The organism is Dysgonomonas sp. Marseille-Q5470 (assembly GCF_951230145.1).
In the GTDB taxonomy this organism is placed as follows: domain Bacteria; phylum Bacteroidota; class Bacteroidia; order Bacteroidales; family Dysgonomonadaceae; genus Dysgonomonas.
The window spans coordinates 403,700-461,370 of the sequence record NZ_CATNVE010000003.1; the positions used below are offsets into that span (position 1 = coordinate 403,700).

General features: G+C 36.8%; 49 protein-coding genes (2 of these 49 running past the window's edge). 23 read left to right on the forward strand and 26 right to left on the reverse strand.

Annotated elements, in window-relative coordinates:
- From recJ to QOX35_RS07765, 10 genes are all read left to right on the forward strand, one after another.
- On the forward strand, positions 1 to 1,038 hold the 3' portion of the coding sequence (recJ, locus tag QOX35_RS07720; RefSeq protein ID WP_283686444.1) for a single-stranded-DNA-specific exonuclease RecJ. The gene continues 690 nt to the left of window position 1, outside the view; only the last 1,038 of its 1,728 coding nucleotides appear in the window; the start codon falls outside the window, past its left edge; its stop codon occupies positions 1,036 to 1,038.
- Between the two features lie 18 nt (positions 1,039 to 1,056).
- Positions 1,057 to 1,854 (forward strand): MBL fold metallo-hydrolase, encoded by a 798-nt coding sequence (locus QOX35_RS07725; RefSeq protein ID WP_283686445.1) that lies wholly within the window; start codon positions 1,057 to 1,059, stop codon positions 1,852 to 1,854.
- Positions 1,855 to 1,942: 88 nt separating this feature from the next.
- Complete coding sequence (locus QOX35_RS07730) at positions 1,943 to 3,847, forward strand: RecQ family ATP-dependent DNA helicase (RefSeq protein WP_283686446.1); 1,905 nt, start codon at positions 1,943 to 1,945, stop codon at positions 3,845 to 3,847.
- 77 nt (positions 3,848 to 3,924) lie between these two features.
- Positions 3,925 to 4,392 carry a magnetosome magnetite crystal formation protein family gene (locus tag QOX35_RS07735; RefSeq protein ID WP_135103996.1) on the forward strand — a complete coding sequence of 156 codons (468 nt, stop codon included), beginning with the start codon at positions 3,925 to 3,927 and terminating at the stop codon, positions 4,390 to 4,392.
- Between the two features lie 5 nt (positions 4,393 to 4,397).
- Complete coding sequence (gene hisA, locus QOX35_RS07740; protein WP_283686447.1) at positions 4,398 to 5,114, forward strand: 1-(5-phosphoribosyl)-5-[(5-phosphoribosylamino)methylideneamino]imidazole-4-carboxamide isomerase; 717 nt, start codon at positions 4,398 to 4,400, stop codon at positions 5,112 to 5,114.
- Positions 5,115 to 5,128: 14 nt separating this feature from the next.
- Positions 5,129 to 5,881, forward strand: a complete 753-nt coding sequence (hisF, locus tag QOX35_RS07745) for an imidazole glycerol phosphate synthase subunit HisF (RefSeq protein WP_135103998.1) — start codon at positions 5,129 to 5,131, stop codon at positions 5,879 to 5,881.
- Positions 5,878 to 7,500, forward strand: coding sequence for a S41 family peptidase (locus QOX35_RS07750; protein WP_283686448.1), 1,623 nt, complete (start codon positions 5,878 to 5,880; stop codon positions 7,498 to 7,500). The genes hisF and QOX35_RS07750 overlap by 4 nt, the downstream gene beginning before the upstream one ends.
- Positions 7,497 to 8,093: a bifunctional phosphoribosyl-AMP cyclohydrolase/phosphoribosyl-ATP diphosphatase HisIE gene (gene hisIE, locus QOX35_RS07755; RefSeq protein WP_135103999.1), complete on the forward strand. Its 597-nt coding sequence runs from the start codon at positions 7,497 to 7,499 to the stop codon at positions 8,091 to 8,093. The genes QOX35_RS07750 and hisIE overlap by 4 nt, the downstream gene beginning before the upstream one ends.
- A 61-nt stretch (positions 8,094 to 8,154) precedes the next feature.
- Positions 8,155 to 8,850 (forward strand): cell division ATP-binding protein FtsE, encoded by a 696-nt coding sequence (locus QOX35_RS07760; protein ID WP_283686449.1) that lies wholly within the window; start codon positions 8,155 to 8,157, stop codon positions 8,848 to 8,850.
- 18 nt (positions 8,851 to 8,868) lie between these two features.
- Positions 8,869 to 9,396: a GNAT family N-acetyltransferase gene (locus tag QOX35_RS07765; protein WP_283686450.1), complete on the forward strand. Its 528-nt coding sequence runs from the start codon at positions 8,869 to 8,871 to the stop codon at positions 9,394 to 9,396.
- A 77-nt stretch (positions 9,397 to 9,473) separates the two neighbouring features.
- On the opposite strand, the gene QOX35_RS07770 is transcribed toward QOX35_RS07765, so the two are convergent.
- A complete protein-coding gene (locus tag QOX35_RS07770; RefSeq protein ID WP_283686451.1) occupies positions 9,474 to 11,810 on the reverse strand; it encodes a glycoside hydrolase family 20 protein in 2,337 nt (778 codons plus the stop codon).
- A 162-nt stretch (positions 11,811 to 11,972) separates the two neighbouring features.
- On the opposite strand from QOX35_RS07770, the gene QOX35_RS07775 reads away from it, so the two are divergent.
- The gene (locus QOX35_RS07775) at positions 11,973 to 12,209 is read left to right on the forward strand and encodes a YecH family metal-binding protein (protein WP_135104003.1); all 237 of its coding nucleotides are present in this window, start codon (positions 11,973 to 11,975) and stop codon (positions 12,207 to 12,209) included.
- Between the two features lie 77 nt (positions 12,210 to 12,286).
- On the opposite strand, the gene QOX35_RS07780 is transcribed toward QOX35_RS07775, so the two are convergent.
- On the reverse strand, positions 12,287 to 13,075 hold the full coding sequence (locus QOX35_RS07780) for a glycosyltransferase family A protein (protein WP_283686453.1): 789 nt from the start codon (positions 13,073 to 13,075) through the stop codon (positions 12,287 to 12,289).
- Positions 13,065 to 13,760 carry a PIG-L deacetylase family protein gene (locus tag QOX35_RS07785; protein ID WP_283686454.1) on the reverse strand — a complete coding sequence of 232 codons (696 nt, stop codon included), beginning with the start codon at positions 13,758 to 13,760 and terminating at the stop codon, positions 13,065 to 13,067. Before QOX35_RS07785 ends, QOX35_RS07780 begins: the two co-directional genes overlap by 11 nt.
- A 204-nt stretch (positions 13,761 to 13,964) precedes the next feature.
- Here QOX35_RS07785 and QOX35_RS07790 point away from each other — a divergent pair, with 204 nt between their 5' ends.
- Positions 13,965 to 16,313 (forward strand): ATP-dependent helicase, encoded by a 2,349-nt coding sequence (locus tag QOX35_RS07790; protein ID WP_283686455.1) that lies wholly within the window; start codon positions 13,965 to 13,967, stop codon positions 16,311 to 16,313.
- A 63-nt stretch (positions 16,314 to 16,376) separates the two neighbouring features.
- Here QOX35_RS07790 and QOX35_RS07795 read toward each other — a convergent pair whose 3' ends face one another.
- The 5 genes from QOX35_RS07795 to tamL all read right to left on the reverse strand — a co-directional run bounded on the left by QOX35_RS07795 (position 16,377) and on the right by tamL (position 22,559).
- Entirely contained in the window at positions 16,377 to 16,985 is a 609-nt protein-coding gene (locus QOX35_RS07795; RefSeq protein WP_006842643.1) for an FKBP-type peptidyl-prolyl cis-trans isomerase, read from the reverse strand.
- A gap of 107 nt (positions 16,986 to 17,092) precedes the next feature.
- The gene (locus QOX35_RS07800) at positions 17,093 to 18,277 is read right to left on the reverse strand and encodes a MalY/PatB family protein (RefSeq protein WP_283686456.1); all 1,185 of its coding nucleotides are present in this window, start codon (positions 18,275 to 18,277) and stop codon (positions 17,093 to 17,095) included.
- A gap of 149 nt (positions 18,278 to 18,426) precedes the next feature.
- Positions 18,427 to 19,062, reverse strand: coding sequence for a peroxiredoxin (locus tag QOX35_RS07805; protein ID WP_135104006.1), 636 nt, complete (start codon positions 19,060 to 19,062; stop codon positions 18,427 to 18,429).
- 131 nt (positions 19,063 to 19,193) lie between these two features.
- The gene (locus QOX35_RS07810) at positions 19,194 to 20,015 is read right to left on the reverse strand and encodes a tetratricopeptide repeat protein (RefSeq protein ID WP_283686458.1); all 822 of its coding nucleotides are present in this window, start codon (positions 20,013 to 20,015) and stop codon (positions 19,194 to 19,196) included.
- A gap of 129 nt (positions 20,016 to 20,144) precedes the next feature.
- Positions 20,145 to 22,559, reverse strand: a complete 2,415-nt coding sequence (gene tamL / locus QOX35_RS07815; protein ID WP_283686459.1) for a translocation and assembly module lipoprotein TamL — start codon at positions 22,557 to 22,559, stop codon at positions 20,145 to 20,147.
- 121 nt (positions 22,560 to 22,680) lie between these two features.
- Here tamL and QOX35_RS07820 point away from each other — a divergent pair, with 121 nt between their 5' ends.
- Positions 22,681 to 23,073: a VOC family protein gene (locus QOX35_RS07820; protein ID WP_283686460.1), complete on the forward strand. Its 393-nt coding sequence runs from the start codon at positions 22,681 to 22,683 to the stop codon at positions 23,071 to 23,073.
- Positions 23,074 to 23,117: 44 nt separating this feature from the next.
- A complete protein-coding gene (locus tag QOX35_RS07825) occupies positions 23,118 to 23,870 on the forward strand; it encodes an RNA methyltransferase (protein WP_283686462.1) in 753 nt (250 codons plus the stop codon).
- A gap of 19 nt (positions 23,871 to 23,889) precedes the next feature.
- Here QOX35_RS07825 and QOX35_RS07830 read toward each other — a convergent pair whose 3' ends face one another.
- The 9 genes from QOX35_RS07830 to QOX35_RS07870 all read right to left on the reverse strand — a co-directional run bounded on the left by QOX35_RS07830 (position 23,890) and on the right by QOX35_RS07870 (position 35,287).
- Complete coding sequence (locus QOX35_RS07830; protein ID WP_283686463.1) at positions 23,890 to 25,083, reverse strand: hypothetical protein; 1,194 nt, start codon at positions 25,081 to 25,083, stop codon at positions 23,890 to 23,892.
- A gap of 12 nt (positions 25,084 to 25,095) precedes the next feature.
- Positions 25,096 to 26,658, reverse strand: coding sequence for an MBOAT family O-acyltransferase (locus tag QOX35_RS07835; RefSeq protein WP_283686464.1), 1,563 nt, complete (start codon positions 26,656 to 26,658; stop codon positions 25,096 to 25,098).
- A complete protein-coding gene (locus tag QOX35_RS07840; protein WP_283686465.1) occupies positions 26,648 to 28,093 on the reverse strand; it encodes a LysM peptidoglycan-binding domain-containing protein in 1,446 nt (481 codons plus the stop codon). Before QOX35_RS07840 ends, QOX35_RS07835 begins: the two co-directional genes overlap by 11 nt.
- Positions 28,090 to 29,511, reverse strand: coding sequence for a GDSL-type esterase/lipase family protein (locus tag QOX35_RS07845; protein WP_260393664.1), 1,422 nt, complete (start codon positions 29,509 to 29,511; stop codon positions 28,090 to 28,092). The genes QOX35_RS07840 and QOX35_RS07845 overlap by 4 nt, the downstream gene beginning before the upstream one ends.
- Positions 29,512 to 29,692: 181 nt before the next feature.
- The gene (locus QOX35_RS07850; protein ID WP_283686466.1) at positions 29,693 to 30,181 is read right to left on the reverse strand and encodes a pyridoxamine 5'-phosphate oxidase family protein; all 489 of its coding nucleotides are present in this window, start codon (positions 30,179 to 30,181) and stop codon (positions 29,693 to 29,695) included.
- Between the two features lie 13 nt (positions 30,182 to 30,194).
- Positions 30,195 to 30,590, reverse strand: a complete 396-nt coding sequence (locus QOX35_RS07855) for a hypothetical protein (protein WP_283686467.1) — start codon at positions 30,588 to 30,590, stop codon at positions 30,195 to 30,197.
- A 16-nt stretch (positions 30,591 to 30,606) separates the two neighbouring features.
- Positions 30,607 to 31,539, reverse strand: a complete 933-nt coding sequence (locus QOX35_RS07860) for a DUF3316 domain-containing protein (RefSeq protein WP_283686468.1) — start codon at positions 31,537 to 31,539, stop codon at positions 30,607 to 30,609.
- On the reverse strand, positions 31,514 to 34,246 hold the full coding sequence (locus QOX35_RS07865) for a DNA gyrase/topoisomerase IV subunit A (protein ID WP_283686469.1): 2,733 nt from the start codon (positions 34,244 to 34,246) through the stop codon (positions 31,514 to 31,516). Before QOX35_RS07865 ends, QOX35_RS07860 begins: the two co-directional genes overlap by 26 nt.
- 258 nt (positions 34,247 to 34,504) lie before the next feature.
- A complete protein-coding gene (locus tag QOX35_RS07870) occupies positions 34,505 to 35,287 on the reverse strand; it encodes a TIGR02757 family protein (protein ID WP_283686470.1) in 783 nt (260 codons plus the stop codon).
- A gap of 234 nt (positions 35,288 to 35,521) precedes the next feature.
- On the opposite strand from QOX35_RS07870, the gene QOX35_RS07875 reads away from it, so the two are divergent.
- Positions 35,522 to 36,391, forward strand: coding sequence for a mechanosensitive ion channel family protein (locus QOX35_RS07875; protein WP_283686471.1), 870 nt, complete (start codon positions 35,522 to 35,524; stop codon positions 36,389 to 36,391).
- 130 nt (positions 36,392 to 36,521) lie between these two features.
- On the forward strand, positions 36,522 to 38,222 hold the full coding sequence (locus tag QOX35_RS07880) for a tetratricopeptide repeat protein (RefSeq protein ID WP_283686472.1): 1,701 nt from the start codon (positions 36,522 to 36,524) through the stop codon (positions 38,220 to 38,222).
- 70 nt (positions 38,223 to 38,292) lie between these two features.
- Here the strand turns inward: QOX35_RS07880 and QOX35_RS07885 are convergent, their stop codons facing one another.
- Entirely contained in the window at positions 38,293 to 38,991 is a 699-nt protein-coding gene (locus QOX35_RS07885; RefSeq protein WP_283686473.1) for a carbonic anhydrase, read from the reverse strand.
- Positions 38,992 to 39,189: 198 nt separating this feature from the next.
- On the opposite strand from QOX35_RS07885, the gene QOX35_RS07890 reads away from it, so the two are divergent.
- Positions 39,190 to 40,143, forward strand: a complete 954-nt coding sequence (locus QOX35_RS07890; protein ID WP_283686474.1) for an aldo/keto reductase — start codon at positions 39,190 to 39,192, stop codon at positions 40,141 to 40,143.
- Positions 40,144 to 40,217: 74 nt separating this feature from the next.
- Complete coding sequence (locus tag QOX35_RS07895) at positions 40,218 to 40,985, forward strand: M15 family metallopeptidase (RefSeq protein ID WP_283686475.1); 768 nt, start codon at positions 40,218 to 40,220, stop codon at positions 40,983 to 40,985.
- A gap of 91 nt (positions 40,986 to 41,076) precedes the next feature.
- Here QOX35_RS07895 and aspS read toward each other — a convergent pair whose 3' ends face one another.
- The 4 genes from aspS to QOX35_RS07915 all read right to left on the reverse strand — a co-directional run bounded on the left by aspS (position 41,077) and on the right by QOX35_RS07915 (position 44,390).
- A complete protein-coding gene (gene aspS / locus QOX35_RS07900; protein WP_283686476.1) occupies positions 41,077 to 42,831 on the reverse strand; it encodes an aspartate--tRNA ligase in 1,755 nt (584 codons plus the stop codon).
- A 19-nt stretch (positions 42,832 to 42,850) separates the two neighbouring features.
- Complete coding sequence (locus tag QOX35_RS07905) at positions 42,851 to 43,141, reverse strand: putative quinol monooxygenase (protein ID WP_283686477.1); 291 nt, start codon at positions 43,139 to 43,141, stop codon at positions 42,851 to 42,853.
- A 254-nt stretch (positions 43,142 to 43,395) separates the two neighbouring features.
- Positions 43,396 to 43,809: a putative quinol monooxygenase gene (locus QOX35_RS07910; protein WP_283686478.1), complete on the reverse strand. Its 414-nt coding sequence runs from the start codon at positions 43,807 to 43,809 to the stop codon at positions 43,396 to 43,398.
- A gap of 74 nt (positions 43,810 to 43,883) precedes the next feature.
- Positions 43,884 to 44,390 carry a hypothetical protein gene (locus QOX35_RS07915; RefSeq protein ID WP_283686479.1) on the reverse strand — a complete coding sequence of 169 codons (507 nt, stop codon included), beginning with the start codon at positions 44,388 to 44,390 and terminating at the stop codon, positions 43,884 to 43,886.
- Positions 44,391 to 44,758: 368 nt separating this feature from the next.
- On the opposite strand from QOX35_RS07915, the gene QOX35_RS07920 reads away from it, so the two are divergent.
- Both QOX35_RS07920 and QOX35_RS07925 read left to right on the forward strand, forming a co-directional pair.
- A complete protein-coding gene (locus QOX35_RS07920) occupies positions 44,759 to 45,349 on the forward strand; it encodes a sigma-70 family RNA polymerase sigma factor (RefSeq protein ID WP_006842669.1) in 591 nt (196 codons plus the stop codon).
- Positions 45,350 to 45,485: 136 nt separating this feature from the next.
- Complete coding sequence (locus QOX35_RS07925; RefSeq protein WP_283686480.1) at positions 45,486 to 45,860, forward strand: DUF805 domain-containing protein; 375 nt, start codon at positions 45,486 to 45,488, stop codon at positions 45,858 to 45,860.
- 165 nt (positions 45,861 to 46,025) lie between these two features.
- Here QOX35_RS07925 and QOX35_RS07930 read toward each other — a convergent pair whose 3' ends face one another.
- The 4 genes from QOX35_RS07930 to crcB form a co-directional block, all read right to left on the reverse strand.
- Positions 46,026 to 46,421 carry a DUF1573 domain-containing protein gene (locus QOX35_RS07930; RefSeq protein WP_283686481.1) on the reverse strand — a complete coding sequence of 132 codons (396 nt, stop codon included), beginning with the start codon at positions 46,419 to 46,421 and terminating at the stop codon, positions 46,026 to 46,028.
- 126 nt (positions 46,422 to 46,547) lie between these two features.
- Entirely contained in the window at positions 46,548 to 47,225 is a 678-nt protein-coding gene (locus tag QOX35_RS07935; RefSeq protein ID WP_283686482.1) for a murein L,D-transpeptidase catalytic domain-containing protein, read from the reverse strand.
- Complete coding sequence (locus QOX35_RS07940; RefSeq protein ID WP_283686483.1) at positions 47,222 to 53,206, reverse strand: alpha-2-macroglobulin family protein; 5,985 nt, start codon at positions 53,204 to 53,206, stop codon at positions 47,222 to 47,224. The genes QOX35_RS07935 and QOX35_RS07940 overlap by 4 nt, the downstream gene beginning before the upstream one ends.
- 90 nt (positions 53,207 to 53,296) lie before the next feature.
- Positions 53,297 to 53,653 carry a fluoride efflux transporter CrcB gene (crcB, locus tag QOX35_RS07945; protein WP_252636487.1) on the reverse strand — a complete coding sequence of 119 codons (357 nt, stop codon included), beginning with the start codon at positions 53,651 to 53,653 and terminating at the stop codon, positions 53,297 to 53,299.
- A 198-nt stretch (positions 53,654 to 53,851) separates the two neighbouring features.
- Between crcB and QOX35_RS07950 the strand changes: the two genes are divergently transcribed.
- The 3 genes from QOX35_RS07950 to QOX35_RS07960 all read left to right on the forward strand — a co-directional run.
- Positions 53,852 to 54,751: a GLPGLI family protein gene (locus QOX35_RS07950; RefSeq protein ID WP_283686484.1), complete on the forward strand. Its 900-nt coding sequence runs from the start codon at positions 53,852 to 53,854 to the stop codon at positions 54,749 to 54,751.
- Between the two features lie 25 nt (positions 54,752 to 54,776).
- Positions 54,777 to 57,404: a carboxypeptidase-like regulatory domain-containing protein gene (locus QOX35_RS07955; protein ID WP_283686485.1), complete on the forward strand. Its 2,628-nt coding sequence runs from the start codon at positions 54,777 to 54,779 to the stop codon at positions 57,402 to 57,404.
- 99 nt (positions 57,405 to 57,503) lie between these two features.
- Positions 57,504 to 57,671, forward strand: partial view of a DUF3943 domain-containing protein gene (locus QOX35_RS07960; protein WP_135104035.1) — the 5' portion only. Its footprint extends 1,311 nt past the window's final position; 168 of the gene's 1,479 nt are visible here — the first part of the coding sequence; the start codon lies at positions 57,504 to 57,506; the stop codon falls past the right edge of the window.

The following is a 57,671-nucleotide window of genomic DNA, read 5'->3' on the forward strand; positions in this document are numbered from 1 at the left end:
AGTGTGGCATCCGATATTGTACCTATCACAGGAGAAAATAGGGTACTTACCTATTTTGGGTTGAAACAGATAAACTCCAATCCGAGTTTAGGACTTAAAGGTATAATTGATATTTGCGGCTTAACATATAAGAATATTACAGTCAATGATATAATTTTCAAAATCGGACCACGTATCAATGCTTCGGGTCGTATGATGAAAGGAAAAGAGGCTGTAGATTTACTTTTGTCGAGCACGATCGAAGATGCTCGTGAGAAAAGTATGAATATAGACCATTATAATGATGATCGCCGCGAGCTCGATAAACGAATTACAGAAGAAGCAATACAGTTTATCGATGAAAATGTAGATATGAAAGAGAAGAAAAGTATCGTTATCTACAATGAAACATGGCACAAGGGTGTTATTGGGATTGTCGCTTCACGTTTGACTGAAAAATATTTACGGCCGGCAGTCGTTCTTACCCAGTCTCAGGGATTAATTACCGGTTCAGCCCGTTCTGTAATGGGTTTTGACGTTTACAAGGCGATTGAAGCCTGCAAAGATATCTTGGAAAACTTTGGAGGACATACCTATGCTGCCGGATTATCATTGAAAGAAGAAAATTTAAAGGAATTCAAAAGCCGTTTCGAAGCCCTTTCTCTCGAAATGATTGCTCCCGAGATGATGCGTCCTCAGATACATGTCGATGCTGAACTCTCGTTTAAGGAAATAAATCAGAAGTTTACTGAAGATTTAGCTGCTTTTGCTCCCTTTGGTCCTGAAAACCTGAATCCTATATTTGTTACGTGCAATGTTATGGATTACGGTACAAGCAAATTGGTGGGAAAAGATAATGTTCATCTCAAGCTTGAAATGATAGACGATACAATGTCGACACCTGTTAATGGAATTGCTTTCAGGCAACAGGATAGTTCAGATAAGGTTAAAAGCGGTAAGCCTTTTGATATATGTTATACATTGGAAGAAAATACGCATAACGGCAAGACTAATATCCAGCTTTATGTGAAAGATATTGATACCGGACAATTTTGCTAACTTCAAAATTATAAGCTTATGAGGAAATCATTATTATCAATATTCGTATTAACTACAGTTTTATTCGTTTCTTGTGGTAATAAATCTACAGCAAATTCATCTGTAGCGTCAACCGATTCATTAAGTATGAATACTCAACTTGAATATATTAAAGCGGATGTGTATGAAACCAGTGCTGGGCCTTTGAAAGTGACTCTGGTGGGTCATGCCTCACTTATGTTCGAGTTTGGAGGGAAAATAATACATGTAGATCCGTACTCAAAAGTCGCAGACTATTCGAAGTTGCCTAAGGCCGATCTGATACTGCTCACTCACGAGCACGGGGATCATCTCGATAGTGCTGCTATTGCTGCCGTGAAAAAGGCAGATACACATTTTATTGTATCTAAAGTATGTAATGAAACCCTTAAATATGGTGATGTAATCAACAATGGTGATCATGCTCACTGGGCTAATCTTCATATAGATGCTGTGCCTGCATATAACATCGTCAATAAAAAGCCGGATGGAGAAGCCTATCATCCAAAAGGTAGAGGAAACGGATACATTATAGCATTCGGAGATAAAAGAGTATATGTAGCTGGGGATACCGAAAATATTCCTGAAATGGATAAGTTGAAAGGTACGATAGATATCGCTTTCTTACCCAAAAATCTTCCTTATACAATGAATGACGATATGTTTGTTGATGCTGCTAAAAAAGTACAGCCGAAAGTTCTTTACCCTTATCACATGTCAGAATTTGATCAGGAGAAAATAGGTAAGTACTTGGATGATACTAATATAAAATTAGAGATTCGTCCAATGAAAAACTAATATAGGAATAAACTGAATTTAATGTGCCAATATGCCAATATTATAATCAAATTGGGATGTTGGCATATTTATTAATAGGTTTTTTAGAATGGATATATATCACAAAATATTAAAGCAATATTGGGGTTACGATGAGTTTCGTCCATTACAGGAAGATATTATCCATTCCGTTAGCCAAGGAAAAGATACATTGGGGCTTATGCCCACAGGAGGAGGGAAATCTCTAACTTTTCAGGTGCCTGCAATGGCTATGGAGGGCATTTGTATAGTTGTTACCCCCCTCATTGCATTGATGAAAGACCAGGTGGATAATCTTCGTGAAAGAGGAATTAAAGCTTTGGCTGTATATTCGGGAATGACTCGCCAAGAGATTATAACTACACTGGAGAATGCAGTATTTGGTGATTATAAGTTTCTATATGTATCCCCTGAAAGACTTGCTACCCAACTTTTCCTGAGTAAGCTTCAACATATGAATGTCTGCTTGCTTGTAGTCGATGAATCGCATTGTATCTCTCAATGGGGGTATGATTTTCGTCCGTCTTATCTCCGGATAGTAGAAATACGTCAGCATATACCAGAAGTGCCGGTATTGGCTCTTACAGCGACTGCAACAGCTGATGTGATCGATGATATTCAAGAGCAGCTTCACTTTAAGGAAAAAAATGTATTCCGAAAAAGTTTCGAGCGCAAGAATTTGGCATATATCGTTCGTGGCACAGAGGGAAAACAAGAAGAGTTAGTTCGGATTCTCGAAAAAATAAGAGGGTCTACCATTGTATATGTGCGTAGCAGGCTGCGGACGAAAGATGTCTCTGATTTCTTAATTAAAAATGGTTTTTCATCCGATTTCTATCATGCAGGATTGAATGCTTCGGATAAAATACGCAAGCAAAATGCATGGAAGAATAATGAGATCAGAATAATAGTTTGTACAAATGCCTTTGGAATGGGAATCGATAAGCCTGATGTCCGCTTGGTAGTACATACCGATCTACCTAATTCTATCGAAGAATATTTTCAGGAAGCGGGACGTGGAGGGCGTGATGGAGAAAAGTCTTATGCAGTTATACTGTACGATAGAAATGATACTGCTAAACTCAAAAAGCGCATAAGAGATGAATTTCCTGAAAGAGAGCTTATCTTTCATGTATATCAATCTTTGGCTTATTTTTTTCAAATAGCTGAAGGCTATGGAACAGGTATGATCTATGATTTTAATATTCATCAGTTCTGTTCGGTGTATAAGTTACCGATATTACCTGTACATAATGCTTTGAAAATTCTTGATCTTGCCGGTTATATTGAATATACGGATGAAGTAGATAATCGCTCTAGGCTCATGTTTACTGTTTACCGAGACGATTTATACCATTATAATTTTGATAAGGAGTATGAGCAATTGGTAAACACAATATTGCGACTTTATACCGGACTTTTTACTAATTATGCAGCTATAAATGAGGCTGAGATAGCTTTAAGGATGGATAAGTCGCGGAATGCAGTTTATGAGATGCTCAAGGTGCTAGATAAAAGAAATATTATTGATTTTATACCTCATAAAAAAACTCCACTGATTGCTTATACCCAACCTCGTATAGATGTTAAGTACCTTAATATCCCCCGAATAGTGAACGAAGATCGTAGATTTCGCTTCGAGAAACGCATAGAGGCGATTAGTCATTATGCAGAACAAAATGAAATCTGTCGAAGCCGTATCTTACTCTCTTATTTTGGCGAAAAGAAAATAAATGATTGCGGGCAGTGTGATATATGCTTGGCAAAGAATGGTTCGGGGCTGAATAATAAGACGTTTAATGAAATATCTCAGTCTGTAAAAGGTTTGATAAAGAGTGATTTATTGTCTGTGGATCATGTTGTCAGTTCATTGTCGGAATATAATCAAAAAGACATCTTGGATACTATTCGCTTTTTAGTTGATCGAGGCGAATTGGAAATGATATCGGGTAAAGTACGTGTAATAAACGCCTAACACTTATCTTATAACTTACAACTTTATATTATCTTTACAGGATTATCGTTTTACTTTAAAAAAAACGTCATTTTGTTATGGATAAATATGAGGATTTGAGAATATTGGAAGATCTAAGATCGAAAGGAGCCATATCAGAAGAAGAATATCAAAGGGAAAAGGATAAAATCCTAAATTCCTCTTTTAGTGGCCAAACGAAAAATTCACTCGGTATGGAAGAAAACACATACTTGATGTTGATGCATCTTTCCCAGTTTGCCGGATTCATTATTGCCGGATTGGGTTTTGTTATCCCAATTGTGATGTGGTTGGTTAATGCAGATAAGAGTGAGGCTGTAAGCAGGCATGGCAAGAATATCGCCAACTTTATGTTGAGTATGCTTATCTATATAGTTATATCAATCATACTTTGTCTCGTCCTTATTGGTATACCTATGCTTATCGCTTTAGGAATAATTGAGATTGTATTCATTATTATTGCTGCCTTAAAAGCCAATAATGGAGAGTATTGGAAATATCCTCTAAGTATACCGTTTTTTACCTGATATAAATGATAGAAATAATTCCGGCTATAGATCTCATTGATGGGAAGTGTGTACGACTTTCGCAAGGAGATTATGAAGCCAAAAAAGTATATAATGAAGACCCCTTGGAGGTTGCCAAAATGTTTGAAGGTGCCGGTATTCGGCGCTTGCATTTGGTAGACCTTGATGGAGCTAAGGCAAAGCATATACTCAATCAATCAGTATTGGAGAAAATCGCATCCAACACATCTCTTATCATTGATTTTGGAGGAGGTGTGCAAAGTGATGAGGATATTGAAATCGCTTTTAATTCGGGCGCATCAATGGTTACCGGAGGCAGTATTGCTATCCGAAATAAGGAGCTTTTTACTTCTTGGATAACCAAATATGGAGCAGACAAGATTATCCTTGGTGCCGATTGTAAAGATCATAAGATTGCCGTATCGGGTTGGCAGGAAGCAACCTCAGTTGAGGTAATACCTTTTATCGGCGATTATAACCAAAAAGGTATATCGAAAGTTGTTTGTACCGATATAAGCAAAGATGGTATGTTACAGGGGCCATCAATTGATTTGTATAAGGATATATTAAATGTTTTTCCGAATTTGTATCTCATAGCCAGTGGTGGTGTCAGTTGTTTTCAGGACATACTTGATTTAGAAAAATCGGGAGTGCCTGCCGTTATTTTAGGAAAGGCTATTTATGAGAATAGAGTAACACTAAAAGAACTGAGTAGGAGATAAAATAAAAAGAATAAATGTTAGCAAAAAGAATTATACCTTGCCTTGATGTAAAAGATGGGAAAACCGTAAAAGGGACGAACTTTGTAAATCTCAGAGAAGCTGGAGATCCGGTCGAATTGGGAGTACGTTATAGTGAGCAAGGAGCGGATGAATTGGTCTTTCTTGATATCACAGCGTCGCACGAAGAACGTAAAACTTTTATAGATCTTGTTAAGCGTATTGCTGCAAATATTAATATTCCTTTTACTATAGGTGGTGGTATCAATGAGCTTTCTGATGTAGACAGACTTTTGAATGCGGGAGCTGATAAGATATCAGTAAATTCTACGGCTATCAGAAATCCGAAGATAATAGAAGAGATAGCCAAGAATTTTGGTTCTCAGGTATGTGTGTGTGCGATAGATGCCAGTCTCAAAGATGGACTGTGGTCTTGCTATACGAGTGGTGGGCGCAACAAGACTGATAAAGAACTCTTCTCGTGGGCAAAAGAAGTTGAAAATTTAGGAGCAGGAGAGATTCTATTTACTAGTATGGATCACGATGGAGTGAAGACAGGCTATGCGAATGAAGCGTTACGCATGTTATCCGAAACATTAAATATCCCCATCATAGCATCCGGAGGCGCAGGAAACATGCAACATTTTCGGGATGTCTTTGTGGAAGGTAAAGCCGATGCAGCACTTGCAGCCAGTGTTTTTCACTTTGGGGAAATTGCGATAAAAGATTTGAAAGAATATTTGAAAAAAGAAAATATAAATGTAAGATGAAAAAGAGTAAAATAGTGATACTTGCTTTATTCTTATTGTCAGGACTACAAGTTTCTGAAGCACAAGTATTATCTAGAGACTCTTTATCTAGTGAGTTCAAATATTTTATAAAACTAATAGAAAAAACACATCCAGATCCATATTCTGAGTTTGGCGGAAAAGTTCAGTTTTCAAAGGAAGCCTTTTACCTCAGACAGAAAATTGAATTAAATGATTATACATTAGATCAATATCGAAATATACTTGCATCATTCATTTCTAGATTACATGATGGTCATAGTTATATATCAAATAATCAAATAAGTAATATAAATAAATATATTCCTATTTCATTTAAGGTTACAACAGAAGGGCTTATATTAAAAGGTTTGCCTGAATCAAAAGCAAAATTATTAGGAAGCAAAGTTATTTTGATGGACGGAATCCCTCTTGATACTTTGTGTAAAAGAATATCCAATATATCTCCCTCTGAAAATAGATATGGAGAGTATAAGAATTTAGGATATATGCTTTTTAAACCTTCAATATTGAAACAAATGTTTCCTGATATTGAGGATAAAGGATATATTGAAATAAAAGTTGAAACTCCGAATAATACAATAGAAAATATAACCTTAAATTTGACAGAGAACAGTGAGTGGTATTTAACTAATTTCACTCAGTTGCCTATACAAAGCAGATTCTCAAAAGATGAATATTTATATTATACTTTTGCTAATGATAAAAATACGATGTATTTGAGAATGAAAAGTGTGATGGCGAAGGAAAATTTTCTGGAAATAAAGCAACAGAAATGGCCTTCACTTGAAAATCAATTAAAGAATTTTTATCAGTGGACTCTTAGACGAAAAATGCCGGATAATATAAATGAAGCTATTGAAGGATTACCTTGTTTTTCAGATGTTTTTCGCTCAATGCTTACGGAGATGAAAGAAAATAATACCTCTAATCTGATTGTTGATCTCAGAGGTAACGGTGGAGGTTGGACACCTATCACTTTACCAACTTTGTATATGTTGTATGGGGATAAATATCTGAATAAAGATATGCGGATATATTCTTATCAGATGTTATCTTCTCTTCTTATGCATAAAAAAGCAACAACATTAGAGGAATTTAATAAACGGAATAAATCAAATTATGAGTACGGTGATTATACTTTTTCTGAGTCTATTATTAATAATAATGAGACGCAAGAAGAAAAACGTATTAAATTTGTAAATAGGAGTCTTGGAGAAAGTCAGAATTACATTAAGGATCTCGAAGGCAATGCTATATATACTCCAGAAAATATTTATGTAATAACAGACGAGGGCACATTCAGTGCCGCATTTCATTATGCTTTCTACTTATGGAAGATGGGAGCCAAAGTTGTCGGAATTCCTTCGTCTCAATCACCTAATGCATATATGGAGGTAACAGAGTTTGAGTTGCCTTATACAAAATTGAAGGGAAGTATTTCGAACAGTGTACAGTATTTTCTTCCTGTGAATGATAAAAGAGCAAAGATATTCTGGCCGGATATGATGCCCGAATATAAAGATTATAAAAAATATAATTTTGATCAGGATGCCGAGCTGTTGTGGCTTCTTGATTATATAAAAGTAAATGTAAGATGAAACTTGATTTCGATAAAGTGGGCGGACTTATCCCTGCAATTATACAAGATAATGTAACAAACAAAGTTCTAATGCTGGGTTACATGAACGAAGAGGCTCTGAATAAAACTCAGGAGACAGGAAAGGTTACATTCTTCAGCCGTACGAAACAACGTTTGTGGACAAAAGGAGAAGAGAGTGGAAACTTTCTTCATGTGATTAGTATAAAAGACGATTGCGATCATGATACGCTACTCATTAAGGTGAATCCTGTTGGCCCTGTGTGTCATACAGGTGCTGATACCTGCTTTGAGGAGGATAATAAAGAAGATATTCTTTTCTTTAAATATCTGCAGCATTTTATAGAGAAACGTTACAAAGAAATGCCCGAAGGCTCATATACAACATCTCTTTTTCAGTCAGGAATAAACCGTATGGCTCAGAAAGTGGGAGAGGAGGCATTAGAATCTGTAATAGAAGCATGTAATGGTACTGATGATCGCCTGATTTATGAATCTGCCGATATGCTTTATCATTTGATTGTTTTGCTAACATCAAAAGGTTTGAGTATTGAAGATTTAGCTAGAGAGCTTCAAAAGAGGCATAAGAAATAAAACACGTAGACTGTGAGCAAATAGTATCTGCTAATTGTTTAACTGTTGAAATAGAGTAATTATGGATACAGAAAAAGAAGTAATTGTAAAATACGAAGGAGTTGATCTCGAACGAGATGGCAACACAATATTAAGTGATATTAATCTGACTATCAGAGAAGGCGATTTTGTGTATCTGATTGGTAAAGTTGGTTCAGGAAAAAGTACTCTTCTCAAAAGTATGTATCATGAGATACCTTTAGTTAGAGGTACAGGAAAAGTCTTGGACTATGAGTTAGAAAATATTAAAAAGAAACAAATTCCTTACCTGAGAAGAAAGGTCGGTATTGTTTTTCAGGATTTTCAATTATTGATCGATCGCTCGGCAGAAAAGAATCTTGAATTTGTATTACGGGCTACCGGATGGAAAAACAAAGATTTAATAAGTCTACGGATTAATGAAGTACTGACTCAGGTTGGTATGCAAAATAAAGGCTATAAAATGCCTCATGAGCTTTCGGGTGGTGAACAGCAAAGAATTGTAATTGCTCGTGCTCTACTCAACTCACCGGAGGTTATATTGGCTGATGAGCCAACCGCAAACTTAGATCCTGAGATGGGGGGGCAGATTGTTCAATTACTTCATATCATAGCAGGAAATGGTACGGCTGTAGTCATGTCGACGCATAATTATGCCGTTGTACAAAAATATCCCGGGCGCATTATAAAATGCGAAGACGGTTACTTGAAAGAAGTAAAAATCAGCCAAGGGAATTAATAAAAATAACACAAGAGAATGGAGATTAAGGAATTAGATATGTCAAATCATGCAGAGGTTTCGTTTATAGAAAATCTTTATATCGAATCTTTTCCTCTTAGCGAACGACGCCCTTTCGAGAAAATGCTGGATTTGCATAAAGGCAAGAGCCCATTTGTTATATCTGTAACGATAGAAGATGGTAAATTAGTTGGTTTTCTCACATATTGGGACTTAGATAAATTTATTTTTGCAGAACACTTTACTATTTCACCCGACTTCCGAAATGGAGGTTACGGACGTAAAGTGATGGAGTTGTTTATGCAAGCGTCTAGGCCTATAATTCTTGAAGTAGAACTTCCTACGACTATATTATCCGAGCGTCGTGTTGGTTTCTATCAGCGTTTAGGATTCAGATTGTGGGAGAATGTACAATATCAGCAACCGGCTTATCATAATGATGGGAATGCTATTCCGATGAAACTAATGTCTTACGGAGATATTGATATTGAGCGTAACTTGGTAGATATTCGCAGTAAAATATATAGTGTTGTGTATAACTGTTGAAATAAGTATAATTCTATATAAAAAGCAAAGGAGCTGTCTAATCAGACAGCTCCTTTGCTTTTTATCATTACATTTTTTTATTCAATGATTATCTCGTCTACAAATACGAATGAGGGACTTCCTTTCCCTACGTGCCATTCAGGGATTGACTTGGTAACTTTTGCTGTTATTTTTACATAACGAGCTTTCTGTGTTGGAAATTTCGCTACTAAATCCTGCACTCTGTCACTCGGGCTATCTTTATCCACAATTGGATATTTTTCTTCGAACACTTGTTTGAAAGATTCTCCATCTTCAGAAAGAGATACAATATATCCTGTTGCTCCAAAAATCCACGATCCCGGACTAACAAAAGTCCCGGTAATAACCTCTGACATTTCTGTCGGTTCTTTCATGTCAATAGTTGCAACGAAATCTGTATTATAAAAGCCGAGCCATTCACCATTCGCGTGAGAGGTACCGCCTCTTTTTCCATTTACCAACGTGATTGCTCCGTTGTAAGTATAATTTTTGTGAGGGGCATTCTCCAGTTTTATGTTTTTGAATGTGGCTTTATTGAACTCAAAAGATTCGGTATATTTTTTACTTTGTTCCTTGTCTCTGAATGCTATAGCCTTTATAGTTGCTGTTGAACCAATCTCGATAGGGTGTTCATATTTTATACTCTTAGTCGATGGCGTACTACCATCTAGAGTATAGTATATAGGAGCGTTATCATAGGTGAAAAGTTTTACATTCACTACACCTTTAGCAACATCTTGAATAATTTCGGAACTAATGTCTACTACATGCGTTGCAAAGTTGTAATCCAGCTTTTTATATAGGTCCATCAATTTGCCAAGGCGAGGCAGGAAAAATTCATAGTTCTTCTTTTCCGGCATCGTCCATTGCACTTCGCTTAATGCCGCAGCTCTAGGCAATACCATATATTCAGCCTGTTTAGAGTCTACTACATACTCTGTCCATAAGTTAGCCTGAGTACCTATTATATATTTGCTTTCTTCCGCTGTAAGTTCACTAGGAACAGGTTCGAAGCTATATACTTTCTTTACAGAAACAAACCCTCCGAAAGCAAGAGGTTCTCCCGTTGTGTCATCTGTCTGATAATAATCGAAATATAAATGAGATGTAGGAGTCATCACTGCCTCGTGTTTCATTTTTGCAGCAGATGCACCGCCTTCCATGCCTCTCCACGACATGACTTTAGCATTTGGAGCTAATCCTCCTTCAAGTATTTCGTCCCAACCAATGATTTCACGTCCTTTACTATTCAAGAATTTCTCCATACGAGATATTACATAGCTTTGTAGCATGTCTTCTTTCGTATGTTTTGCATCTCCTTTAAGTCCTAATTCTTTAATCTTAGCCTGACATTTAGGACATTCCTTCCATCGTGCCTTAGGGCATTCATCACCACCTACATGTATAAGTTTAGATGGGAATAGATCTATAAGCTCAGAATATACATTCTCCAGGAAAGTGTATATCTCTTCATTACCGGCACATAGCACATCGTCAAATACACCCCAAGATTCACCCACATTATATGGGCCTCCTGTACACCCAAGATTAGGATAGGCTGATAATGCTGCCAACATATGGCCCGGAAGGTCTATTTCTGGAACAATGGTTATAAAACGTTTTTGAGCGTACGCTACTATCTCTTTTATTTGCTCCTGTGTATAATAACCACCATAAGGTTTTCCGTCATACTTAGCAGAGTTTCTTCCGATAACAGTCTGAGCACGTTGAGACCCTACCTTGGTGAGTTCGGGATATTTTTTTATTTCTATTCTCCATCCCTGATCATCAGTAAGGTGCCAGTGAAAACGGTTCATGTTATGTAGAACTAAGATATCTATATATTTTTTTATAAACTCTACAGGAAACATATGGCGACCTACGTCAAGCATCATTCCTCGGTATTCGAAACGTGGGTAATCCTTTATTTCTACAGCCGGAAAGATAATTGTACTGTTTGATGCATCTTCGGGGATCGATTTTCTTAATGTTTGTACTCCGTAAAATGTTCCGGCATTGTCTTTCCCATTAATGATTATCTGTTTGCTGTTTACAATAAGACTGTATGATTCAGGCTTATCTACCTGATAATCAGCTTTCAGTATAATCGAGTTTTCAGATACTTTTTTATCTGTTACTTTTAGGCTCAAACCTGTACTCAATTTGAGGTACTCGGACAGAAATTCGGCTGTTTGCTTTTGTATCTCATCGCCTTTCGAATAACTAATCTGAGTATTACTATTTAACGTGAAACTTTCATTTCCCGCCAAAGTTATACTTTGAGGTAATGGTATAACCTCGTAATTAGCCTTTAGTGGAATTTTGTTCTCGCATCCGGCTAATGTAGCGGTTACAAGTAAAAAATAACAAATGGTTTTAAGGGTTTTTCTCATGAACTTTTTTGATTTTAGATTTGAACACATAAAGATACAACAAAATAGAAAACTAAATAAAAATATTTTTTAAGTAAAGAGGAATATTTGTGTAACATATGTTACGTTTGCTCTGGGTGTTTACTCCTTATCTTTGTATGGAAAACTAAGAATAAGATAATTATGGAACAATTGCATGCTCATGAAGTACTTCATATGATGGAAGGAAATAATTACACGGAGTCTTCTTTAAAGGAGGCCATTATTGAACAATTTGGTAAAGATCAAAAGTTTTATGCTTGTTCAGCAGAAGATATGGATATTGATGAATTAATAGTGTTTTTAAAGAATAAAGGGAAATTTATGCCTTCAAATGATAATGGATTTACTGTAGATGTAAGTAAAGTTTGTAGTCATTAGTTATAAACTGAAGAGTAGAACATATCCGATAGAAAAATAAAGTGACAAAAAAAATGGTAAAAAACACCGTTTTTTTGTCACTTTTTATTCCGATTAATGAGGCGAGCTCTTACTTCGGGATATGCATCTATAATATTCTTCATATTCTTGTCATTGAGTTTTTTTCCTTGCGTGTTGTCATACATCAAGGCCTCAGTCTGAGACTCTTCTATGACTGTTATTTTCTCAGAGCTTCCTGCCGGAGCAGTTTTTGTGTCATTAAGAATTGCCATTGCACAAAACCATAGGTCATCAGTTGTTGGACAAAGATTCATAAATATATCATCGCGGAAAACGTCCGGATGTAAAGAATGCGGCGGAAATAAAGTACCACCACCTGTTGTCGCTAGATTTCTAAATTTTGGTTTGCCTCCGTACAAAAATAGTCGCCATCTTTTACATCGCTTCCATGTTTCATATTTTCCAATATTCCCACTTTTAGTGGTTATTAACCTAATGCGGCACCCGCAAATAGCATGTGGGTACTTATGGTGTTTTTTTATCAATCTTTCAATTATATTGGGCGGATACAAAATATCATCATCGAATGTAACAATATTATCATCTGGAAACTCTTTTAATGCCGGAATCAATTTTTTAAATGATTTTATATCGCGTGCCCACCAACGGACTTCAAATTTTCCATTTTTTGCCAAATCAGTTAATGTTTGTGGCAATTGTCGATCGGGAAACTGTTCATCGGCCAGATACAGGATAACTTTATCTAGTGGTACCGATTGATTTAAAATAGTTTCAATTACACGGTGAACAGTCGTTATCCTAGCAGGATAAGAGGTTAATGATCCTATTAGTTTTTTATTTCCCATCTAGAAAAGTAATATCGTTAAACCGTTCATAAGGCTTGCCTGCATGTATACGTTCTTTCATATAATAGTTGGCCGTTCTCTCTTTCCAATTTCTGCGAAATAGTTTTCGTAGGGTTTTCTTATACATCAACATTGCGTCTAATTTTTCAGAAATTTCATTCTTTCTTAAATACACGTATGCATAATGGGCTGTCAATGGCGATTCCGTCTGTTCAATATCATAATAGAATTCTTCGTAGAAATAAACACGTCTATCGAGGTCCTGAACAGCAATATTCACGATACGGTGATCTATATGATTACCCAGTCCTGCAGGAGCAATCAATATATCATCAGACTTTGTATTCATCAGAATATAATCTCGGATTTTTTCTATCAAATCATACTCTGTAACTTCTACTGTGAACAACTTTTTCTTCGCCTGCTTCATCAATTTTCTCATCCCCTTTCTGTATACAACATCCAGAAACGGGGCATTCTTTACACTGCATCTTAATGCCTCGGCTGCATTCTTGTTTTCAGATTGTCTGTGTAATACATAATATGCATATTTGGGATGATACCATGGTATCGCTGTCATAATAGTCATTACGGAACATTCTTCTCCAGATTCAACGAGTCTGTTTATAACACCTCCGGCCGACCCTATGGCATCGTCAAAATGTGGAGATATAAATACATACATCTATCTATTTCGATTTATGATTAATACTCTTGGATATTTATTTTACTGTAACAAAAACAAAGTTAGTAGATATATTCTTTCTACCTTATAATATTTATATAGATTAATTTGAAGGGTACGAAAAATACATGTACTTCTGTAGGCGATAAGCTTACTATTGTTCGCTGAAAAAGCATTACCTTTGTTATCCTATCTCAACTTTTTATGGATAACTTACTCGATCAATTAAATAAACAACAACGCGAAGCCGTAGAATATAATAGCGGACCTTCTCTAATTATTGCCGGAGCAGGGTCGGGCAAGACTCGTGTATTGACATACAAAATAGCCTATCTGATGCAGCAAGGCTATCATCCTCAAAGTATATTGGCGCTAACATTTACCAATAAGGCTGCACGCGAAATGAAAGAACGTATCGCGCAGCTTATTGGCTGGCAATATGCCCGTTACTTATGGATGGGTACGTTTCACTCTGTTTTTTCACGAATCTTACGTACCGAAGCAGAAAGAATAGGCTTCACAGCTAACTTTACTATTTTCGATTCTGCTGATTCCCGTAATCTTATAAAAACCATAATAAAACAGTTTCAGCTTGATGATAAAGTCTACAAGCCGGCACGTGTGCAATCGATCATATCGAGTGCAAAAAATGCTCTCATATCTCCACAGATGTATGCTCAGAACAAAGAACTTATAGAGTACGATCAGCGAGCAAAGATGCCCATGATAAAAGATCTATACAGAGAATATAACAATCGGTTGAGGGCATCGAATACAATGGACTTTGATGACTTGCTGTTTTATACCAACCGCTTGTTTCGAGATCACCCGGATGTGTTAGCTGCCTATCAGGAGCGTTATCAGTTTATACTTGTAGATGAGTATCAGGATACTAATTTTGCACAGTATCTTGTTGTGAAACAGCTTGCTGATGCACATCATCGAGTGTGTGTGGTAGGAGATGATGCCCAGAGTATATATTCGTTTCGTGGAGCCAATATTGAAAATATATTAAAGTTTAAGGAGGTATACCCGGAAGCTAAGATGTTTAAACTGGAGCAAAACTATCGTTCTACCCAGAATATTGTAAATGCAGCAAATAGTCTCATAAAACAAAATAAAGATCAAATAAAAAAGACAATATATTCCGAAAATGAAGAAGGAGATCGCCTCGAAGTGGCAAGTGCTTTCTCCGATTTCGAGGAAGGGGTGATTGTGTCTAATAAGATATGGGATTTGCGTCGTGATAAGAATGCTCCATACAGTGAGTTTGTAATTCTGTATCGTACAAATGCACAGTCTCGTATCTTTGAAGAAGCATTGAGAAAGAAAAATATACCTTATCGTATTTATGGCGGATTATCTTTCTATCAGCGTAAGGAAATAAAAGATGTAATAGGATATTTTCGCATGGTGGTAAATCCGTACGATGAGGAAGCTTTTCGCCGTACCGTTAATTTTCCTACCCGAGGTATAGGCAATACAACCTTAAATAAAATTGCTGATGCAGCACGCCTGCATAATGTAAGCCTGTGGGAGGTAATCAGCAATCCGTTGGGTTTCAATCTGGATGTTAATGCCGGTACTGCAAAGAAATTGGCTGGATTCAAAGAACTGATAGAAAGCTTTATTTCCCAATTACAAGAACTCTCTGCTTACGAACTGGCTACCCGTATTGTGAAGGAAAGTGGTATTGCTTCTGATGCATACCAAGATCAGACACCCGAAGGTATGAGCCGTCAGGAGAACTTACAGGAATTGCTCGGAGGTATTCATGAGTACTGTGAAAGCCGTCAGGAAGAAGGTCTAGGCGGAATCGGATTGATGGACTTTCTGTCCGAGGTATCTCTTCTCAGTGATCAAGATACCGACAAGGAAGCCGATAAAGAGAAAGTTACCATGATGACAATCCATGCAGCTAAAGGATTGGAATTTAATAATGTCTTTGTCGTAGGGCTCGAAGAAGATCTTTTTCCTTCGGCTATGGCAAAGGATGAGTTCAGAGGACTTGAAGAAGAACGGCGTTTGTTCTATGTGGCAATAACACGGGCGAAGGAGTTTTGTATGATAACTTATGCGAAAAGCCGATTTCGTAATGGTCAGATTAATGCATGTAATCCAAGTCGTTTCTTAAGGGATATCGATACGGATTATCTGAATGTAAATGCCGGAGTACTCGGATCGGGAGGCTTTGGTGTTCTCAATCGTCCTGAGACATACACCAAAGAGCTGTTTGACTACTCATCCAATACTCGTACTACTCATCCGGAACGATCTGTACAAAGAGAATCAACTCCTCTATCTCAACCGAAAAATGAAAGCTTCGGTCAACCTAAATTTGTAAATGCTAGAACAGCTACGCCTAAAACGTCGGCAGGGAGTAATGCAGGAGAGGTAAGTGTAGGGGCTATTATCAAACACGAACGTTTTGGCATCGGAAAAGTGACCGCAGTAACAGGTGATGTAGATAGTCGTAAGGCAACCGTAGAATTTGAAAATTCCGGAGTAAAGCAATTATTATTAAAGTTTGCCCGGATTGAAATAATCGGATAAAAGAAAAAGACAGATGTTTTTTTAGCATCTGTCTTTTATATATTATATAATGTCAATCAAATTTTAGTGACATCCACATCCTGAACCGCATCCGCCAGCTGTTTCTTTTTCGCTGCCGCATCCGCAAGAGTCTTCTTCTCCGTCGCCACAACCACATCCTGAACCGCATCCGCATCCACCACCTTGAGGTGCAAACAATGCTGCAATTTCTTCAGGTGTAGATTCTCTTACAGTTAGTACTTTTCCTGAGAAATTTAATGTTTCTCCAGCTAATGGGTGATTGAAGTCCATTTTTATAACATCTTCTTTTACTTCCACAACAGAACCATTCAAACGATTTCCGTTTGTATCCATCATTGGAACTGTATTTCCTTCAAAGATCACTTCTTCATTCAATACACCATCTTGTTCGAATATATTTCGTGGGAGATCAACCACATGATCATCATCGTATTCGCCGTATGCTTCTTCCGGTGTGAGTGTGAAATCGAAAGAATCTCCTTCAGCTAATCCATCGATGTTCTTCTCAAAAGCCTGAAGCATAGAGTCTGTACCAAAGATAAATTCAAGAGGAGTCTCAGCTGTAGCCTTTTCCATTAGTTCACGTTCCTCACCTTCACCAACTGTCAGGTCATAAGATAGAGCAACAAACTTATTAGTTGAAATTTTCATTTTATTTATTAATTGTTTATATGGATTAATAACCAAGTCCTAAGACCTATTTTTTACTTTATTTTTGTATGACAATAATCGTGCCCAAAATTGTAATAGAAACAATTCTAGTCATGTATTTGTTTTGCGTATACTGCCTTTTTAAGATTATCCAACGCTTTTTGTATGTTGGCTAAAGGCGTACCCACATTTAAGCGCATGTATCCTTCTCCCCCTTGTCCAAACATCTCGCCATCGTTCAGTGCCAATTTGGCATCGTCTACAAATAGAGAAACTAATGCCTTTTGAGAAAGATTCAGTTCTCTACAGTCTAGCCATACAAGAAATGATGCTTCAGGAGTCATTGCTTTTATTTGAGGGATATTCGCTTTTAGGTATTCGTCCACAAACTTGATATTATTCCATATATAATCTTTAGCTTGTGCCAACCATTCATCGCAATGCTCGTATGCGGTTTGAGCTGCCAAATAAGCAAATATATGACCTTCGTCAAGCTCGCTGCTTTCTAAATATTTGTTGAATTTTTTTCTGAGTTCGTCATTCGGAATAATTGAATATGAACTTACAATACCCGCTATATTAAATGTTTTGCTGGGAGCCATGAATGTAATGCTGTTTTGCGCAGCTTTCTCTGACACACTGGCAAATGGAATATGCTTGTGTGGAGCAAAGGCCAAATCTGAATGAATCTCATCTGATATAACCAATATTTTGTGCTCGTAACATATTTCAGCTATATCAATTAATTCCTGACGTGTCCAGACTCTTCCACCCGGATTGTGAGGATTGCAAAGTATCAGTACTTTACTAGCCGGATTGATTATATTCTTCAATCCTTCCAAATCCATTTTGTATTGTCCGGCTTCCAATGTTAGAGGATTGTCTACAACAATACGATGGTGCAAAGTCGGGATTATACGAAAAGGGTGATATACGGGTGGTTGTATTATTATTTGATGATCTTTGGACGTAAAGCAATCTAAAACGAAGGCTATTCCTTTTACTATTCCGGGAATAAATGTAATCCATTCTTGTTGGATTTGCCAGTTATGGTGGCGATTAACCCAATTTATAATAGAATTATAATATTCTTGAGATGCACAAGTATAACCAAAAATGCCGTGATGAGCTCGTTCGATGATGGCTTCCGTTATTGCCGGTGGGGACTTGAAGTCCATATCTGCAACCCATAAAGGAATGAGTTCGGCATTACCATAACGTGCCGCAAGAGCATCTGTTTTTAAGGCATTGGTCCCCTTGCGATTGATAATTTCATCGAAATTATATTTCATTTTGAGTTAAATTAAAAATAACGAGTACAAAAGTATGAAAAATAAGGGCAATATATTCCTTTTATGTATTAAAAAGCCGTAATCAGAAGGACTACGGCTTTTATGAACTAAATTAACTTAAACTTATATCCGTTATAAACAAGACAGAACTAATGTTTATGGGATAAATAATCAGAAATCCCTTCTTGGGTTGCTTTTAAAGCTTTATCTCCTTTCTTCCAGTTTGCAGGACAAACTTCGCCGTATTCTTCAGTGAATTGAAGTGCATCGATTACACGTATAGCTTCGTCTACACTACGTCCCAGCGGCATGTCATTTACTACCTGATGGCGTACAACACCTTCTTTGTCGATCAAGAAAAGTCCGCGATAAGCCTGAGGCGCACCGTTGAATACATCTTCACCTTCATCGTTGTAGTCAAATGATCCTGCCAGTACATCATAAGCAGTAGAAATCATGAGTGATTGGTCTGATACCAATGGATATTTAACCCCCTTGATACCTCCATCATTTTGTTCTGTTTGTAACCATTTCCAGTGAGAGAAAGCTGAGTCGGTAGAAGCTCCAACAACAGCTACGTTACGTGATTCGAATTCTGCAATTTTTTCTTGGAATGCGATAATCTCTGTCGGACATACAAATGTAAAATCTGCAGGGTAGAAGAAAAACAATACATATTTCTTTCCTTTGTATTGTTCCAAAGAGAAGCCTTCTACTATCTCATTTCCATTCACTACAGCACTTGTATTGAATACGGGTGCTTTCTTTCCTACTAATACTGACATAATTACTTAATTTTAATTATTAGTTTATTTGTTATACTTGCAAATATAGAAGCATAATCTTAATAAATCAAATAGATAATAATTATGTTAATATTGATAAATGTTATGTTTGATGAAAGAGAGTCTTTTTGTTATTTGCACAATTTGAGAAAGTCGGCTACAATTGTTTGGCTAACTCCCATTTCCTGTGCTTTCAGAAAGTCTTCTTTAGCCAGACGTTTGTCATACTGAGCCAGTCTTAACTGACCTCTCAATAGATAGATAATCGGATCGCTGAAGCCTAGTTCCAGAGCCTTATTTATATCTTCATTCATCCGTGCCAGTTTGTTTAACTGCAAGTAGCATTCTGCTCTGTTGAAATATAGGTCTGCGTTGTTTTTGTGTTTGTATATTAAATCGCTGTATAGCTCTTCTGCCTCTTTAAATTCGCCTCTTCGTTTCATTATCAGAGCTTGTCCCAGTTTAGCTTGTAGATTATCCGGTGCTTCTTTTAAGGTCTTTTCAAAATCTTCTTCGGCTGCAAATATATTATTGTTATTGAGATGCAATAGCCCTCGTCGATAAAGTGCTTCTATATCTTTCGGGTCGTTTAGCAATACCGTATTGTAGTCTTTCATGGCATCGTCATATCGTCCCATATCGCAATATAATGCTGCACGGCTATGTTTCAGAAAAGCCCGATCGGGATATCGTTCTATTGCTACATTATAAGATATAAGAGCTTCTTCGTATTCACCGAGGTTTCGTTGTATTGTACCCAGGTTAACCATCAGCATGATATTGTTCGGGTTTGCAGGTTCTTTACGCAATGCAGCCTTTAGCGCTTGTTCGGCAGCGGCATAATCCTTCATATCTATGTAGTCCATGGCTCTATTTACCATATCCTCGTATGTCTGAGCCCACGTAATAGTTGCGAAAGTAATGAATAGTAATAGTATGTATAATTTTTTCATTAAATAAGTAGAAATTTTATTTATTGCAAAAGTACATCTTATTAACTCGCTTGCTTAAAACATATTGCCTAAAAAGAATTAAAACTTATAGGGCGGAGTCTTAAGATGTTATAATTTGCTAATGTAGTATTAGAAAGGATAGCCCACGGCGATGTGCCAAGCTGTATTTTTGGCTATGCGCCAAGGTTCCTTAATAGGCCATCGGGTTATATTGGGATCTCCCGAAGGATCATAAGCTTTCCATCCGCAATCTAAGCGAATAAGTACGAAATCGAAATTAAGGCGTAATCCTAATCCCCATGCTACAGCAACTTCTTTATAAAATTTATTTAATTTGAAAGCCCCATCAGGCTGATCTTCATAGTTCTTCACAGTCCATATATTTCCGGCATCGATAAAAGCCCCCATTTCTATAATCCAGAATAACTTACTTCTATATTCTACACTTGCATCGAGCCGTATGTCTCCCGAGTGATAATAAAAGTTGTCCTTATCATTACCATCTGCCGATTTTTTAAAATAATAAGACCCGGGGCCAAGTTCTCTTATCGACCATCCTCTTACACTGTTTGCTCCTCCTGCAAAGAAGCGTTTTTGGATAGGTATCTGTTGATTATTTCCATACGGATAGGCTAGGCCTCCGCCGAGATGCCATGCCAGTGAGTTCTTTTCGTCTATTTGGTATGCTTTACTATAGTCTATAGTTGCCCGTACATATTGAGCAAAGTTCGTCCCGAATATTTGTCTGGAACCTAAAGAATCTGGTTTTGCTCCTGACATTTTAGCAGCCAGAGAGAGCAGGTTTCCGGCAGTTTCTATCGATGCTCGTAACGAATATATCGGTTGATAAGACCGTCTGTTTACATTTGCTACATTGGTACGTGAAAAAGTATACCCTGTTCCCAGAATAAAGTGGTCTTTAAAACTATACTGTTTCGCAGCCGCAGAAAGTTTGCTTTCGAATGTTGAGTCGATAGATGGAAGGTGAATATAGCTGATCTCTATCAAATCAAATATATGACGGTTAAGAGATTGTCGTCTGTCTTGCCATATATACTGCACTCCTGATCCTAATACTGTACGGGTGAAAAATCCGGGTCGACGTTGGAATGAATAGCTCGCATTTAATTGCGTAGAGGCGTGTATCCTTCGTTTTTGTTCTTTACTCAAAAGAGGAAACATGAAGCTTGGGAATGTAAGTGAGGTCTCTCCTCCAATTTCAAAATAGTTGTCTGAGAAGCTGGAGAAGCTAGGGGTAATAGCTTCGTAGGCTCCACGCAAACGTGCGCTGAATAGCTCCGATCCTTTAAATACGTTTCGGTGAAGATATCCTACGCTGGCTCCTACACCAAAATAACCTCCTGAGTTAGTGCCTTCCACCTCGGCAGAAATACCTTGTTTTTTATCCGGAACACAGGTAATTACGCAATGCAGTTTAGTCGAATCATTATCGATAAATTCGTAATAACTGATATTTATGTTTTTTAATATCTTAAGTTGAGCTAGCGAGCTGTATGTAAGGGACGTTGCATTCTCATTAAACAATGCTCCCGGCATGATATAACAATTATCCAAAACCGTTCTGGGACTGATGTAACGCTCTCTTGGTCCATACTTTATTTTATATCTACCTTCTTCGTATACACTTGTAGGTTCAAATTCATTAACGCTTTGGTCTGTTAGAGGATTATAGTCAACCAGAAAGACTACGTCTTCTACTATGTATTGTCTGTGAGGAACTTCTGTTATTTGTCCATCTGCCGCACGTGTAGCAAATGGCTCGATAGTCAGATCGAGCTTAACCATATTATTGCCGAGTGTGGTATCTGCATCAAATCCTACGTACTCTTTATTAAATGCATAGTATCCCGTTCGACGGAATAAAGATGATACCCGTTCTCTTTCCTGATCGAGAACATCCAAATCCAGTAGAGAGTTTTTGTGTACCAATGTGTTCCGAGATAAAATACTATCGATGCTCATTGGCAAATTTCCTCTGTCTCGTTTTCGGCTAATCAATGGCTGGTATTGCTGGGCAGGTATTATTGTTTTTTTTATTACACTGTCATTGATGTTGATAGTATAATCCTTTATACGATAAGGCGCACCTGCTTTTATATCATAAATTACTTTTGCCTTTTTATTTTTTAGCTCTACTATGGGGGTAACTCTTGCATCTATATACCCTTTGTTTGTCATCATACGCTCCAGGTTGACTACTGTCTGCTCTAGCATAGTACTATCATATAGCACAGGTGGATCTCCCGCATTACGCAACGTACGATTAACCCATTTTGTACTATCTTTTCCGGATAGGTTATATAAGAAAAGTGGTAGCTTGAATATTGCAAAGGTTTTATAGTTAGGTTTTTGTTTGATAAAGGTTTCCATATCCATGGTTGACATGACCTTTTTGTCACTCTTTACTGTAGTGCTTGCCAGTAAATATTCTCCGTCCGGGATATATTTCGTTGTACTGCACGACTGTATGAAGATCGTAAGAAGTATTACTACAAAGAAGGGAATCAAAAACTTATGTCTCATAGAAAATAACCTGAAGCAAACTCTATTTATTCAATTGAACGACAAATTTAGGGTTTTAATTGTTTCTTTTTGTAGTTTTGTTATTAAAAAGAGTATAAATTGATTTTAAATAGAATAGTTTATGAAACTTCACCATGCTGCTATTTGGGTTACAGACTTGGGAAAAGAAAAGGAATATTATGTTAAACATTTTGGAGCCCAAGCGAATCAACTGTACGAAAATAAAACCACAGGATTCAGAAGCTATTTTTTAAGTTTCGAATCAGGCGGGCAATTAGAAATAATGCACAGGACTGATATTCCTGATAATGCAAATGATGTTGTGGGAACACAGCACAAAGGACTTATTCATTTGGCCTTTGTTGTTGATTCTATAGAAGAGGTGGATATGAAAGCAGAGGAACTAAAGAATGCGGGATATCAGATATTAAGAGGTCCTCGGCAAACAGGCGATGGCTATTATGAGTTTGAAACGCTAGACCCTGAAGGAAATAGGTTAGAGGTAATGTTTTAGTTAGATTAAGGTATCGTGTGAAGTAAAATTTGGATAATAAATAAATGAGTTTAAGCAAAAATAAGCTGAAATATATTCGCTCTTTGAAAGAGAAGAAATATCGTGCCGAGTTCGGAACTTTTGTCGCTGAAGGTCACAAGATGGTAAGCGATCTACTGCCATTTATAAAATGTCAGTTGCTCGTTGCTACTCCCGAATTTTTGAGATCGACAGATGTGGCAAATGTTGAAGAAGTAATAGAAGTGAATGATAGCGAGCTGGCTCAAGTGAGTTTCTTGCAAAACCCACAGCAGGTGTTAGCAGTCTTCTACCAATCAGAAAATGTAGCTGATATAAAGATTGATGATGAGCTGGTTTTGGCATTGGATGGTATTCAAGACCCCGGCAATATGGGCACAATCATACGCTTGGCTGATTGGTATGGCATTCATCATATATTTTGCTCGCAAGATACTGTTGATGTCTACAATCCGAAGGTGGTACAAGCTACAATGGGGGCTTTAGCGAGGGTTAATATTCATTATACAGACTTATCAGATTTTTTGACTCGGAATAAACATTTGCCCGTGTACGGAACTTTTCTCGATGGAGAAAATATGTACGAAAAAAAGATTACATCAGATGGAATTATTGTTATGGGAAATGAAGGCAATGGAATCCGTCCTGAAATAGAAAAATTGATTACCGAGAAACTGTATATACCAAACTACCCTGTAGGTAATCCCACATCGGAGTCGTTAAATGTAGCTATAGCTACAGCAATTATTTGCGCTGAATTCAGAAGAAGAAATTTGTAGTTATTAATAGGAGAGGGTATTAAAAGCCTTTTTCAACCAATACATAAGCTCTATATCTGTTGCTTCTGTTGATTGGGCATAACGAAAGGTATCCTGAGGTTATTTTGCCATTTTCTATTCGGATAGGGTGTTTTTCCTCCATCAAGAGATGGTTGTTATACATCTCTTCTGCTTTAGGATTAAAGTCTATATAGAATTTTCCGCAAGACTCCGTCGCTATATAGTTTTCATACAACCGGCAAGTGAGAAATCCCATATTGTATCGCATATTTATTTCAACGCAAGGATGTAATTTATACTCATTGTCTTCTAAATAAATAAGCATATCCACGCCGATACAGCCATTGTAAAGTGTTGTAAGCTTTTCAGATAATATGTTGATAAGCTTGCCCTTTACAGAATCAAGAAGGTCTAGCGATATCTTTTCAGACAATTGTTCTATTATGCTTTCTTGTGAGCCTATATAATTTGCTTCGTAGCCGCCCTTCGCATTGGTATAAAAAAGAGAATAGCCTGCAAAGGCAATATTTCCTTTTCCATCTGCCATAAATTCCATGGCAAAATCCATTTGTTTATCTAAAACTCTTTCGATAGAGACACTCCCTTGTTTTTTTAGAATTCCATGTAATATCTGATTTTCGGTGCGGGTTAATCCTGTTGTCGGTAGCCATAGCAATCCCCTGCCCGAGGATGAATAAGGAGCCTTTGCTAATAGTTGATATGCCGAGGCATTTACAGCCCTGTTTATATTGTCCAGGTTTGTATAGAATTGCGGTATGACTGCTTGAGAGAGTAGGGGGATAGAGTTTATTAATTCAGACAGACAGTCTCTCGCTGCGAGCCTGCTGTTAAGATATTTATATTCTTCACTCCATTGAGGAATATTCAGATTAATTTCTAATTCCTTATTTAGTTCTTCGAAGTAGCGAATCGCTTGAGGAGATACTCCCCATAATGATACATTTGCATCTCTATATAGTTTCAGTTCGTTCTGAGATACTGGTTGAGCTAGGGTAGAGAATTTTTTTGTTAAGTATGAATAATATACTTCGTCCTTCCTATCGACCAAAACTTTATCTTCCCGATCGGCGTACCATGCCGGCAGAAAAGACAACTCTTCTTGCATAGCCGCTATATTTGTCGGAGGTGTATAGTAAGGCGACGCATTGTTGACTGCTGTTTCGTGTCCGGGATTAAAGTAGTGGATGTTCAACTAAATATATTTTTAGAATTGGAAATAAATAAATGGTTGCGGCCCGCTAGATGCTGTTGCAAATATCATCCAAAAGATAAGACCTGCAAAAGCAGCTTTCCCGAATAATGGGATAGAATCGAAGCCCGCTTTTATATTGTTAACCAATTTTTCGGGTAAGAAGTGCATAATATATCCTACAATTAGTAAGATAAATACATTTCTGTATCCTTCTATAATAACCAGCCATTCGTTCGGAGCAAATGTTAGTTTACCAATATTTGAAATAACGCTTCCAGCCAATTCGAAACTTCCGGCACGGAAGAATATCCAACAAAATGCTACGAAGTGAAAAGTTAGTAAGATACAGATTATCCGGGTGAAGCGGTTGTCAGGTATTTTTATAAATTGCTTAAAGAATCGCTCTATTGTGAGCATTGTTCCATGCAATCCGCCCCAAATAACAAATTTCCACGATGCACCATGCCATAATCCTCCTATCAGCATTGTCATGAATAGGTTGAAATAAGTTCTAATCTTGCCTTTACGATTACCTCCCATCGAAATATACAGATAGTCCCGCAACCAAGAAGATAGAGATATATGCCAGCGACGCCAGAATTCGGTGACTGATTGGGATTTATATGGTGTTAAAAAGTTAGGCGGTATTGTGAAACCCATCAAGAGGGATAGTCCAATCGCAATGTCTGAATAGCCCGAAAAGTCACAATATATTTGCAGCGTATATCCATATACAGCCATAAGGTTCTCGAATGCAGTATAGCTCATTGGTGAATCGAACACCCGATCAACAAAGTTGGTAGAGATATAATCTGATATAATCGCCTTCTTTATCAAACCGATAAGTATAAGGAATATAGCAGCACTGGCGTCTTCTTTGGTCAGATGCAGTTTGTTTTTCATCTGCGGTAGAAAATCTTTAGCTCGTATAATAGGCCCTGCTACCAGTTTCGGGAAAAAGGTTATATAGAAACAGAAATCCAAAAGAGAGTCGGCCGGTTTCATTTGCTTGCGATACAAATCTACAGCATAGCTTATCGCTTCGAATACAAAGAATGATATACCGATTGGTAATATAATATTATGTAATGCAAAGTTTCCATTGAAAATTGCATTGATATTATCGATAAGGAAATTCGTATACTTAAAGTATGCCAACATCAATAAGTTGCCGACAATAATAAGTGTCAAGAATAATTTTCGTGTTGAGGTTTTCTCTGACTCATGCATTTTTACAGCTAGCCAGTGTGTTGCTACAGCGCAGATAACCAGTAGTACAAAATAGTTGAGCGGAAAATGAAATCCGAAAAGATTTATATCCATCGTATTTCCCCCTGCCAAATAGTAGAAGTAAAGAGAAAAAGCGATAAGGTATACTTTCCTGAAATGGTCGTGTTTCTTACTGGCTACATATACCATATAGAAGACAAGGAAGAACCCAAGAAAGAAGGCACTATTGAACAGGAGCGGTCGCGACGGGTCGTAAATAAAATATGGTCCTATATCGTTGATTACCTTTTCTAAAAAATCAGGTAAGTAGAAATCTCTTATGCTTTCAAATATATTACTTATCATATTTGCTTTTATAATTATTGTAAGCGTCAAGAAAATCAGAAATAAATAATTGTCCCTGAGCTTCATACCCGCCGGTTGTGTAGTGTACTTTGTCGCGAGCTATCATCGATGCATAATCTCCTCTTGGTCTGATGGCAGAATCGCCACTCATGCGTGAGTATAAATCCCATACCGGTAGGTAATTAATCCCCATTAGAGCAACGCTATAGTCGGCAACAAATGTATTTTGCCTGCCTTTTCGAAACATAGACGGAGGAGGGGTCATTACGAGTATAGTTGCATTTTTACAATATGCTTTTATATTGTTGATAAACTCATTCAGCTGAAAGATATACTCTGTGTCACTCATTTTTCCGAAGGATTCATTCGTACCAAAAGATAGGATGATAAGGTCGGGTTCGAGTATCGGTAGTTGTTTGAAAAATAGAGGATATTTGATGTAATCCGTCATTTTAGAGCCGTTTACACCTATTGTATGATATACAACTCCCGGCTCATTGTTTTCTATTACAAATCCGTTGAGGTTGTACATCGCCGTTTTACCATCGGGTACAAGGGTAATCCTGTTTATGGCTGAATCACTCGTATACGATGAGTAATATGGCTTGGATAACATATTCACAAATTTCAGATTTTCCGTATCCAAGTTGGTTTCCCTCGATTTAACCTGAACAGGCTTGGCTGTGGTTTTCGTTGGTATCTTAAGCGATTGGTTCAATCGGATTGTATTCGATTTCATTCCATTTGCTTTTTTTACCTGAGCAACTGTTACTCTGTATTTCCTGCTTATGGAAGACAGTGTTTCTCCTTTTTTTACCTTGTGATATTTAATGCTTGTGCCCGACGTTGAGCCTGTTGGCGCTGCTCCGGTTACTTCAAGAGGGTCGGCCGATATGCTCATTTTATAATGAGACTCTTTATCCGGATATATTACTTTAACATTGGTAAACTCATACCCTTCTTCTGTATATAGCTGCAATACGAAGTCGTTAGAAGAAGTATATAATGCAATTCCGCTAAGTCCTACGCCTACATCTGCTATCGGTAGTACATTCCTAAGGCTCTGCCAAGAGGCATTGCTGCTGTATCTTACATTTCGGGTCCCGTTTGTTTTTACCAGACTATAAGGAAAAGTAAAGCCATATCCTCCGTTTCCGAATTTTGACTGTAGTTCGCTTCTTATGGCATTCGTGAAAAAATCAGCCTGAATATGAGAGTCACCTATGTGGACAATATTAATTTTCCCTTTTTTACTTTTCTCCAAGTTGTATAACTTATTGAAGATCGGATTTAATAATTCCTGATTTGCAAAAACATTATTCTTTATGTCCTTAACTCTTCTCGCATCTTTCGTTGAAGAATAGAAAAATGTAAGGGGGTAGAATAAGAATAATGTAAATAAACAGATTGTCCGTATTTTTTTCGAAAATATCATTTCTTAATCTCTGTTTCGGTCTTATGTTGTTTGTATTTCAGGTAGCCTTTATTAATCTCGTCATAAAGCAGCTTGGCTATCTTTTTCGAACCCGACGCATTAAAGTGGGTATAGTCTTTATTTGCCAAATGATATTCATCGACCCATTTTACCATCGATCCATTGCCACCCATTAATTCATACAGGTTTATATAGCCCGATCCTGTTTTGCGTGCATAGTTCCTTTGTGCTTTTGCCAACGGAACTACTGCCGGATCTGTTTTCATTTCTTGTTCAATTTTGCTTGCCTTATCCGCTGTGGAAATAATCAGTATGTCAGCATTCGGGAAACATTGATGTAGGTTGTTTACAACCGTTGTCATGTTTTTTTCATACCAACTATAATTTAGAGTACCATAGCCCAATACATTCGTTCCGTATTGAAGAACAATGAGGTCGTACCCTAAAACTTTATCGAACGCATTCATTAGCGATGGATTGAGTATAGAAAGTGGAAGACCGGAGTTGCCACGCATGGAAAAATTATCGACATGTACTCCCTGTCCGTCGTCGAAACTGAATCCGTAAATAGGAATAGAATCGGCATGGGCAAATGTAACCTGCAAAGACTTTACACTTGAAGATGTAAGTGGCAGCGTATTGAGTAAATGTGAAGGGGTAAGCTTTTTGGTAGATATCGAGTCTTTGTCTGCACGAATCGTAATAGACGCATTTGCATTATTGGAACTACCATATAGAAGTATAGGATTATATAATGCAGTTGAATAGGGTTGAGCCTGAGCTTTATATTTTACCCAATAATTAGAGCCTGAACCACGTGTAAAGAATACCTGTCCATCTATCCCAAATGGTCTGGTTGGTTTCTTTACTTTTATAAAAGATTGTACAATCCATTCTTTTGAAACTTGGTGTGAGATAGATCCCCGTGAAGCAGCAGAAAGAGATGATATAGAAACAAAACCGACTCCGTGCCCTCCATAGTTTTTCTGGAATTCACTTCTGACGTCTTGTACAATATAATCGCCGTCGTTCATAGAATCGCCGAAATAGGCTATTCTTACTTTGCCTGACTTATTTGCTTCCAGCTGATGCAGCTTTTCATAAAATCGTTTTAGATTTTGATAACCATCTGCATTAAGCGAGGGGTTTATAGCCTCATCTATTTCTTCGGGCTGGATGTTTAAGCTGTCTGTTGTATTTGTGCTGTCAGCCTTGGCTATATGTGGAGAATCGTCAATGGCTGTAGTATCATTGATTGCATTCAGCATCAGGCTGTCTACAACAATATTTTCGGTTGTTATTTTATTCTCGGGGAATAAGCGGTTGGGAAGCAACTGTTTACAGAGTAAAAAGAAGCCTACGGATAAAACAATAAACAAGATTGCTTTTCCGAAGTAAGAATTATTAGATGAACTCACAATCAACAAATTAATAAGTTTTTATTGTTGCTACGATATATTTATAAAGTTGTGCAAAGCTAATCACTTTCTTTGAAAATCTATTTGAGAGAAAGTATAATTTAGCGATATTTTACTTTTCCCGATTTCCTCTATCTTGCAGCTATGAGGTACATATAGCTTAACTTGGGTAAAAAGAAATTCAATGTGGACTATATTTTGCTTTGGCTGTTATGTGTTCTATTTCTATTTTGAATGTAGCTGTACGGCTCCACGATTTGTCTATATATTTTTCTCCTATTTCTTCAAAGCCTTTTGAATATTTATTTACCAATAGCCTGAGAGCTTTTCGTTTTTCTTCATCAGATAGATTTATATCAGCTTTACCGTAGGATATAACACTTTCGTATAAGGTGGTGAATTGTTCGGCAATGGGTTTTGTTACACCTACTACACAAAATGACACCTTATTGTTTTGTTTTATCAGGTCTAGTTTCTGACCTTCGGGAGCACAATGAAAATAGAGAGTATTAGCTTCCTCATCATAAACATAACTGATTGGGATGCCATAGCCATATCCATTCTCGGACGTTCCTAAGCTAAGAAATCCGTATTCTGATGTGTTCAATAGTTCGCTTATGCGAGCTTTATCTTCAAGTATTCTGTTTTGTCTTCTTACTTCTCTGAACATATTGGTTTAAATACTAATTGTTTAATCTTCTATTTATAGCTTTGTCTACCATATCGGAAATGAATACATGCCCAAAAATTCCCAGTCCGATCGTTGCTTCCTCATTATTCCAGAAAGCTTTTGTAGTAGAGAATAGGAAATAATTATTAACAGTGATATGATTATTCACCAATGGGTCTACACTCGGATGGTGGCCTACATATCCCGAACCCAAAGGGTCAGGTGGAAGCACAATGCTGTTTATTTTATGTTTAACGGCTTCTCTGTGTTTCTCTTCATCCGGATTTGTGATAAAGGCAATGAATAAGATGATAAAAAGAAGATATCTCTTTTTAAATAGATGCGAGCCCTTTGTAGGTATCCTGTTAGGATCTTTATATCTTTTCTCTATTTCTTTTATATCTCTCATTTAAGCCTTTTACTGCTTATTTCCCATTCCAATAGTCGATACGGGCTTTTTCTTTTGGTTTCTTTACCCCTTCTATAGGGAATCCAATCACAAAGCTGTTTGTATACTGATGCGTTTGTATCTCATTTACTTTTGTCTGATACCATGAGCCCATATACCCCACTCTGATTGTATATTTGTTTATCGGGATATCCATCGATATGTAGTTGCGCAATGCTCGTTGATTGTCATAGGATGCGAAATTGACAAGTCCGACAGAGTTGCCTAACGAAATCTCGTAGTACGATTGTCCGTATTTAGGAGAGAATAATATTCCCATAAACGGAGAATCTATTTGCCAGCGTACAGCACCCCATTTGAATTTATATGAGGCGGTAACAGACAGGTTGAGATTGGAATATGCACGGGCAGAAGCCGGATTATTTCCATTTCGTTCATTGTACAATACACCGCCATTTATATCCCATAGTCCTCCTAGCCCGAGACGGAAGTTGTCGGTATTATAAACCATATAATGACCTCCTATCCTGTAGCTAAGAAGTGCCCAGTATTCCGATACATTTTTTGCGGGATTATCTCCTTTCGAAAGATCCAGTTCGAATATCTGCTGTTTATAGAACTTATAATCGAACCACGTCGTACGGCGCATCTGCTCATACATCAAATGAATAGAGAAACCCTTATACTCTAATGGCGATAGGTATGTATCGTACATGTTAGCAGAGCCGATAGAGACCGATAGGGCGTTGTTCGTTCTTAACGGTATAGGAACCCCTAAAGAGGAATCATCGATAACTATCGTTCTCTTTTGAGGGGCATAACCTTCAATTTCTACTGAATCAAGAGCATGTGTTTTATCAACAAGGTTTTGAGCTTGTAAATTAATAAAAACGCATACACTCAGAAATAATAGAAATATATATTTATTCTTCCTCCTCCTTATCATCATCTTTAAATAACGATTTCTGCCCTGTTATTTCATCCAAAATATCCGAGATGGGGCGATTGTCCACTTCATCATCGTCATCGTCTATCTGTACTTCAAATTTCTTTTCCTCTTCTTCTTCCGGTTCAGGAAAGCGGATAGGTTCAAGTTCTTTGATGTCGCCTATTTCGAATGTCGATAAACGCTTACCTTTAGCCTTGAAGCCTTTTACTGCAATGAATTCATCCGCATCTATTTCCAAGGCTTCACGATAACTATCGCGCCCGCCAAAAGTGACAAGAATACGAGGATAAACAATGTCTGTAAGAATCTTCAGTTTCGAGTTCGGATTATCTCCAAGGAAATTCTGTTTTTTTGCAGAAGATTCGAATGTAAAGCGTTTCAGATACATAAATTGCTGGTCGGCATCAAACAGAACGGCTGTCCAATTTTTATTTACGTCGAATTTCTCGATACGGATGATTCCGGCTTCGTAGTGATTCGTTACATCGAAATTGGAGGTGTAGAACTCTCCATTATCGTGTACAACCAATATTTGGTCTTCGCTTTGGAATTCTCCAAGGAATTTGCCTCTGCCATCATAGTTTAGGCGCAACACATCCTGATCGAACCAAACTTTGCGTCCGCCAAGTGTTGATCCACCCTTTTGCTTCAGTGATATTTTATGTACTTCAGCTTTCGTTAAGATATTTCCCATAGACTGACGTCCTTTGATGACAATATCGCTAAAGTCTTTTTCGAATACAAGTATTTTTTGACGAGGTTTCGGCTTCAGTATTACTCGTATGGTTTCAGCTTCACCATTTGGGTTTGCACTGAAATAGGTGATACGAGAACCATCTTCACCTTGTGTAACATCATATTCCTTGTCACGGGTTATGCCCGTTACGGCAAAACGCTTGATGTATGAAGGGCCATTCTTACCGTGGCGATAGACCACGTTATAGATCGTGCGCTTGTCATTGCGGCGGAAGACGTATAGATAAAGAATATTTTTACCGATAAACATCTTGTCGCTCACTTTTACAATCTTGTATTTACCGTCTTTGAAGAAAATAATTATATCGTCAATGTCGGAACAGTTGCAGACAAATTCATCTTTTTTCAGTGATGTGCCGATAAAGCCTTCTTCACGGTTGATATACAGTTTTTCGTTTGCTTCTACCACCTTTGTCGCTTCGATGGTATCAAAGCTGCGGATTTCTGTTTTGCGAGGAAAATCTTTTCCGTATTTTTCTTTCAACATTACAAACCACGAGATCGTATAGTCTACAATGTTTTCTATATTGTGCTTTATTTCTTCTATTTCGTCTTTATATCTAGCTATCAGCTCATCTGCTTTGTCCGAATTGAACTTGAGAATACGTCCCATCTTGATTTCCATCAATTTGAGTATATCCTCACGTGTAACCTCACGGATAAACTGTTTCGCATATTTAGCTAATCTCTTATCGATATGCTCTACAGCCATATCCATATTGTCAGCATTCTCAAACTCTTTGTCTTTGTATATACGCTCCTCGATGAAAATCTTTTCCAGCGAAGAAAAGTGAAGACTTTCTTCCAGTTCACTCTTTTGTATCTCCAGTTCTTGACGAAGCAGGCTTAACGTATTGTCTGTAGTATGACGGAGTATGTCGCTTACTGTAAGGAAATAAGGTTTATTATCTTCGATAACACAGCAGTTTGGCGAAATGCTTATTTCACAATCGGTGAAAGCGTATAGAGCATCTATTGTCTTATCGGAAGAGACGCCTGCTGCCAGATGTACCTGTATTTCTACATTCTGAGCAGTGATATCATCTACCTTGCGGATTTTAATTTTACCCTTATCGTTGGCTTTCAAGATCGATTCCACAACAGACGATGATGTACGACCGTAGGGAATGTCGCTTATAACAAGCGTTTTGTTGTCCAGTTTAGATATTTTAGCCCTAACCTTTACTGATCCGCCTCGCTCGCCATCGTTATACTTGCTGACGTCTATATAGCCCCCGGTTTGAAAATCGGGATAGAATGCAAATTTTTCTCCTTGAAGATGCGCTATGGCTGCATCACAAAGATCATTGAAGTTGTGAGGAAGAATCTTAGACGAAAGTCCCACAGCAATACCTTCCGCACCTTGAGCTAGAAGTAGAGGGAACTTAACAGGTAGCGTAACAGGCTCTTTATTACGTCCATCGTATGATGGTTTCCATTCTGTGGTTTTGGGATTGAAAATCACTTCCAAAGCAAACTTTGATAAGCGAGCTTCTATATAACGGGGTGCAGCAGCTCCATCTCCTGTAAACACGTTTCCCCAGTTTCCCTGACAGTCTACCAATAAATCCTTTTGTCCCAGTTGCACCAATGCATCCCCTATAGAGGCGTCTCCATGCGGGTGAAACTGCATAGTATGCCCGATGATATTAGCGACCTTATTGTAGCGACCGTCATCCATGCGCTTCATAGAGTGCATGATACGACGTTGCACCGGCTTGAAACCATCAGATATGTGAGGTACCGCACGTTCGAGTATTACGTACGATGCATAGTCGAGAAACCAGTTTTGGAACATACCCGAAAGATGTGTCTGATTGTCAGCCGTATCTTTTATCGGGACTTTATAGTCTGAATGGGATGCTGCATCAGCGTTCTCCAACTCATCATCCAATATTGGTTCGTCGTTATCTAAATTCTCTGGTTCGTCAATAATATCTTCAGGGAGCATATGTGTTTATTGGATTTAATAGCTACTAAAAAACTAGCTCAAAGATAGTTTTTTTTGCTTTGAATTCAAAATGAGAAAGGTGTTGTATATTGCAAATAAAAAAAATACAGAAATTTTATTTGTGTTTATTTATTTGGAATAAAATTGTCATATAATGAGGTCTTTGACATCTATAACAACTGAAATCTGAGAGCAGAAAGGTGACATGAAAAATATGTGTAAAATGTGTCACTTTTGTCACCTTTGTTACTTTTTATTCTAAGGGATAATACATTTTTCTTCTATAGAAATACCAAACAGAGCGAAGTCATATTTGGCAGGGTCGTTGATATCCAGTGTTTTTAGACTTTCTGTTAGTTCTAGCGCTGCCCTCCAATCGGGTTTGTCTCGTTCCAGCAGACCTAGCTTGCGGGCTGTACGCTCTACATGAAGATCGAGTGGACAAATCAACTTGGATGGGCTGATTTGTTTCCATAACCCGAAATCGACCCCTTTATTATCATCCCTTACCATCCATCGCAGGTACATATTCAGTCGTTTGCATGCCGATTTTTGAACGGGAGAGGGGATATGCTTTCGTGTACGGTCAGGTGCATCGGGATGAGAAAAGAAGTATGTCTGAAAGTGATTGAGGACTGTCTCTATATTCATGTCGGAGGAAGGAAAGAAAGCTTCCTCTAGGCTGTTGTATTGAGTGAAGTGCCTTTTCATAAAGTCGATACAGTATAGCAAGTCTGTATCGTTGAATGTTCTGTGTTTAAACTGTAGGAGCTTTTTCAAGTCTTCGTCACTGTGTCCTTGTATGAAGTTGTATGGAGCGTTGTCCATTCTTTCTGCCAACTCTTTACATTTATTGATAATGGTTTTGCGTTGTCCCCATGCAAAGATGGCAGCAAAGAAACCCATTATTTCTTTATCCTGTTTGCTTGTGAAGCTATGAGGAATGGAGATCGGATCGTTATCGATAAAAGTAGGGGTGTTGTACTGTTCTACTTTCTGGTCGAGGAAGTTTTTGAGATCAAATATATTTATACCTTTCACTTGTCAATCTATTTTGGTAGGACAAAGATATAAAAAACAAAAGAGCAGAAAGTCTTGCTCTTTGTCTGTTGGATGTTCGACAAATGCGAGATCATTTATCTACTCTTAGAAATATACCATTCGAATCTGTAAAATTTGATTGTTAAAAATCTATTTTAATCCCGAATAAAATGACAATTGTATTGTATAAATATATAATTTTATGCTCGAATTATTGCACTTGTTATATAGTTTATGTTGTTAGATATATTTTCTACTGATAGTCTGTCTGTTGTGAATGCAGAAGCCACGGTTTCAACCCTCGATAAGTTGCTTGACTACCTGCTTGATGTTTCGGTGGCGCTAGGTACAAAAATTGTAGCTTCAATTATTGTATTTATTGTTGGCCGCTGGGTGATTGGGTGGATAAGAAAGTTTTTTGATAAGTTTCTACTTCGCCGACGGATAGAGGAAACAGTACGCTCGTTTTTGGATAGCCTGATCAATATTTCATTAAAGATTGTATTGTTTCTTTTTATAGTAAATATACTAGGCATTCAAACTACTTCTTTTGCTGCTATATTAGCTGCTGCCGGATTAGCCGTAGGTATGGCTATGAAAGATAATCTCTCTAATTTTGCAGGAGGTGTGATGCTGTTAATAAACAAACCGTTCAAAGTCGGAGATCGTATTGTTGCCCAAAGTACGGATGGTGTCGTTCAGTCTATTGGAATATTATATACTGTTTTGCTGACAGGCGATAATGTCACTATATTTATACCCAATGGCCCTTTATCTACCGGGAATATAACGAACTATTCAGCCCAGAAACAGAGGCGTATTGACCTCACGTTTAATATTAATTATGGAACAGATATTGACCTTGTAAAAAGTTTATTGCTATCAGTTATTAAAGAAAACAAATCAATAAACGATACCCCTACACCTTTTGTGGGTGTTACAGATGTTTCGAATGGCGTTATCAATGTAACAATACGGGTATGGGTGAATAGTGAGGATTATGGAAATACAAGTGTCTGTTTGAACGAGAATATATATAAGTCTTTCTCCGAAAAAGGGATCTATACCGCATCAACACTGAGTGTGAAAATGCTGAAAGATTAAAAAAAATTAAAAGTCTTAGGAATATTCAAAATAAGGTAATTGTATTTTATTTTCAGATGGAAATCAAGTAGCTTTGTGATACGAAGAATCGGAATTTAATAAATATATAAAACTAAATTACTTAAGTGTTATGAAAAGGCAGAAACTCATTCAATTCCTTTCGTTAGTAGCCTTTGTTGCTATCATAGCAACATCGTGCGGCAAAAAAACAATGCCTCCTTTGGCAAATTCTTTATTTACAACAAATCCTTCGCCGTTAGAATTGGTAGGGACTAAAGTTCCTGTTACAATAAACGGACGCTTTCCTGCTAAATGGTTCGAGAAAAGTACAACAGTTGTAGTTACACCGGTATTGAAGTATACAGGAGGTGAAACTCTTGGAACTCCTTATACATATCAGGGCGAAAAGGTAGCCGGAAACGGAATCGTAGTACCTTATGAAGCTGGTAGTGCTATAACAATGAAGTCTGAGTTTGATTATATTCCGGCAATGAAAAAATCGGAATTATTTTTACGCTTCGATTTTTACAGAGGCGGAAAACAAGTGGTTGGCTTTGGCGATGTAAAAATTGCTGATGGTGTAGTTGCAACTCAAGCGCTTGCAAATGCGGGCACTTCAGCTCCTGCTGTTGCTCCTGACGCTTTCCAACGCATAATCAAAGAAGCTTATGATGCTGATATAATGTTCTTGATCCAACGTGCAGAATTGCGTTCTAGCGAATTGAATTCTACAAACCTGAATGCATGGAAAGAATTGGTAAAAGAAGCAGATAGCAACGAGCGCAAGAAAGTAGATGTTGAAATTTCGGCATATGCATCTCCTGATGGAGGGTTCAAACTGAATGATCAGCTAGCTGAAAAACGTGAGAAGAATACAACAAACTATTTGACTAAAGAATTCAAGAAAAATAGTATTGATACTGAAATTAATGCTAAATATACAGCTCAAGACTGGGATGGATTCCAAAAATTAGTTCAAGCATCTAGCTTACAAGACAAAGATCTTGTTCTTAGAGTATTGTCTATGTATCCAGATCCAGAAACCAGAGAAAAAGAAATTAAGAATATCTCAGTTGTATACTCTGATCTAGCTGAAACTATTTTACCAAAACTTCGTCGTTCTCGCCTTTTGGCTAATGTAGAAATAATTGGTAAAACTGATGAGGAACTGAAAAATGTTGCAGTAAGCGGTAACCTTGGAGACCTTACAGTAGAAGAATTGTTATATGCTGCTAACTTGAATGGTGTATCTAAAGAGAAAGTATATACTTTCGTTACTCAAAAATTCCCTAACGACTATCGTGGATGGAATAACCTAGGTGCATACTATTATAAGAATGGACAAAACAGCAGAGCGGTTCAGGCTTTCAATAAGGCTGCTGAAGTTTCGTCTCGTGCAGCTGAAGCGAATATGAACTTAGCTTTAGTGTCATTGGCTGATGGAAATACTGCTAAAGCAGAGCAACTACTTGGTAATGCAGCAGGAGCTAACTCGTTAGGTGAAACAATGGGATTGATGTATATCCAAAAAGGAGAATATAACCGTGCAGTTCAATCGTTTGGTAACACTGTATCTAACAATGCTGCATTGGCTCAGATTTTGACTAAGAATTATAGCCGTGCTCAACAAATATTGGATGCAGTACCAACTAAAGATGCTACTACATATTATTTGGCTGCTATTGTAGCTGCAAGAACAAATAGTGCATCAGGTGTTGCCGGAAACTTGAAGTCTGCTATTCAGAATGGAGTTTCTCCAGCTGAGATAGCGAAAGATATCGAATTTGCTAAGTTCCTTACAAATCCAGATATTAAGAATATGTTATTCTAAAATAAAGCATATAATGAAAAAGCTCAGCCGCAAAGGCTGAGCTTTTTTATGATCAAAAACGAAGATTTTATTAAAGGTCTAAAAATTCAACCTCTCCTGATTCAATGTGGTAAATAGCTCCCACTATTTGAATCTTTCCCTCGTTATATTTTTCTGATAATATAGGTGTAGATTCTCTTAATTGCTTTACTCCATGTATAACATTTGCTTCGATAGCCTTTTGGTACTTATCCGAACCTTCTGTTTTGAAGACTTCGTTTTCTTCATCTTCACTGTTTAGCTTATTTACAATAGATTCTATATGACCTAATTTTTCAGCATGATCCGCATGCTGGTGATCCGGATTGTGCTTGATATCCATGAATGCTTTTACTGCACCACAACTGGTATGTCCTAAAACAACTATAAGCGTTGAGCCAAGATGTTCTGCAGCATACTCGATGCTTCCTTCTTCAAAGTCAGCCATAACATTACCGGCTGTACGGATTGAAAATAGATCGCCGAGTCCTTGGTCAAATATGATTTCAGGAGATACACGGGAATCGGAGCAGCTGACAATGACAGCAAAAGGCTGTTGCCCACTTTTGAGTTCGTCAACTCTAGCCATATCCTGATGTTGGTGTAATGGAGTACTTGATACAAAACGGAGGTTTCCTTCTTTAAGTAGAGCTAAAGGATTTTCATTTGCTTCTTGAGCATAAACAGAAACGGTAATCAAACAGAGTGTTACAGCTGTTAAAGTTAATTTTAGATAGTTTATAATTTTCATAAATGTTATGTATGTTAAAAAATCGGGTAAAAGTATATAAAGATTCGGCTCATAATTCTTTTCGATTATGGAAATATTAATGCTCCATTGTTAAATATTATGAATAGATAAGGGGTAAATAGTATCATCTAAAAATTTAATAAATACGAGAATCCTAAAAGAAAATAAACTATCTTTATTCAAAATAAAACGAAAACGATGAAATATAACTTTTGCGGAAACAGTGGGTTACAGCTTCCTGAAATCTCATTAGGGTTGTGGCATAATTTCGGAGATGTAGATGATTTTGAAATGGCTACATCTATGATTTTACATGCCTTTGATAGTGGTATTACACATTTTGACTTAGCTAATAATTATGGCCCACCTCCCGGAAGTGCAGAGACTAACTTTGGAAAAGTGTTAGCTAAAGAGCTTAAAGGACACCGAGACGAGCTTATTATATCATCAAAAGCAGGTCACTTGATGTGGAATGGCCCTTATGGTGATGGCGGTTCGCGAAAATATATTATGGCAAGTATTGATCAGAGCCTGAAACGTACGGGCTTAGAGTATTTTGATATATTTTACTCACATCGGTATGATCCTCAGACTCCGATAGAAGAAACGATGCAAGCCTTAGTCGATATTGTTCGCCACGGGAAAGCTTTGTATGTAGGTGTATCAAAATATCCTCCGCAGCAATTGATAAAGGCTTATGAAATATTGAAGTCACAGAATGTGCCTTGTTTGATTTATCAGGACAAGTATAGTATGCTTGTTCGCAATCCCGAAATTGAGCATATGGCTATTAATAAAGAATATGGAGTAGGATTTATTGCATTTTCTCCATTAGCGCAAGGGTTACTTACGAATAAGTATCTGCATGGTATTCCTGAAACTTCCCGAGCTCACAAAAGCCATGGTTTTTTGCAGGAAAGTGAAATTACTCAGGATGTGATAAAACAGGTTTCTGCATTGAACGACTTGGCTCTACAGCGTGGTCAAACTTTAGCAGAAATGGCTTTAGCATGGCTGTTACATAACGAACAGGTTACATCTGTCATAATTGGAACAAGTTCTTTGAATCAGTTGAAAGATAATCTGAAGGCAAAAGATAATGCAAATTTTTCAGCCGAAGAGTTGACCTTGATAGAGAAAATACTGAAGTAAAAAACATCCGTTTTTAATGATAAAAGAAGGATATATTATCATGATATATCCTTTTAAATTTTTATCTTTAGTATATGAAAAAGACAGTTATAGTCCTGCTCTTTCTCTTCATTGCCGGAATAAGCTTTTCTCAGAATAAAGATCAATATCCCATAGCTGTATATAAGCTTATGAAGGCTTATCCCGAGAGTATTGTGGCTTTTGATAATTCTAATATTGTCTTAAAAGACGGAAGAACTATCAAATATAACGAAGGAGGAACGAAGACTCACTCTGACCTGATGAACAGTAATGATCTAGGAGATATCTTTACATATCCTTACATCAAAGGAAAGGTTGAGAATATTTCTAAGAATTACGATCCGGGACGAATAAGAAATGAAGAGCTCTTAAAGTTAATGTATGGGTCTACTTCAGCGGAAGTACAAGCTAATTTGGTTACCATCACTTGGTGTCCAATGCTTGTAAACCAGACTCTGAGAGTAACGAACATAAATGGTGTTGCGAAGCAATTGCAGAAAGTATCAGATGAATTAGATAAGCATCCCGAACTACGGGAATACCTGTATAGTTCGGGCGTATTTAACTGGCGAAAGATAAGAGGAACAAACAGGCTGAGCAGCCATAGCTTTGGTACTGCTATCGATTTGAATGTTAAATATTCCAATTATTGGCAATGGGACTGTCGTTGTAAATCAGAGGACGCAACTTTACAGTATAAAAACAGAATACCGCAACTTATAGTCGATATATTCGAGAAGCATGGATTTATTTGGGGAGGCAAGTGGTATCATTATGATACAATGCACTTTGAATATAGACCAGAGCTTCTTATCGACTGAGACTATCCAACCGATAACAACACGTGTTTTTAAAACGAGAAAGCGCTCTAACTTGATAGTTAGAGCGCTTTTGATTTATATAGGATCTGTTTTATTCCTTTATTTCTACTTTCAAATTCAGCTCCTCAAGTTGAGCCGGATCAAGAGTTGCCGGAGCATCTATCATCATATCACGTCCTGAGTTATTCTTAGGGAATGCAATACAATCACGGATACTATCCAATCCTGCAAACAATGATACCAAACGATCTAAACCAAAAGCCAGACCAGCATGTGGAGGTGCTCCATATTTGAATGCATTCATCAGGAAGCCAAACTGTGCCTGAGCTTTTTCTTCAGTGAAGCCAAGTATTTGGAACATCTTATTCTGTAGTTGACTGTTGAAAATACGAACAGAGCCTCCTCCTACTTCTACACCGTTGATAACCATATCATAGGCGTTGGCTCGGACTGCTCCCGGATCACTATCAAGCAAAGCTATATCTTCTTCTTTAGGACTTGTAAACGGATGGTGTTTTGCGAAATAACGTCCTAGTTCTTCATCTTTCTCTAACAGAGGGAAGTCAATTACCCATAGACAGTTAAACTGATTTTTATCTCTTAGTCCAAGTTGATCTGCTACTTCTAGACGAAGTTCTCCTAGCTGTTTCTGAGCCTTTTCTGTTTCACCGCAGATAATTAGTATAAGGTCTCCCGGTTCTGCCTGACAGCGTTCTGCCCACATCTTCAAATCCTCAGGGCTATAGAACTTATCTACAGAAGATTTTAATGAGCCATCCGCCTCGTAGCGGGCATAGACAAGCCCTTTTGCTCCTATCTGCGGACGTTTTACATAGTCAGTCAGAGCATCAATTTGTTTACGGGTATATGAAGCTGCTCCTTTAGCGCAGATAGCTCCTACGTATTCAGATGAATCAAATACGACAAAATCTTTACCTTCTGTCAAGTCTTTTATTTCTACGAATTCCATACCAAAGCGTGTATCCGGCTTATCAGAACCGTAATACTTCATGGCATGCGCATAAGTCATACGAGGAAAATCAGGAATATCAATTCCCTTTACAACTTTGAACAGATGCTTTGTTAATCCTTCAAACATATTCAGCACATCCTCCTGATTAACATACGACATTTCACAGTCGATCTGAGTAAATTCAGGTTGACGGTCTGCTCTCAAGTCTTCGTCACGGAAACATTTAACGATCTGGAAATATCGATCAAATCCCGAAACCATCAATAGCTGTTTGAATAATTGTGGCGATTGTGGAAGTGCATAAAATTCACCCGGATTCATACGGGATGGTACAACAAAGTCACGTGCCCCCTCGGGAGTAGAACCAATGAGAACAGGCGTTTCTACCTCAAGGAATTGACGCTCGTCTAAATAACGGCGTGTTTCGAATGCTATTTTGTGACGAAGTTCAAGGTTTTTTCTTACCACATCGCGACGCAAATCGAGATATCGGTATTTCATTCTTAAATCATCGCCGCCATCAGTATTGTCTTCTATCGTAAATGGTGGTGTATCTGATGTATTTAATATTACAAGTTCGTTTACGATAATCTCAATATCGCCGGTAGACCTATTGGGGTTCTTACTCGAACGCTCTTCTACGTTACCTGTCACCTGCAATACGTATTCACGACCTATCTTATTCGCTCGCTCGTACAAGTCGGCATTGATATCTTTACTGAATGACAATTGAGTAATACCGTAACGGTCGCGGAGGTCGATAAATGTCACTCCACCACCAAGCTTGCGAACAGCGTTTACCCATCCGGCTAACGTTACTTCTTTGTTAACATCTGCAAGAGTTAATTCTCCGCACGTATGATTCCTATACATATATATTATTTGATGATATTTAATACACTTTTTTGATTATATCTACAGACAGACTTTCCACTTTTCCTTCTATCGCTTTTACAAAAGCCTTGAAATGATCCGTATTATTGTGCTCATCTATTGCAGCCTGAGACTTCCAAACTTCCAGAATTGTATACTTTAAAGGACTCTTTACATCTTGATGCAAATCGTATGAGATATTCCCATCTTCTTTACGTGTGGCATCTACTACGTTTTGAAACACTTTTTCCAATTCTTCCTGAAATTCGGCTTTAACTACAATTACAGCAACAATCTTCAATTCTGTCATAGCTTCTATTCTTTTATAATCTTTAAGGTTACAAAAGTAACAAAAGTAACAGATATAAGTATATTTTCTGTTTGTTACTTTTCTTGTCTCGCTTTGTTTTTATGTGTTTTGAGACATCAAGTATTTACTCTATTCTTTCTGTATCACTTTTTGTCTGTCAGCTACCTATCTGTTATATCAAAGATCTTTATATTAGACAATCTTGTTATCTAAAAATACAAATCTAAGATATCTATAAAAGGAGGGGTCGGTGATTAATATACCAACTTTAAAATGCTTACTTCCGATTTTTCTATCATACCTTTCGAAGCTTCTTTAAATGTTTTAAAGTGCTCGGTGTTATTGTGATAATCTATAGCTGCTTGTGATTTCCATTCTTCAAGCATTACAAACTTTGTAGAGTCGCTAATATCTTGATGCAGATTATAACTGATACAGCCATCTTCTTCTTGGCTACCCTGAACCAATGTCTGAAAAATGGGTAGAATTTCTTTTATAGCTTCCGGTTTAACGGTCATTATTGCAACTATTTTGAGCTCATCTCCTGTTCTTTCTTCTTCCATATCCGATTTTATTACAATAGTATCGTCTTGTCCTGTCTGCGTCTTATGTGTACAGCCAGCCATTAGGATTAATCCTAATAATAAAGGGAATACAATTTTTTTCATAATCTGTTTTATATTTATAGTTCTGTTTTTATCTTTCAGAAATTTATACTTAAGCCTTTCCTTAGTTGAACTTCTTATTTAAGTTTCTTTCTTATTTCTTCTTCTAATTTACCTTTCTCTATTGATTTTTCTAACTTCTCCACGCTTCCATCTTTTTTCAGATATCCTCTGTTTTTTCGATAAAATGCTGCAACCGTTTCCAAAGCAGCTTTTGTACATAGAATATTATCTTTTGAGTAGTTGTTGTCAAAAGAGTATCTAGTCCAACCCAGCATAAAAGGCATTAATAGTTCTGGATTGACTTTTATGAAATCTACAACTCGGCTATCTACACCTACACTAACATTCGGTGTACCTGTAAGCCAGGCCATAAAAAAGGCATTTGCTTCTTGTCTCTTAATAGGCTCTTTTCCTAACGGCGTGCCTAATAACCAGTCTATAGTCTCTTTCACTTGGGGTTCGTATGCCGTATAAGCGTCTTTACTCTCAAATTTATAATTTTTAGGAACTTCATATCCCTGAGCTAACAAACTTGTAGTTAAAACCGTAAATACTGCAAGGAATAACAGATGTCTTTTCATAATGATTAGTGTTTAATAGATTTCTATACAAATATATACAATGACGTTAATAGAAAATATTCGAAAGCTAAAAAACTTTCTTTTTTTCTTATAACATCCCAATTTATTGTTCGAATCTTATGCACTCGTGAGCGCCTTCTATTTTGGCATAGATAAAACAGTCTCATTCTTATTATCCTATGGATCAACATGACAACAAGAGACTGTATCTGATGTATCGTCTCCTTATTGTTAAATATTCTTTCTGTATTTGTAAGTTTGGTAAATTTATTCTTTATTTGCATCATTAACATAGTTTTATTTATAAACCTCAAAAAATCAACGCCTATAGAATAGACATTACTCTAAATTTTTAAATATAAGAGATAATGGAAACATTAATTACTATGACTGATGAACAATTGGTCTGTGATTATTCTAACGGCAACAATCTTGCTTTTGATATCCTGCTAGAACGTCATAAAAGAAGTGTATATAATTACATTTTTTTTACTGTGCGTAATAGGGAACTTGCAGAAGATATTTTCCAAGAAACATTTATAAAAGCAATCGTTACTATCAAGCAGGGACGTTATACCGAATCGGGTAAGTTTCGTGCATGGATTTCCCGGATAGCTCATAATTTGATTATTGACCATTTTCGTCAGGAGAAAAACGAAAATACGGTATCAAATGACGAGGCTCCGGTTGACTTATTAAATAACCCTACACTATGTGATGGCACTATTGAAGACGAACTGATCAAGGTGCAAATAACATCTGATATTAGAAAGTTAATATCTTTCTTGCCTGAAAATCAGCGCGAAGTTTTAGAAATGCGCTATTACCAAGATCTTAGTTTTAAAGAAATAGCAGACCAAACAGGGGTTAGCATCAATACGGCGTTGGGGCGTATGCGCTATGCCATCCTTAATATGCGCCGTATGGCAGAAGAAAATAACATTGTTCTTACAATGTAGCATTTTATTAAAGTAGTTTTTTTAGGTGAGAAAGGAAAAAGATGTGTTATAAATAACATTTCTTTTTCCTTTCATTTTCAGAATATTATATTATTTTTATCCCATATTTTTTTAATACTATAAAAACAATAAAATTATGGAATGGTATCTGAAAGTATTGAAGCAGTATGCTGACTTTAGTGGTAGGGCTAGGCGCACGGAATATTGGATGTTTTATCTTTTCAACTCTTTTATTCCGATAGGTTTGATGATTATTGGCGGCATATTATTCGCCATGAACGAATCTTCAATTCCTTTTATAATATGCATGGTACTGATTGGTTTATACAGTTTGGCTGTTTTTATACCAAGTTTAGCAGTTACAGTCAGAAGGTTGCATGATACAAATCATAGTGGCTGGATGTATTTTGTTTCACTTATACCTCTAATTGGTAGTATTTGGTTGTTAATCCTTCTTTGTACTGATGGTACTCATGGACAAAATCAATACGGACCCGACCCGAAAGAGTAATACGTAGATTCTATTTAAAGCTTCCGATGGTTATAAATAAAACGTTTGTGAAGTTAATAAGATACTAAAAACAAAACAGGAGAAAGACTAGTCTTTCTCCTGTTTTGTTTTTAATTGTTTTATAGGTTCTTAGCTGTTTATTGTACTATGCCGGAACCTATTATTTTATTTGTTGCGAATAACTTCTCCTTTGATACGAACTTTGTAAACCGAATCAGGAACGTTTGTAAATACTGTAATTTCTTTAGCGAAAATTCCCGGACGACCTGTTGTCGAGTAAGTTACTTTTATTACTCCTGTTTTTCCAGGAAGAACCGGTTCTTTTGTGTAGTCTGGAGTTGTGCATCCGCATGTTGTTTGTACGCGTTGAATTAGAAGAGGAGCAGTACCTGTGTTTTTAAACGTAAACTCGCAAGTAACAGTACCGGCACTTTCATCCACTTTTCCAAAGTCGTGTACATCTTTTGTAAAGACAGCCTTGGGAGCTTTATCTCCATTTTGAGCCATCATAAAGCTGGTAGATAATACCAAAGCCAATAGTATAAAACCAATCTTTTTCATATACCTAATTTTCTTTATTTTACTTTAAGTTATTAACTATGTAGTTAGGCATTAGCTATAACCGTCTTACAAAGTTAGTAATAAATATGACTATTTTTTAAGAATTTAGCAATATTTAGTATTGTACTAATTATATATCCATAACAGTAGAGGCTTTTTACTCTCTTTGAGTAAAGCATCGCATTTGCGCATTGCCTCATTATTTATTACAGGACATCCTTGACTCCAACCTAATGGCAGATGATTTGGGTAAACTTCTTTATTCACAACCGGATTGTGCGAATGAAGCACTATGATCCGTTTGAATGCATTGCTATTGGTTTTCTCTAAACCATGCAGTTTGTAGTGTACATTTATACCCCAAGTGCTGTATGATCGTGCTCCTGTTTTATATTTACCTAATGAAGAACAATAGCTGCCCTCAATATTACTGAATACGGGTTTAGACTGTGTGCTCTTCTGTCCGTATCCATGACAACAAAGACTTTCGTACTTTATACTGTCTTTTGCAAAATCCCATACAAAGAAACGATTCTTGCCCGAGTGTATACTGAAATCAATCAGTATACAGTGTTTCGAGCTTAGTCCTTGTTGTTTACTATATATTTTGGCTTCATCTGCTTTTGCTTTAAGCCTTGCATAAAGTTTTTTTCTTTCTTCTTTCTTTTGTTTCGATTCCGAGGATTCTACTATTTCCCTTTCTTCGCTTTGTTTTGTCGATTTATTATTTGATTTATAGCAAATGAAAGATACAAAACCGGTAAAAAGCAATATTACAGCTATTATCGGAAGATATGTTTTCATTCTTTTTCTTTTACAGTTACTTTTATTCCGGCTGTATGTGATACAAATTCAGGCGCATACATACATTGTATTGTTGTGATTCCATTAGCGTATTCACCTGTACGGTTTACATATACAGGGTATTCAAATACATAAGTACCTTTTGGCATAATATCGAAGTAGAAGTTAGTAGATGCATCTTTTGACGTTTGGTAATACATCAATCCTTCATTCCATTTTATACCCGATATCGTTTGAATAGGTTCGAAACAAGAAGCCCGCATGTCTTTCAGATGAACAAATTCCATATCCATGTCTGTCCTAACTGTTAGGCGCACTACTACTTTATCTCCTACAGCAAGCGGATTGTTCTCTGTGATTTGACTTAAAGATTTACCTGTAGCTGTGTTGATTTCTTTAAATAACTGTTTCTCTACATTCAGGTCTCCTTTATGCGCTGTAATCTTATCCAAGTTTTCATAATATTGCCAGTATAAAGCTCCATAAGCCGGACGGGTATCTGATGTTGTCACCTCTACTTTACCCATTTCGTTTTTAATCTCGGCTTTGTTCCATACTTTTTTGAAATAGCCTGTTCCTACCTCTTTATTTTCAGGTTCTATTTTCTCATTCCCTACATAGATCACAGGTATTTCTTCACTTGCAAACCAATTAGACCCTGTGCTTAACAATGCAGTGATAGCGTCTATCGAAGCATGCGTTGATTCCCATATCTGAGTTCGTTTCTGATTTATCAGCCATCGTTTCAGCATATCCATTTCTTCTTGCGATGAACCAACTTCTTGCAGTGCATTCATTAAGAATGTATGTACACTGATTGCGGATAGAGACATGAATACCTGATTACGATTATTTGGCCAATACATACCTGTCTTTTGATTTTTAACAGCATATTCGCGTATTGATTTGATGATCTTATTGGCAAGTTCTTTCTCTCCATTTCTTTTTAATACAACCGAAAGAATAGATTTTTCGTACAAATCGAGTTTTTGCCAGTTTTTACTTGCAACATTCGTGTAGAACCTTTCGGCGGCACGTGTTGCCTGATCAATCGGTATGTCTCGGTAGAATGAACGGACATATGCGTATTCTAACTGATTGGTTGACACAGACGATGTTTTTTCCCAATTCTTATTATTCTTTTTCAGGCTTTCAAAGTCTTTCAATATCTGACTGTCAATAAATTTGAGAGCATTCATTTGCATTACCTTCACATCCTCACGATATTCTACTTGCCCAACTTGCTGTAGCTTAGCATAGCCATACAGAATATATTGGGTAACAGAACGGCTCGGGTACATCCCTTTGTACCACGACCATCCGCCTTCGTTACTGTTTTGTAGGTCTTGTAGCTTTTTGGTAGCTGCATCGGTCATCTGTTTTGTATTATTCAGATCAAATAATAAAGAAAGGCGCTGCATTTGTTCTGCTTCGTTTTTGGCATCCAGCACCCACGGTGTTTCTTCTAACAATACATTTTTCAACTCTTCGTCTTTCTGTAGTTTTGATAGGAATGTTTGTTTATCACCTCCTTGTTTCTTCCATGCTTCTATCATAGCACCCACTTTCGGATACTGACGGATGATAGAAGAACCGAGCGTATTCACATAATAACTAGCAAACCAGTTCACCGCATTTTCACTCGTAGGATTACTGAATGAAGGCAGTGCTTGTATAGCATACCATGCAGGATTGGATGCATATTCGAGTGTGAGTCTATAATTACTTGCAGTGGATGACGTATTGTTGTATAATTTATCGAAAGTAAATGTACTAGTTCCTGCTTTTGTAACATCGATAGGCATGCTTTCTGTCACCATCATACGGTTTGATAGAACAGCCAAAACATGTTGTTCTCCATCACTGAATGTTTCGTTTTGTGCTATAATGCGGCAACCGATCAGTTCAAAGCCTTCGGGTACATCGAAAGTCCATTGTGCAGAGGTCGATGTTTCTTTGTCTACAGAGAATGTTTGTTCTTGATTTGGAATTCTGAGGTCAATCGCTTTATCTGTAGCAGGATCGAAGAATTCTATTTTTACATTTCCCGAGATAGCATTTTCTGACAAATTGGATATTTTGGTAGAAATACTAGTCTTATCACCCTGACGAACAAAGCGAGGCATATTCGGTGTCACCATCAGCTCCTTTTGTGTTATTACAAATTGTTCTAATGTTCCTACTCTCGAATTTTTGTCATGCGCCAATGCTCTGAAACGCCATGTTGTATTGCTTTCGGGTACAGTGAACGATATCAGAGTTTCACCTTTTTCGTTTGTTCTTAATTGAGGATAGAAAAATGCGGTTTCATTGAAGTTTTGGCGGATTTGAGGTGTGGGAGCATTGTTCTCTTCATTGACAGTTTCCACTTGTCTAGTGATCGAGTTTGCTGCGAAGTAACCATCTAAACTTTTTGATTGAGCTAGGCGTGGAGGTGCAGGCGTTGATTCTACCCCCGTGACCATACTTTCATTTAATACAGCCATATCTGCTGCAAATATCCCGTCAGAAGCTATACCGCTAGAGGTGATAATTCCGATACTTTGATTACTTTTTTCATAAATATATTCCTCAAAAGATTTATTGATATATCCAAACCAATTTAGTTGGTCAAATCTTCTCGCAGGTGTTTTTTCATCAGACGTACTCATTTCTGCCATATATAACGAGCCTGCATAAAACCACTTAGATTCATCTAAATTCCAATACCGTGATGGATAGTCGAACGAAATAGGATATATTGCTTCTTTTCCGATGTATGGGTGATTGAAATTCCAAGCCATATACGGATATAGCTTATCCAGTGATACATCGTACATAGATGCCAACACTTCGGCTATAGAAGGGGTATTGGTTGTATCCTTTACACTGATTGTCCATGTCTCTGCCTGTCCGGGACGTAGTTTATCACGAAAGACCTCAAGCTTAAGATTTAACTTCGTGTCGTTTTTTTCGGTTTCTTTTGCTAGTGATACATTTTGGTTGTATAGCTTACCATCTTTTACAAAAGTAAATGACATGTATATCTGGTCTTCATATTCAGCCTTATAAGGAACAGTGAACAATTGATTCGCCTCACTCATTTTTATGAAGCGACGTTCAAATACTTTTTTATTGTTATTTAGTTGGTACAATACATATATATCTTTGTCTGATACTCCGAATATAACCTCAGCCGGCTTGTTGGGACTAAGAGATGTATTCTTTTTCACAAGCCATTCATTTGTCTTTATCGGTGGTTTTTTGTCGCTAAAACTGTATAAAATAAAATTAGCCTTTTCTTCTATTTCATTATTCTTACTATCAAGGGCTTTTACTTTTAATTGATATTTTCCCGATGGCAGACTTTGTAAAAAAGACTTTAATTTAGCTTGCTCTCCTGTTTCAAATCTGCCGTCAAATACTTTCTTATTGATAGAATCATTTTCCGATAAACTATAAAGAATGTAAGTTCCGGATGTCTTGATGTCTTCTCCTTGTAAATTTTTTGCACCTATATTTATTTTATCATTTCCCGATTTTTCTATCTGACTAGGTATGTCTATATTGATAGCCATAGAAATATTGCCAACGTTAATAGAGTATTGGTTCGACTGAGTCTCTCCATTCACATCCGTCACTGTTGCTGTAACTTCAAATGTGTAATTCTGTTGGTTGAAAGGTGTATATCTTTTTTCGTCTGCAGGTTGTGGAGTAAATACAACTTCGAATGAACCATCGTCATTTGTTTTTACTGTTCCATCGGCAAAAGGAGCTTTATAACCTCTTCCCCAGCGCCAGATGTCCAGCTGTTTGCGGGTTATAGTATAGTTTACATCCGCTTGTTGTAGGTTTACACCTGAATAATTTTTTGCATAACCTTTCAGTTTTATTTCTTCTCCGAAAGCATAAGTTTCTTTTAATTTATCAAAGGTGATTTCAAAGGTTGGTCGTTTATATTCTTCTACATTGAAATAGTTAGTTCCTGCTCCGCCGCTGGTTGCCATTATACTATATTGGCCTAATAATCCGGATTGCGGTAAGATAAATTCTCCTGATGCAGAACCGAATTCATTTGTGATGATGTCTTTTTCTGTAACCGTTTCATTATTCACATCCAATAACTCTATTGTACAAGTCTGATTCGCTAAAACTTTGGATTCTTTATCGATCACGATGGCTTTGAAATAAACAGTTTGCCCGGGACGATATATGCTCCTGTCGGTAAATATATTAATCGTATTCTCTTGGGTGCTGTAAGGAACAGTACGCTCCCATCTGTACGAGTTTGAATTTAAATTCTCTGCTTGCAAGCACGAGTCTGCACCAAGTTCTACTTTGTATTTAGCCACAGAGTATAGATCTTTGATATCGCGCGAATCGATGAATGTTGCGATACCTATTTCATTTGTTTTTAATGTAGCTAGCAATATTTTTTTATCATCCTTTTTTCTGACTATAGAATGTATTTTTACTGTAGCATCTTTTATAGGCTTGCCCGAATTTCGGTCAACTAAAAATATTTCGTATTCATTCTTTGCGCTATTGCGAGAGAATGTCATTAGAGAAGAAACAATAAATTTGAATTGGTTGTCATCCCACCTATTATAAAGCATATTTTCTTCTTCACCTTTTGGTATTTCTTTGTCAAGTTCTTCAATAGTTCGGGTTGTGAATATATACTCGCCGGGTTGATGTTTTCCTATATTCAAATCTAATGTATCAGCGTTATATGTTGTTTTAGATGTCAGATTCAGTGAGTATTCTTTTATTAAGGAATATTTCCCATTTAATTTTCTCAATAGTTTGAATGGTGCTATGCTATCTGTTTTTACATTTTTATATTCTACTTTTAGTCGGATTTCCTCATTCGGATATTGCAGATTTTTACCATTAACTAGAAGGATTGGAGATTCAAGAACGTTCAATTGTTGTCGTAAAATTCTCGCTCCATACGATTTAGGATATTTATCTAATCCTTTTTTCAACCATGCATATATGGTTTCATTTCTTTTAGCTATGTCCATACCATCCGTTCCGTAATTATAAGCATCAACTATTTTAGCTATTATTTCGGAACAGTTTTCGTTTGATTCATATTTTTTCTCAAGTTTCAAATATGTATCCAATACGTCTTTTGGCGTAAATGAATTCGACTTGTTTTGAGTAAAAGTTATCTTACCAATCTCCATTGATATGATTGTTGCAGTCATATTTCTATCCAATAGATTTTTCAAATATTGCTGATAATATATATATGCAAGCATTCTATTACCCGAAGCTGACTTCATGTTAAGCTTAACGAACTCATCAGCCGGGAGGATTAGTTGTTTGATGTCTAAACCTATAAGGGTAGGGTCAAATTCACTGTTATCAATATTTTGTATATTCTCTGCTATCTCTATGGCTCTTTTTATCAAGAAGTCATACAATGTGGGAAATCTTTGAGTATCCTTACCAAGGTTGATTATATCATCATATTCTTTTGTTGTATGTTTTTTTAGTGTTGCAATATCTGCAACTGAAAGCTTGAGATGATCTGCAATTTTATTAACAAATATATTTCCTGTCCATTCTTTTATATCATCCGGAATTACATCAGAAAGGTTGGTACGTCTATTGATCTCCCAGCTATTTGCATTGTAGTAGTCTAGATAAGCTTCGGCAAGCATAGAGTTTAACAGTGCTTTTTCTGTAACATCATTTGACTGCCTTAGGAGGTTCTGGAGGTCACTTAATATGCCTTCATTATCACTAAAATCGATTTCTTTTTTGAACTTATTCTTATATATAAGTGCCTTTATTACTTGTGTATTGTTCTTTTCGGCGATTGCCATCTTCAGTACATCATCTACCGACTGTAATGCAGATTGGGGTAAGTCTTCAGATGCAAGTTGCTCTATGTTTTTCCATTCATTTTCATATTTATTGTTAGAAGTTTGTGATCTCATAATGCTACTTAATGAAAAGAATAAAAGAATAAAGAATAAATGCTTTTTCATATTATTATGTTTTGTATTTCTTATTAATATATTATAGATGAAAAGGAGGTGCCAAAAGCACAATCAAAAAAGTTAAATATATATAATGTGTTATTTTGTTAGGTACATTCCTAGCCAAACGGCAGATATTCCGATAACACAACTTGCCAATACATAAACAAATGCCAGTATTGATTGGTTGTTGTTAGCCAATGTTAAAGTTTCGCTAGCAAAAGTAGAGAATGTAGTAAAGCCTCCGCAAAATCCTGTAATAAGTAGCATTCGTAAATTATTAGAGGGAACCAGATTTGCAAATAAGCCGATACAGAAGCATCCGAGGATGTTGATTAGAAATGTAGCTAATGGAAAAGGAAATGGTTCAATCCTTACGATAAAGGTAGATGTAAGAAATCTCAATATACTTCCTACAGCCCCACCAAGTCCTACTAATAATATTTGCTTAATCATTTTCCAAAATTAATTCAATATTTTCTAACTTTTTACTTTTAGAGATGATAAATGGAAGTAACTGATATATTTCATATTCCAGTCATTCTTAGCAGCAAAACTTTTATTTTGGTGTTTAGTCTATTTTGTTAGACCTAAATATTGTTTGTCTAATTTTTTAGACTATATTTGTCGGAGAACTTTAAAAAAAGAAATAATATGAAGAAGATATTTGTTTTATTGATCCTTTTATCTGCTTGTATGCAAGCTTTTTCACAGAATATATCTGCAAATAATGTGAAAGTTGTTAAACTTGATAAAGGTAATGTTTCATCCGAAAATCTTGATGAAGCCGGTATTCGTTGCTACTACAAGTTCGTGCAGCCGGTAACGATAAGTCAGAAAACTGAACAGAAGATAGACACTCTAACACTCGATATCGGAGCAAAAGTGTCCCATTATTATGATGCTACGAGAGCTAGACGCGATTCGATTTTTGGTGATTTTATGAACAATAAGCTGAATCCGGCAACAATACAGAGTATTTCGGTTGTGAAGAATGGAGATATGTCGTCGTTTGATAGCAACGTGGGGACAACATTCGAATCGGAAGAGAAAGGTGAGACTGCACATTTGTATAAAAAGAAGCAAGTCGGTGAGATTATAATTATAGACAGATCCGAAGATGCTCCTAATAAATATAAATGTATAGATAAGGTTTCTTTTCAATGGGATATAAAAACGGATACCTTGACTATTTTGGGCTATTTGTGTCAGAAAGCGACTACAACTTTTAGAGGCCGAACGTATGATGCTTGGTTTACCTCTGATATTCCGGTAAACGATGGTCCTTGGAAGTTTTATGGACTACCCGGGCTGATTTTAAAAGTGAATGATACCGAAAATATTTTCTCTTTTGAGATTATAGGTTTGGAGCATTTAACCCCAACTATAGAAATTTTATTGGCAAAAGAGGATTATATCAACGCCAGCCTTAAGGATTTAGATAAGCTCAAAAAAAAGAGATCCGGGGGTATGGCAGTGAATGTTAATGGAGGCAATGTTATAATGGTTCGTAAAAAGAATAATAATGAGTACATATCATTAGAAAAGGAATAACCGGTTGCCTGATGTGACATAAAACATGAAAAGATATTTTTTCCTCTTTCTTATTTTGATTTCGGCTATGGCTCAAGCTCAAACTATAATAACAGGAATAGTTCGTGATGAGAAGCGTAATCCTATAGCAGACATAAATGTTACCTTACAAGAGAAGTCGGGGCGGCTGACTCTTGGCTTTGCTATGACTGACGTGAAGGGTGCATACAAGCTCGAATATAAAGGCAAGGCTGATAGTATTGCAATTACTGTATCTGGCTTTAATGTGCAGAAGCAAACTAAGATTGTAGAAAATAGAAATCAGAATATAGACTTTTCTATAGAATCGGCATCTATTTTGTTGAACGAGGTAAAAATAACACCCCCTAAAATCAGGCAAGCGGGTGATACGTTGAATTATCTTGTAGAAAGCTTTTTAGGTCTTAATGATAGAACAATCGGTGATGTGCTGAAAAAGATGCCTGGAATAAAGGTTCAGGAAAATGGCGCGATTTTATATCAGAATCGTCCTATAAACAAATTCTATATAGAGAATGCCGATCTGTTGCAAGGGCGTTATGGTATTGCTACAAACAATATCGATGCAAAAGATGTATCAACCGTGCAAGTGTTGGAAAATCACCAACCAATAAAAGCTCTAAAAGACAAAGAAATGTCGGAAGATGCAGCTATTAATCTGAAGTTGAAAGATTCGGCCAAAGGGACTATCATTGCGAATGCACAGCTCGGATTAGGTGGTTCGCCTTTGCTTTGGAACAACGAATTGACAGGGATGTACATAGCTAAGAAATTGCAGAATATAACAATTTATAAGGGAAACAATTCGGGCGATGATGTCACTCGAGAGTTGACTTCTTTTTATTCGAATGATGCTTCTAATATGGATAAAGGAGGTCTTCTGGCTGTGCAGAGCCCCTTATCTCCATCCATAGCAGAAAAACGCTATCTGAATAATCAATCAAATATATTGTCTGCGAATAATTTGTGGTCTTTAAAGAATGATTATCAATTGACCACCAACGTTAGCTACCTGAACGATCTGCAACGAAAAGACAGTTATGCTTTTACTGAATACTATTTGGCAAATGATAGTGTTTTGAAGATAGAAGAATACATGAACTCTCGCCTAAGAAAAGAACGGTTGACTGGAGATATTCAATTGAATGCAAATAAAGATAAATTTTATTTTAATAATCTTTTGAAGATTGAGGGTATATGGGATAGGGAGAGAGGAGATGTCATTTCTGCTGATAGCGTTAGTCAATATCTGAAAAGGCCGTACTATAGTATTAATAATACGTTCAATATGGTGAAGACAGGAGAAAAGTATACATGGAACTTTTATTCTTTTTTCGGATACAATTCATCTGCGCATACATTATCTATAGAGCCTTTGCTGTATAAAGATTTGTTAAGTCCTTCGGCTTATTCATCAAAGATGATACAGAGTGTAGAACAAGATAATTTGGCTGCATATAATAAGGTCTCATTAGGGTTCGGTAAAGGAACTTGGAAACAGGAGTATGCTGTAAGCATGCGTACTGATATACAAGGTTTAAGTTCTGAATTGGGAACAGATAATACTACAAATGTGCCTGATTCATTGAAAAATGATCTCCGACAAGTTAAATATGAGCTAATCTTTAGCCCAGTTTATACCTATGCTAAAGGAAAGCTAAACTCTGTATTGTCATTACCTTTTAATTACACACTTCTTGATGTAAAGGACAATATTTCCGATGAAAAGCGTCGCAGAAATAATTTTTCTTTTAATCCTTCTTTATTTCTTCATTATAAAATATCTGGTTATTGGACGTCTTACTGCAACTACAGCTATAAAACTTCTATCGGTAAGATCAACCAACTGTATAAAGGATATATTCTATCGTCGTATCGTAGCTTGTTGAAAAATGACGGGGATGTTTTTGAACAAAAGGCGCATAATGCAAGCGCATCTTTGTATTATAGGGATCCTATTACAACTCTATTTGGAATGTTTAATATTAGCTATTCCAATGTTAGGACGAACCTTTTGTCTGATTATTCTTATTTGGGAACCCTTACCTTACGTTCTTCAATTTTAGCCCCTTCTACTACCGAAAGGCTAGGAGCAGATATGCACCTCAGTAAAGATATTGAAACGTTAAGCTCAACTGTTTTTCTGGGAGGGAACTATACGATTAGTCGCTCTTCTCAGGTTACACAAGGACGATTTATCGATTATAATAATCAGGGATATTCTTTTTCTCCTCGTATAATAACTAAGATAAGCCCTTCTGTTAATTTACAATGCGAGTTTAAATATTCACAAAGTATTAGTAAGGTGAAAAATGAGGAAAAAACATTTGATCCAATACGCACAATGTCTCATAATGTTCAGCTGAGTATATTTCCATTCAAGGGGATGTCGCTTAACCTGAAGTGTGAAAGTTTTTATAATAATGCAATTATATCGGGAAGTCGATCTATGACATTTGGTGATATAAGTGCAAAGTACAAGTATAAACAATTAGAGTTTATGTTTGATTATACAAATATATTCAATTCCAAACAGTTTGTTTCTGCCTCATACAGCGATGTCAGTCGTTATTATTCTGCATATATGTTGAGGCCTACAGAGGTATTGCTAAAAGTTAGATTTAAGTTAAAGTAGCGATTTCAATAAAAAAGCGATACTATATGTATCGTTACAAGAAGCAATGAATTATATTTGCTACTTGAATTTAATATTTTTAATAAATCAGGTTAATCGATGCAAAATAAGTTTCTCTTATTCTTTACATTTTTATTAATCTCATTTTACGCTCAAGCTCAGTTTGCTATTCGTTATCAGGTGGCTCCACCCAAGCCGGCTGACTCGATTGACATAGCTTTTTATTCTAAGAAAAAGTTTTGGGAAGCGGCAACTCAGAATTTTGGT

Excerpts from the sequence above, each read along its gene's own strand:
- QOX35_RS07725 (WP_283686445.1), top strand. The coding sequence starts at position 1,057 with ATGAGGAAATCATTATTATCAATATTCGTATTAACTACAGTTTTATTC.
- QOX35_RS07730 (WP_283686446.1), top strand. The coding sequence starts at position 1,943 with ATGGATATATATCACAAAATATTAAAGCAATATTGGGGTTACGATGAG.
- QOX35_RS07735 (WP_135103996.1), top strand. The coding sequence starts at position 3,925 with ATGGATAAATATGAGGATTTGAGAATATTGGAAGATCTAAGATCGAAA.
- hisA (WP_283686447.1), top strand. The coding sequence starts at position 4,398 with ATGATAGAAATAATTCCGGCTATAGATCTCATTGATGGGAAGTGTGTA.
- hisF (WP_135103998.1), top strand. The coding sequence starts at position 5,129 with ATGTTAGCAAAAAGAATTATACCTTGCCTTGATGTAAAAGATGGGAAA.
- QOX35_RS07750 (WP_283686448.1), top strand. The coding sequence starts at position 5,878 with ATGAAAAAGAGTAAAATAGTGATACTTGCTTTATTCTTATTGTCAGGA.
- hisIE (WP_135103999.1), top strand. The coding sequence starts at position 7,497 with ATGAAACTTGATTTCGATAAAGTGGGCGGACTTATCCCTGCAATTATA.
- QOX35_RS07760 (WP_283686449.1), top strand. The coding sequence starts at position 8,155 with ATGGATACAGAAAAAGAAGTAATTGTAAAATACGAAGGAGTTGATCTC.
- QOX35_RS07765 (WP_283686450.1), top strand. The coding sequence starts at position 8,869 with ATGGAGATTAAGGAATTAGATATGTCAAATCATGCAGAGGTTTCGTTT.
- QOX35_RS07770 (WP_283686451.1), bottom strand. The coding sequence starts at position 11,810 with ATGAGAAAAACCCTTAAAACCATTTGTTATTTTTTACTTGTAACCGCT.
- QOX35_RS07775 (WP_135104003.1), top strand. The coding sequence starts at position 11,973 with ATGGAACAATTGCATGCTCATGAAGTACTTCATATGATGGAAGGAAAT.
- QOX35_RS07780 (WP_283686453.1), bottom strand. The coding sequence starts at position 13,075 with ATGGGAAATAAAAAACTAATAGGATCATTAACCTCTTATCCTGCTAGG.
- QOX35_RS07785 (WP_283686454.1), bottom strand. The coding sequence starts at position 13,760 with ATGTATGTATTTATATCTCCACATTTTGACGATGCCATAGGGTCGGCC.
- QOX35_RS07790 (WP_283686455.1), top strand. The coding sequence starts at position 13,965 with ATGGATAACTTACTCGATCAATTAAATAAACAACAACGCGAAGCCGTA.
- QOX35_RS07795 (WP_006842643.1), bottom strand. The coding sequence starts at position 16,985 with ATGAAAATTTCAACTAATAAGTTTGTTGCTCTATCTTATGACCTGACA.
- QOX35_RS07800 (WP_283686456.1), bottom strand. The coding sequence starts at position 18,277 with ATGAAATATAATTTCGATGAAATTATCAATCGCAAGGGGACCAATGCC.
- QOX35_RS07805 (WP_135104006.1), bottom strand. The coding sequence starts at position 19,062 with ATGTCAGTATTAGTAGGAAAGAAAGCACCCGTATTCAATACAAGTGCT.
- QOX35_RS07810 (WP_283686458.1), bottom strand. The coding sequence starts at position 20,015 with ATGAAAAAATTATACATACTATTACTATTCATTACTTTCGCAACTATT.
- tamL (WP_283686459.1), bottom strand. The coding sequence starts at position 22,559 with ATGAGACATAAGTTTTTGATTCCCTTCTTTGTAGTAATACTTCTTACG.
- QOX35_RS07820 (WP_283686460.1), top strand. The coding sequence starts at position 22,681 with ATGAAACTTCACCATGCTGCTATTTGGGTTACAGACTTGGGAAAAGAA.
- QOX35_RS07825 (WP_283686462.1), top strand. The coding sequence starts at position 23,118 with ATGAGTTTAAGCAAAAATAAGCTGAAATATATTCGCTCTTTGAAAGAG.
- QOX35_RS07835 (WP_283686464.1), bottom strand. The coding sequence starts at position 26,658 with ATGATAAGTAATATATTTGAAAGCATAAGAGATTTCTACTTACCTGAT.
- QOX35_RS07840 (WP_283686465.1), bottom strand. The coding sequence starts at position 28,093 with ATGATATTTTCGAAAAAAATACGGACAATCTGTTTATTTACATTATTC.
- QOX35_RS07850 (WP_283686466.1), bottom strand. The coding sequence starts at position 30,181 with ATGTTCAGAGAAGTAAGAAGACAAAACAGAATACTTGAAGATAAAGCT.
- QOX35_RS07855 (WP_283686467.1), bottom strand. The coding sequence starts at position 30,590 with ATGAGAGATATAAAAGAAATAGAGAAAAGATATAAAGATCCTAACAGG.
- QOX35_RS07860 (WP_283686468.1), bottom strand. The coding sequence starts at position 31,539 with ATGATGATAAGGAGGAGGAAGAATAAATATATATTTCTATTATTTCTG.
- QOX35_RS07865 (WP_283686469.1), bottom strand. The coding sequence starts at position 34,246 with ATGCTCCCTGAAGATATTATTGACGAACCAGAGAATTTAGATAACGAC.
- QOX35_RS07875 (WP_283686471.1), top strand. The coding sequence starts at position 35,522 with ATGTTGTTAGATATATTTTCTACTGATAGTCTGTCTGTTGTGAATGCA.
- QOX35_RS07880 (WP_283686472.1), top strand. The coding sequence starts at position 36,522 with ATGAAAAGGCAGAAACTCATTCAATTCCTTTCGTTAGTAGCCTTTGTT.
- QOX35_RS07885 (WP_283686473.1), bottom strand. The coding sequence starts at position 38,991 with ATGAAAATTATAAACTATCTAAAATTAACTTTAACAGCTGTAACACTC.
- QOX35_RS07890 (WP_283686474.1), top strand. The coding sequence starts at position 39,190 with ATGAAATATAACTTTTGCGGAAACAGTGGGTTACAGCTTCCTGAAATC.
- QOX35_RS07895 (WP_283686475.1), top strand. The coding sequence starts at position 40,218 with ATGAAAAAGACAGTTATAGTCCTGCTCTTTCTCTTCATTGCCGGAATA.
- aspS (WP_283686476.1), bottom strand. The coding sequence starts at position 42,831 with ATGTATAGGAATCATACGTGCGGAGAATTAACTCTTGCAGATGTTAAC.
- QOX35_RS07905 (WP_283686477.1), bottom strand. The coding sequence starts at position 43,141 with ATGACAGAATTGAAGATTGTTGCTGTAATTGTAGTTAAAGCCGAATTT.
- QOX35_RS07910 (WP_283686478.1), bottom strand. The coding sequence starts at position 43,809 with ATGAAAAAAATTGTATTCCCTTTATTATTAGGATTAATCCTAATGGCT.
- QOX35_RS07915 (WP_283686479.1), bottom strand. The coding sequence starts at position 44,390 with ATGAAAAGACATCTGTTATTCCTTGCAGTATTTACGGTTTTAACTACA.
- QOX35_RS07920 (WP_006842669.1), top strand. The coding sequence starts at position 44,759 with ATGGAAACATTAATTACTATGACTGATGAACAATTGGTCTGTGATTAT.
- QOX35_RS07925 (WP_283686480.1), top strand. The coding sequence starts at position 45,486 with ATGGAATGGTATCTGAAAGTATTGAAGCAGTATGCTGACTTTAGTGGT.
- QOX35_RS07930 (WP_283686481.1), bottom strand. The coding sequence starts at position 46,421 with ATGAAAAAGATTGGTTTTATACTATTGGCTTTGGTATTATCTACCAGC.
- QOX35_RS07935 (WP_283686482.1), bottom strand. The coding sequence starts at position 47,225 with ATGAAAACATATCTTCCGATAATAGCTGTAATATTGCTTTTTACCGGT.
- QOX35_RS07940 (WP_283686483.1), bottom strand. The coding sequence starts at position 53,206 with ATGAAAAAGCATTTATTCTTTATTCTTTTATTCTTTTCATTAAGTAGC.
- crcB (WP_252636487.1), bottom strand. The coding sequence starts at position 53,653 with ATGATTAAGCAAATATTATTAGTAGGACTTGGTGGGGCTGTAGGAAGT.
- QOX35_RS07950 (WP_283686484.1), top strand. The coding sequence starts at position 53,852 with ATGAAGAAGATATTTGTTTTATTGATCCTTTTATCTGCTTGTATGCAA.
- QOX35_RS07955 (WP_283686485.1), top strand. The coding sequence starts at position 54,777 with ATGAAAAGATATTTTTTCCTCTTTCTTATTTTGATTTCGGCTATGGCT.